The following is a 57,671-nucleotide window of genomic DNA, read 5'->3' on the forward strand; positions in this document are numbered from 1 at the left end:
ACCAAATAACACGACGACGCCGTACCTGAAAAGAACGGCGATGCCGTCAGCCCCGCCTACCGTTACCGTCAGCGGCGTGGTGGCGAGTGAATCGGTGATTTTGAAGTTCTTGAGGTCAATCCGGTCGGCGATGAGATGCGCACGGGCCTGTACTTGCGGAAGCGAACTGATGGCGAGATTCGACATTGGGTCACTTCAATTCGTTGACGTCATCGAAAGTATAGGTGTGAACACAGTGCTGGGGTATGCGTTTGACCCACCGCGGTCCCGGACGTCGGAAGGCTCAGTCAGAAATTGGGAACACGTAGGCGTTGGGTTGCCGTTGGGACACAGGTACCGTAGCGAGCTCGGGCGGCGTTACGTCGGAGATGCCATTAAAAAAGCCCGCTCGAAAAGCGGGCCTTCTAGCAGACGGCGGGGGCGCTTATGCCGCTGCGTCCTTCAGCTTCTTCAGCGCGCGCACCTTCAACCGCACGGTCGCCGGCTTGGCATCAAACCAACGCTCTTCACCGGTGAACGGGTCTTTGCCGAAACGCTTTTTCTTCGCAGGCACTTGCTGTACACCAATCTTGAGCAGGCCCGACAGCGTGAACTCGCCGGCACCCTTCTTGTGAACAGAACCGAGGATGGTGTCTTCCAGCGCTGCGAGGATAGCCTTTGCTTGCTTGGGTTCAACACCGGCCTGAGTTGCTACGTGAGTAGCAAGCGATGCCTTCGTGAACGTGTCTTTCAGGGGCTTCAGCGTTGCCCCAGCAGCGGCTGCCTTCTTTGCGGGCGCTGCTTTCTTCGCTGCGGGCTTTGTTGCTGCTTTCTTGGCTGCAGGTTTTGCGGTTTTCGTTGCCATAGACTTCCTCTTTTGGGGTTTGGATAACCGCTTAAGACGAGGCACCCCGAGGCATGGAATGCTTCGGCACATGCGTCGACTTAAGCTGGAGGCAAGCGTAGCAACGCTTTACAGCTGTTGCAAGCAGAATAACCGTAGAATCAGGGCCCATTCTTCAATTTAAAACGACGTCTGAACGGGATTCATTCCGTGCCGACCTTATGCTGGTCGGTCTTAGTACAGTTAAGAGGTCATCCGGCAGAGTTGGCCACGCGGGAGTCTCATGCAATGAAAGAGACCATACTTTTTACTACGCTTATCGTGATGGCAGGCTTGGGCGCAGCGTTCGAATCGTTCGCGGCGGACGCTCAACGTCAGGCCGAGGTAGCGCTGCGAGGTGCTGAGGTCATGCCGTTCAGCCTCAAGGCCACGACTCACATCTTCACCAAATCGGACGATGGTGGAAACCAGCAGGTCATTGCGAATAGCTCATCTGACAGCGGACAGATTCGGCTGATTCGTAAGCACCTGCGCGAAATCCAGACGCAGTTTCGGCATGGTGACTTTTCGGGGCCTGCCCGGACTCACGGAGCTGACATGCCCGGATTGGCGCAACTCAAGGCGGCAACGCCCGGCCAGATATCGATTACGTACAAGGACATTAAAGGTGGAGGCGAGCTGAACTATCGCAGCGATGACCCGAATCTCGTGTCGTCACTTCACGCATGGTTCGACGCACAGCTCTCGGACCACGGTGCTGATGCGATGGATGGGCATATGCATCATCACCAGGGGATGACGCAGCCATGAGTCCCATGCCGTAGTCCTCTTCGGGGGGCCTTGCATCACAGACAGTGACAGAAATCCGGGCGCGTTGATATTCAGCGCGAGAATTCATCCAAGGCTCTCAACGCATGGGTGGCATACATCATCGATGGGCCGCCTCCCATATAGACGGCAGTGCCAAGCACGTCTTCCAGTTCGGCCTTTGTCGTGCCCAGCTTCACCAGCGTCTGGACGTGAAAGCCGATGCAGTCGTCGCAACGGCAGGCAACCGCAATCCCTAACGCCACCAGTTCCCGAGTCTTCCGGTCCAGCGCCCCGTCTCTTGTTCCGGCCGCAGCGAGTTGGCCGAATGTTGCCATCAAGTCAGGCTGTGACGCGCGCATCGCTCGCATCTGAACCGATACCGCGCCTGTCAGGTCTTTGTAGCTGGAAATACTGCTCATGCCCGCTCCTGTAGTTGGCGAGGTTTTAAGGCTGGGAAGTCGTCCGTAATCGATTGTTCAGAATGTCTACTTTGTGCTGGCAGGCGGTGGGCCGCCCCGGTATTGCTGCTGCCACATCATGTTGTTCATCATCTCCTGCTGCATCTGCAGGTATTGGTCAGTCATGTATTGACGCTGCCGCAGTTGCTCGGGGGTCAGGCGCGAGTAGTAGCCGCCCATATGCCCCCAGCCTCCTATCATTCCGGACCCAGCGCCACCCATCATTCCCGGGCCCATTCCACGGCCCATCATCCCCGGGCCCCACATTCCGTGCATGATTGTCATCGCGCTTTGCATCGTGGCCCAGTGCTGCTCAAGTAACTTCTGGCGTTCCTGAGGGTCCTGAGTTTTGCGAATCTGGTCCATCTGCACCTGCATTGTCTTCATTTGCTCCTGAAGCTGCGCCAGATTCCTGTCGAATTCAGCGGCGCCTGCGGGGGGTGTTTTTGAATTGCTTTGCGGCGCACCGGTGTCCTTGGAAGCAGCTTGCAGGACCGGGGATGTCAACGCGATACCGACAGCCATCGCAACTAGAATCTTCTTCATATCCCCTCCTTGTGGACGCACGACACGCAGACGCAACGTTTGCAGTCATCGTGCATACAAGGCTACATGTCAGCACCGGCCTACCCTTGACGCTCGTCAACGAAACGGCTGCAGTCGATGGGCAAGTGATTTGATTTTCCATGTGAGGAAATTCCGTTCCATCGTTTGCGACTTGACCGAGCTCAATGACCCGTCCTTCAAACGGGTGAGCATTACGAAGTGGGCACGGCTGTGGACTGGCCGGACAGGTCGAATTCGTGGGAGCAACGAGGAGCCTCGGAGGCAGTGACCGCGAAGCCATAAGCATAGTGGACAACTCCGGCAAAATAACCTTCACACAGACGGGTACCGAGACGGGCGCACACCGGCCGAAAACGGGTATGCGCTATTCCGACGAACTGTCCTCTGTGCGACAAGTGTCTCCAGGGAGCAAATAGGGCTAAGGCGCTGCTATTCGCTGCGTTGCACGCGAGGGGATTGCGTTAAACGCATACATGCTACCAGTCGTGGGACGCATGGTCGCCCTTGAGTGCGGCAGCCCGTCGGCTATATGTCGCTGCGATATGTTGGTTAATGGAAGCTGTCGCAGTACGATATTGAACGTATCAAAAGCAAGCTTCTTTGCCGAATCTGGCGACAGCGCCCAAGGCGGGAACAAGGTCGCCCTTCCCTTGACAATCCAAAATCAGGGGCATAATGAATGAGCGCGCGTTCACTTTCGGTTGCACAGGATGGCGTTTTCACGACGCCGATTCGCGTCGCCGCACGGATACAGCTAGGTGCCCTCGCGCCTACGATGCCGGTCGCCGAGGCCTTTTCCCTGCTCGCCCTGTCTACAGCGGCGGAAGCCGTTCGGCGCGCCAGCTTGCTTCGTTCGAGCGACGACTCCGAGATTTTGCACAAACTCCGCGTCGCGCTGCGTCGTCTCCGTACGCTATGGTGGGCATATCGCCCGCTGCTCGACGGAACGGGCGCGACGGCGCATGCCCACGAGTTCAAGTCATTAGCCTCCATAGCGGGCGTGACCCGTAATTGGGACGTGCTGCGACATCTGATGCAGGAAGCGCATGCGATGCGGCCGCGGTTCGCAACGCTTCTCTCCGACATCGATGAGAAGCGTGCGGGGGCATTGTTGCTGAGCCGTGCAACTATTTTCGACGCACAAATTGAGTCGTCGCTGAAGCATGCAATCGAAAACACGCGACATCATCTTGATGCGCGTTCGGGCAACCCGGCACTTGCTGATTTTGTTGAGGGAAGCATTGAACGGGCCGAGAAAGCTCTAAAGAAAGCAGTGAAGCGTGCTATCCAGGATAGGGCGTCACGCTACACTTCGCTTCACGAAGTACGAATCGCGGGAAAGAAACTGCGATACGTGCTTGAGTTCTTTTCACCCATTCTGCAAAGGGACCATCAGGCCGTCATCGAAAGCTTGGCGTCAGTGCAGGATGTGCTTGGCATGCTAAACGACCTGGTGACCAGCGAAGCGCTTCTGCGCGAGCATACGTTTCAGTTGACCGAGTCGGCAGTGGTTAATGATGCCATTGGATATCTGGAGGGCGAGAAGATGCGGCAAATGCGGACCGCAGGCACCATCCTTCAGGATGTGCCGCGCACGATGACCGCAAACTGGCAGCCATGAGTAGACGGACCGGTTGCTCAAGGCGCATCGCCTCCTGATATGTCACCTCGGCGCATAGCGAATCAGGTCGGCGCTGTGTTCGCTGAAGATATATATGCCAGCGCTGAGCAAGAGCGTAGCTATAGCTGCGACGCCCAGGGACAGGGTGCTCGTTCGACTTCCCTCGCCAACGTGATGAAGCAACGCCGCCGAGATAATGCAGGCGACCCCAAAGCTCATGCCGGCGACGATGTCGGAGAACCAGTGAACACCGAGATAAAGACGTGAGAACGAGATGAGGAGAATCACAAGCCCCATCACGATAGCGATGCGACGGCGCCATGTGCCGTGGCAGCCGCGCGCGACGAAATAGGCGAGGAGGCCGTAAGTGACAACGCTCAGGGTCGCGTGATTGCTCGGAAACGAGAAGCTGTGTACGCCCTCGAATATCAGCGTCGGACGAGGGCGCCGAACGATAAATTTCATCGTTTCAACGAAGACTTCTGCCAGTGCGACGACCGAAATCCAGTAAAGCGCGCTTCGCAGTTCTCGCTGCCAGACGAACCAGCCAAGCACCACAAAAATCACGGGAACTGTGACCGCCGCGTCACCGAGCTCCGATGCGCCGACCATCAGTGAATCGAGGGCGGGAAAGCGAAAGCGTTGCATGAGGCTATGGATGGCGATATCGACGTCCACCAGCGGGTCTCGCGTGACGACGTCCTCAAGCGCACCGAAGAAAAGCCACATCCCACCGACGACCAAAACAGTTGCAAGCAGCAGATTTCGAACACCAATGCGCTCATGCAGCAGCTGCCAGGTGAGCGCCTTTTCAGCGCGTAAGCCCAATTCATTTTCCGGGGTCTGTGACGTGGCTGCCAGTCTGTCGACAATGCGCTTGAGAGCCGCCGCCGCTGCCATTACCACGATGGCCGATGAGACGAGCAATGGTGCTGTCGGCGGAAAGAGCTGAAAAAATGTACGCAGTGGTCGAATCGCGACAACGAGAACGAATGCCGCAGTCATCGCTGCAGTCGAAGAAGCGCGGAATACGTTCAGCGGCCTGGACAGCAGGTACAGTGCCCACAAGGCGACACAGAACAATGACATGGTGGCCAACGTCCGCGCAGTTTCTAGACTTCCATCCCGATACTCAATCACGATGAAATAGGTAGCAAATGTGGCGACGGCTGCCGCGAGACCTGCCGGGACGGCAAATCGCAGCACCCGTCCAAGGAAGCCGCGGGCCACCCTGCTGCCACCGGACTCCATGGAAAGCAGAAAGGCCGGTACGCCTATTGTGAGCGCACCGACGAGGGTAAGGTGACGTGGGAGGAATGGAAAGGGGAGGTTCGCAACGCCTACCGCAATAGCGAGCAACATCGCATAGACGGTTTTGGTGACAAAGAGGTTCGCCAGACGCTCGACGTTGCCAATGATTCGCCGCCCCTCGCCCACGATGGCAGGCAGCGACGAAAGATGGCTATCGACCAGCACGAGTTGTGCAACCGTACGCGCAGCGCCCGACCCACTACCCATGGCGATGCCGATATCTGCCTGCTTCAAGGCCAGTACATCATTTACTCCGTCGCCTATCATGGCCACGGTGCGACCGTTGGCCTGCAGCGCCGCAACCATCGCCTTCTTGTGCTGCGGTGTGGTTCGTCCGAACACCGTTTGGCCCTCCACCACATCCTTCAGGGCCTCTGCTTCCGCCGGTTGATTTCGAGCATCAAAAAAAGTTTCGGCGTTTTTCAGGCCGATGCGTCTAGCGACGTTCGCCGCCGTCGCAGGATGGTCCCCCGATATCACCTTTACAGTTACGCCCTGCTGTGCGAAGAAGCCTAATGCTGCATGCGCGTCTTCCTTGATTTCTTCGCCAAGCAGGACCAAGGCAACAGGCTGAAGGTCTGTCGGAATGGCGTCTTCCCGAAGTGGCTGTTGTGACGTTGCAAGCAGAAGCACGCGGTTGCCGAGACCTGCGTAGGAGGCCGCACGCTGCAGCGCGTCGGCGTTCGACGCCATCTGGCTCAGGAGTACATCGGGAGCGCCAAGAAACCATGTCTTCCGCGCTTCGAAGGTTGCCGCTGACCATTTTCGTGCCGAAGCGAATGGCAGCATGCTGGCGACTCGCCATTCCAATGGCGCCGGACATGCCGCCGATATAGCGCGGAGCGTTGCATTCGGACTGGGGTCTGCGGCTGCAAGAGCCCCAAGCGCATCGCTTGCAGCGGGATTCGGCGCGAGCATCTCGATGCGCTCAAAGATTGGCTTGCCGGTCGTCAGGGTCCCGGTCTTGTCGAGGCAAAGCACATCGACCCGGGCAAGCGTTTCGGTCGCGGCAAGTTCCTGTATCAGAGCGTTTCGTCTGGCAAGCCGCATGGCACCGGTCGCCATCGCAACGCTGGTGAGTAGCACCAGCCCTTCGGGCACCATACCGACCACACCGCCGGCAGAAAATACGACCGCTTTGGCGAGAGACGCGCCAGCCGATAGCTGGTTCACCAGCAACAGAAGGGATATTGGCGCGATTGCCCACCCGATGTACCGCAATATCGAGTCGATTCCCGCTCGAAGTTGGGAGCGCGTGGGTTCGAACTGTTTCGCCTCAGCCGCGAGACGATGTGCGTACGCGTCGGACCCAACATGTGTTGCGCGATATGTGCCTTGTCCTGAGACGACGAAGCTGCCGGACATGACAGAGCCACCAGTCGTCTTCGCCACGGCGTCCGACTCTCCCGTCAACAGGGATTCGTCAATCTCGAGGGTCCCTGACGACTCTATGATGCCATCGACGGTTATCTGGTCCCCCGGAGCAACGGCAATTAGGTCGCCGACGACCAGTTCCGCCACGTCGACTTCCGCCAGAGCCCCCGCACGCTCCACCCTTACCTTGGGCTGGCTAAGCACGGCGAGCTTCTCGAGCTTCCGCTTTGAGCGTAGTTCCTGGAGAATGCCGATTGCCGTATTGGCCACAAGAACGCCGCCAAACAGGGCATCCTGCCATTGGCCTGCGATGAGCACCGCGAGACATAGCCCGCCAAGCAACGCGTTGAACCTCGTGAAGACATTGCTTCGAACGATGTCACGGACGGACCTCGGACGAAGCGCTCGGACGCCGGCTGCTTTCGACATGGATGGTCCTATGTCCAAGCTAAAAGGAACTGATTCGCGTTTGTCCATGATTGGCGTGGTCAGAGGGATGCAACCTGTTAAATGCATACCCACGAGCGACCTTCCCCGATGGCCCGTTTCTGCAACTTTCCATTCCGGGGCATGCATGCCCCGGACACGTTGATTTGCGTCAACTATGCGCGTATCTGCCTCGCGTCGCCGCCGAAATCGATGGCCGTCGTTGCGGCGATGATGTCGTTTTTGACGATATTGGGACACCGCTCGAATACGTCATCTCGTCGGACCGCGGACAGCAGGTCAGCATTTTTGGCACTGCCCCGGCACAGATTGGTGCGTTGGTCGACCTGCTCGTCAATCAAGTATGCCGTGTCAATCTCAACTGCGAGTGCCCGCGAGGTCCGGATGTCTTCGCATTTGCCGGGCGCAAGGATTGCCGCAACGACTCGGCTGAGTTCAATGCAAACGCTGCCTTAACGAATCGTCAGCGAAGACCTTTTGCGCATTTTTCCGAGATTCTGGCCGAAGGTTTCAGCTCGCTACAGGAAGGTCGAAAGGTCAGCCTCAACGTGAAGCAGGGCCCGAAAGGCAAGCAGGCCGCAGATGTCCAGCCGATGTAAGCCAGGACGCACGATGTGCAGGATGGCAGCATCCGACCACACCATGCCGTTGGTCGGCTAATGCGTCAAAATTGCTGTAGCCCAACATCTCCGTGACCGCGACAGGCAGGGCGCCTCTGTACTGTGGATTGTCGTGCTTGTTACTTTGCCGACGAGCGCCACGATTCACTTGTTCTTGCATCACAGTGCTGATTTCATGCGCTATACGCTGTAGCAGCGGGACAATCTAGTGCTGTGCCGTTCGAGTAAATGCAACCATGCACGTTCGATAGCAGGAATCGACCGCGCATGCGGAAGTACTGCTCGACGATGTCTACATTCACGTGTTGTTACCTGGGCTTTTTCTTTTTGTGTTCCTGTTTGTCCCGTCTGTGGACATACAACGCTGGGAGTAGGTTGGTACTAAGCAACCCGCTCCACACCAACCCGCCGAGTGTGACGACAGCCAGGCCCTGTTCCGGCGCTGCGCCTTTTCCCAATCCTAGCGCAGTCGGCAAAAGTCCAAGCGATGCGGTCAGGACTGTGAGCAGGATGGGGCGGAAGCGTACCTCGACTGCGTGACGTACTGCATCTACGACAGCCTGTCCCTTCGCTTCGTTCCTCTTCACCATCTGCAGCAGAACGATGCCGTGATTCAGGCTCACGCCAATCAACGTGAGAAACGCGATGAGGCCGATGGCATTCAGGCCGACTCCGCTGACCAGAAGTGCAATTGCACCGCCAGAGAACGCGAGAGGCATTTGCAGGAGTAGAAGCCCGGGCACCAGAAAGCCGTCGAACTGCAAGGTAAGAATGCCAAGCATGAGTGCGAGCGCGATAGCGGCAGCCACAGCCACATTCACCGCAGCACGTTCGAGCTGCGGGTACAAGCCACCAAACCTGACATCGTAACCCGGAGGCAATTTCAGGCCTGACAGCGCCTTTTTCGAATCCGAAATGACCTGGCCAAGCGGTGCGGTGGGCGTCGCGAGAATCTCGATTGCGCGCAGGCCATCCAGATGCCGGATGACGTTAGGTCCCGTTTTCATCGATACGTCGGCTACGTTGCTGAGCGCTGTCCATCCATTGGCCATTACGGGAATCTGCCTGAGTTGTTCAAGCGAAAGATGTGTAGGGTCGCCCAGACGGACGTAGACATCGAGATGGCCATTTCCCTCGGGCACCGTTGCGACGGTCTGTCCTGCGAGCAGCATGTGCAACTGCGAGAACAGTTGCGCGGCCGTGATGCCGTGAAGCGAAAGAGCCGTCATTCTTGGCGTGATTTGCAGCTCGGTGACGGGATATCCGTCGTTGTTGAACACGTCCGACAGATTCGAGACCTTCGACAGGCGTCCTGTTATCTCGTTTGACAAGGTCTGCAGGGTCTCGACGGAATTACCATATACGTCAATGACGAACGGCTGAGGCAAGCCCGACAAAGTTTCGCCGAGCCGTTCCAGGGTCGGTGTGCCGACAATCGTTTGAATCCCGGGAAGTTTCGACGCATCGAGAATCTGCTTGCCGATTTCGTTGAGGCTGCCGACATTCACGTCAGGTTTCAGGGAAACCTGGATTTCCCCTGCATATGCGGGCTCGGTGTACGAGGTGCCCGAGGCGGACCCGGTTCTCGCGAACACGTGCGCTACGGATGGAAGACCGCGCAGACGCGCGGAGATGCGGTCAGCAGCGTTCTGCGCGTCATGTAACGAGGTCCCGGGCGGCAGGGTGAAACTTTCGAGCAGCACCGCCTCGTTGGGCAGTGGCAGAAAATCAACTGGCACCAGGACCAGTCCGACAACGGAAACAATGAAGATAAATACGCAACCCCAGAGCGACGTTTTCGGTCGCCGCAGCGCGAATTCGAAAAGCCGCAGGTTGTGGTGTTTCAGCCAGTCGACGGCGCGTGAACCCGACGTGGTGCGTCGTCCGCTTTTCGGACCCACGAATCCAAGCACGAGCGGAATCAGGCTCAGCGAAATGATGAGTGAGGCAATCAGGCTGAGCGTCATTGCCAGCGAGAAGGGAACAAAGAAAAGTCCCGCAAGGCCACCCACGAACGCAAGTGGCAAGAACACCGCGACAGTGGTCATGGTGCCCGAGATATCGGGACCGGCGATATCGCGCAGACCTTGTGCGACACCTTCCCACCGCCCATCGCCCGCTTCCCACCGATGATAGATGCTTTCGAGGACGATAATCGCATCGTCAGCCAGCAGACCAACGGCCACCGAAAGCGCGCCGAAGGTTAGCAGGTTCAGGCTCTGGCCAGTCAGGTAAAGCCCGGCGATACCGAGCAGCAGCGAAAGGGGAATGCTCAGTGCAAGTGCCAGGATGCCGCGACTCGCCCCGAGCATCCAGAACAGAACCGCGATGGCCAGCACTGCGCCGATGGCAAGATTGCGCGTCAAATCGGTCGATACCACGCCAACGATATGACCTTGACTATAGATTTGTACGAATCGTGAATGACCGGGCAACTGAGGTTCTAGTTCATGCAGTGCCCTGTCGACGTTTTTGACGACCGGGACGGTCGAGGCTCCGGGCTGCTTGAAGACAATGACCGCGATTGTCGGGCGACTGTCGAGTGTGACCGCATGATGGGAGGGAGGTGCCGCCCTCGTGACATCGGCCACGGCGCTCAACGGAACGATGCCTCCAGATGCCGGCACTGCGATGCCGGCATATTGAGCGGGTGTCGCAGGCAGGCTTCGACCTTCGATAAAGATGTCCTGGTGTCCAAGGTCGACGTAGCCGCTTGGCACCATCGCGGTTGCCGCGTCGAGCGACGATGCAATCGCTGACACGGGGACGTTGAACTGCTGCATTTTCGCGAGGTCTGGACGTATCCATATCGCGTCGGCACCGGGTCCGGCGACGGACACCTTCTGTACGCCTGGAACCGCGCGAATGCGCGGAACGATATCCGTTTCGATGACACGCTGAACGTGCGATGCGTCCACCCCGGGTGGGACCTGCACGGCGTAGTCCGCGACCTCGTTGATGGCATTACCTGAAATCTCGGTCGTCAGGCTGCTTCCCTTGGGCAAGGAGCCATTGATTCTGCCAATCACGCCGTTCACATCCTGCAGCGCACTGGCTGCGCTCGTTCCTTCCGTGAAGCGCGCTTCAATCTTTACGGTGCCTTGTCCAATTTCCGTCCTCACATTACTCAAGGACGATAGTGAGGTTAGTTCGGCCTCAATTGGGCGCGCGATGAGTCCCTCCAGGTCGAGGGTCGTGGCCCCTGGCAACTGGGCGACGACGCTTACCTGGGGCATGTTGAACTGAGGCAGTACTTCGGCGTGGATATTGATGAGCGCGTAGATGCCGTATGCAACGAGACCTGCATAGAGCATGACCCACAGCAGAGGCCGCTTGACGACATCGTTGAGCATGTTTTGAGGGGTCATCAGTCGGCTTGCTGATAGCGTTTTGCGAAGTCCTTATGGAACAGCAGGTAGCTATCTTGGATGACGACCTTTTCGTCAGGCCTGAGTCCCTGCTGGATGGTTGTCCATCCGTCTTCGGAAGGGCCCGGAACGACCTGCCTGCGATGCTCGCCATGGCTATCGTGTACCAGCACCCACCATTGGCCACCATCGAGTACCAGCGCACTGCTCGGAACGGCAAGCTTTTCGGTCGTTTCCGTGAGAGACAGCGTGCCAACGCCGCCAGCCGGAAGAGCATGGCCATCTGATGTTTTCAGCCACACGTCCGTCTGCCCGGGCATCGTGACATTTAGGGTTGTGCGCTGAACGACTACGCGAAGCGGCGCGAGCGACCCCTCGGACAGAAAGGTGCCTTCCATGCCCGTCGCGACACGCATTGCGTCGCTGCCATAAAAGCTCGCGACGATGAACAGACCGTTCGAAGGCGCTAGAGTCACAAGGGCTTGCCCGGCGCTCACAATTTCTCCGTCGGCCGCGCTAACTGCTGTTACGGTGCCCGACTGTGGCGCTGTCACCGAGAGCAGACTCGCGTAGTTTCTGGCCGCAGCCTGTGCTGCTGAGAGTTGTTGATGTGCCGTATCGCGGTCCGCCTGTGCACGAAGAACGACGTCGCGTGTGCTGAGTTGGTCGCCAAGCTTCTGTTGCTCAATCCCGGCAGCCTGCAGCGCGGAGGATGCCCGGACTTGCGCGGATTTCTGCTCAGAGGTCAAACGCGCAGTTTCGGCAAGGACGGTTGGCCCCCTCAGACGTGCGATAACTTGCCCTCTACGTACCGCCTCACCGGGCAGCACGTGCAGACCTGTCAAGGTACCGATGGTCGATGCAGTGAGCACAATGTTTGATACGGCCTGAACGCGCGCGGGCGCGGAGAAAGTCTGGGTAATGTGCTTGTACACGGCGGGCATCGCCACGACGTCCTGTGCGAGCGCGGGTTCAACGGCAACCAGGGTGAAGACTAAGGCAAGCGTTACTGTCTGGCTGAATTTCATGGGCGCGCCTGTGGAAGCGGTTCATCGTCGATGGCGCTGACACCGATGAGGGTGCACAGCGCGACATGTTGCTGGAGAACCTGGCCTTCGAGCTTTTCTGACGCGATGCGCTGCGCCAGGTATTGCGATTCGATGTCGGCGAACGCCGGCAGTGCGAGGTTTCCCTGCTCGAAGGCGTGGCGCGCCTTCTCGAGCGAAGTCTTGAGCGCATACTCGGAGGCGCGCGAGGTATGCAACTGTCCCTGGAGGACGCCCAGTTCGGCGGTGATGCCGTCTACGGCCGAGTACGCGTCGTCGAGTCGTTGGACGTAGTCGTCGTAAAGGCTTTCCCGCGTCGCCTTTTCGATGGCGATGTTGCCCCGATTGCCGTTGAAAAGAGGCAGCGTCACCGACACACTCAGCCCGGTTGTATAAATGGCGGAGGTGTCGCGGCCTCGGGTCACGCCGATATCGAGCTTCGGAAACTGCCCGAGCAGCGCAGCTCTGTAACGTTCGTCCTGCTCGTCATACCCTGCCCGCAGGGCCAGCAAATCGGGACGATGTTTTGCGAGGTCCGCGAGCGCCTGCGCGATGACGTCCTGGGGAATATCGGTCGGTTCAGGCGGTGCTGCGAGCGCGAGTCGGGTGCCTGGTCGTATACCGAGCAGCGTGTTGAGTTCCTGCATGGCCTTCAGGTGTTCTTGCCGCAACGCGCTCAAGGCGAGCTCGCTGTCCCGATATCGCGTTTGCGCGAGCATAGCAGCGTCCCGGGTGACGTAGGCGTGCTCTAGCGCGATGTCCATCCGGTTGGCAACATCTCGCTGATGAGCCGTCCTCTGACTCGTTTCATCCTCGAGACTCGTCAGGCTGACGTTTTGCACATACAGCGCATATGCCTGGTTTGCCACCTGCCAACGTGTCCATTCGAGTGCGAGCCGCTTCCCATCGAGAAAGGCGTTTGCTGCCCGCTTTTTCGCAGGCCGGTCTACGAGCGCTGACACTTCGTAACCCAGCTCGACCATGAACGCGGGGACATAGCCGGCAGCGCCAGGGCGGTCGGTGCTGAAGTTCAGCGTCGGGTCGGGGAGCAGACCGTCCGCATAGCTTTTCGCTTTGGCGATGTCGACATCGCGCTCTGCCCGGCGAACCTCCGGGCTAAATTCGAGCGCACGGGACACGACCTGGTCGACTGTCAGTGGCGCAGAGGTGCTCTCGCTGTCGGAAGACCACTGGGGGGCTTCCGGCAGCGGGCGCGGCACATACCCTGCACATCCGCCAACGAGCAGCAAGGCGACGCACGCGAGCGGCATGGGCCATCTCATCCGTGGGTTTCGCCATCTGACCGCTAGGTTTGCGCGCTCCCATTTTCTACTGTGCGAACAGTGGGCCACGATGGCAATCCGACGTGAAATCACGCTACGAATAGTATTGCTCAACTCTTATCTTTCGCTTAAGGAGCAGTCGGGGCGACCGTGGAATATGCGAGTGCTCCTCAGAGGCCGGCGAAATGACAAGCCGGGAGCGGTGCTGCCCTCAAACACGAGGGGCTGTAAAGAAGTTACCGACCGTCCCGTGCAGTGCGTCAACTTTCCCGGAGCGTCTCATCATTTTCGCGGCGCAAGAGTGCATAGAAGCGAAAAAAGCCAATATCTAGCGCTTTCGCATCTTCCGGTACTTCACGGGACGGCAGCACGTTACCCTCAGCGTCACCTGACAAGAATCAACGCACGATGTTGTCATGCGTTGAAGGGCGTCAACGGGCTGGAAATTTGCTGCGTCTCGGGCAAGTGAGTCCATCATTGGGGCACGCCATGAAAGAGAAATTTTCCGTCCTCGACCTGCTGCGGTTCGCGCTCGCTCTTTATTTGACGCTGTTCCATTCGATTCACCAGTATCCGCAAAGCCGCGACGTGCCATTGATTGACCTCGCAGGGATGGGGGGCTTTGTAACCAGCACGTTCTTTATCCTTTCGGGCTTCATCCTCGCTCACGTCTATTTCGGCGAATCGGTATCGATGCGAGGTGGCTTCCGGCAATTCTTCGTCAAACGCCTTTCAAACCTGTATGTCATTCATTTCGTCGGGCTTCTGTTTTTCTTTGCAGTTGCCCTGGTAAGCACGCATGCCGTCACGTCGTTTGCATTGATGTCGCTCGACGACCGTCCCGAGGTGACGGTTGTGCTGACACCTGCAGTAACGACCTTAAATGTTGTACTCAACGCGTTGTTGCTGCAGGTCTGGAATCCGTTGTATGGCTCCATCAATCCGTCATCATGGTCGTTGGCGGTGCTGTTGTTTTTTTACCTGAGCTTCCCATTCGCCGCGCCCCGACTGCTGGCAGCTCGAAGCAAGCCACTGATTCTCAGTCTGCTATGGGGGGCGTATCTCATGCCGCCCATCCTCGCGGGCGTTTTTCATTGGTACGAGCCCGTCGCGGTGGGCACAATTTTGCGCAATCCGGTGCTGCGCTTACCGGAATTCTTCGCGGGCATCCTCTTATACGGGATGTTTCGCGACGGCATGCTCGCTCCAATCGCGTCCGCGTCTAGCCGACGCGTCGTGGTGCTTCTGTTCGTCGGCGGATGCTTTGCGTGGGGTGCCTGGCTGCTTGCTCACGGCGCGGGGTATTGGCGGTATCTGGTGCATAACGGTGCGATGATGCCCGCAGAAATCGCTTTGATTGCCGTTTGCGCGCAGGTAAAGGTACCCGAACAATGCGAAAGGTTCGCATCGCGGCTTGGCAATTCTGCGCTGTCAATCTTCGTGATTCACGCGCCGATATTTATGGTCACGATGAAGGCAACGAAGCTGCTCTCCATGGGAATATCCCCTTTCCGATGCGCCGCGCACTTCGCGTCGTCGTGCCGCTGCGGGATGCTGTTCGTCGCAAGCTGCTTTCGAACCGGTACACGCAAGCGGAACCGGACGCAGCTAGTGCGTGAGGCCAAGCGAAATGCGCTAGCTCGGTCCAGTCCGAGATGGCCTCACGCGAGAAAGACTATTTTCCGGCGTGTTTGGCCTGCCACCGCTGCATCAGTGCAATTTCCTCTTTTTGTGCCTTAACGATATTCCGTGCGAGCTTTTTTATCTCAGGGTCTTTGCCGTACTTCAGTTCGACTTCTGCCATGTCAATGGCACCTTGATGGTGCGGAATCATGTGCGCAACGAAGTCCTTGTCGGTGTCACCGGTGTAGGATGGTGCCTGCATCTGTTCCATCATTTTCTGGTCTGCGGCCTTGAATGCCGATGTCGAGCCGGACGACCCGACGGCAGAGGAGCTGCTCATGTCCATGCCCGGCATCGATGCCCCTTGCTGCGCGAATGCTATTCCGGTGGTGAGTCCGAGGTAGCCCATTAGGCAGACGACGAGAGTTCTTTTCACAAAGCGGTCTTTCATGTTCATCTCCTTGTGCTTGCCATTTAGCGGCTTTGATGGGAACGGTACTCGTCCTGAGATGCTTCACTGCCGTGAGCGTGATGTCCGTGACCGTTACCGTCAGCTGAGTGCTCGCCACGCTTCATCATGCGCATCATCTCAACACCGCCTGTGCGGAAAAAGACGGTCGTCAAAACGATGAAGACTATACCGAAAATGATATTCAGGACGGTGGTGTAATTGAATGTGATGGCGGCATCGACGACCGCGGTGTGACGCTCGTGTGGTACCCACCCCAACGATTGGAACAACCCCTCGACAATGAGGGCAGCCGCGACCATTGCGATATAAAACGTCGCGGTCATGAAAACGGTCATCTTGCCGCCGTAGTATTTCCGATAGATGTTGATGATTGGAAGGATGATGAGGTCGCCAAATATGAACGACGCAACGCCCCCGAAGCTGATGCCTCCCTTCCATAGAACCGCCGCCAACGGTACGTTTCCGACAGAACAGGTGAACGATGCGATAGCGATAAGAGGGCCAACGAACGCGCCCCAAACCATCGCGAGCGTCGGGTGGCTGGTCAGGAACAATGTCTGCCAGAATCTATCTGGCACCCATGCCGCTACGGCACCGGCAACAAGTAATCCCACACCAATGTCCCGCCATAGCATGGTCCAGTTCATCACGTAACTGTGGCTGATTGCCTTCCAGCCATCGCGTGATGTCAGGCGCTCTTTCCAGGTACCTTCCTGCTTACCCATCGACATGGCGGCATGCCCCTCCATGCTGCCCGCGACGCCTTTGTTCGCTTGGTCGATAGCGCATCGCTTCAGGGAACGCCGCAAAAAGAACCGGAACAGCAGCGCAAGCACGACAATCATGATGGGTCCGCCAATAAATTCAGCGGCAGCAAACTGCCATGCGATGAGTACCCACATGAGCACGCCTAATTCAAGTACCAGATTGGTTGCCGCGAACTGAAAAGCCATTGTGGCGGTGAAGTCAGCACCTTTACGAATCATGGAGCGCGCCATGGCAACGGCTGCATAGGAGCATGATGACGATGCAGCACCGAACAGGCTTGCAAGCGTTAATGAACGTGGCGAGTCATCCGGCAACAGTCTGGACATCTCGGCCTTCGATACCGTAACTTCGATGACTGCGGAGAACAGGAACCCGAGGCTGAGCCCCCAGAAAATCTGCCACAACATCGTGAAAGACATCCAGAGGGCGTGAGCCGTTGCGCTGAGAATCTGCATTGGAACCCCTATGGCGCGAGCACGTGCAAGCGGGCCGGCGTCGCCTATACAGCGTCTCGACGTCCCGAATGGTCTGGCCTGGCAGATGGAGCAATCCCGGCCGCCGTCATCGCTCCGATTCGTGAGAAGCGTTCTCAACTCGCCGCTGCGTGCGGCCCGGAAATGCTATATCGCCAGCACCCAGCATGCCTGCGTCGAGGGCTGCGAGCCAACCATCATCGAGTTACACACTGACGCGTTCGCGCGGTTACAGTGGCCTGGACTCCGTGCTAGGCTTTGCGCTCATGTCCTACTGGCGCTAACTCCTTCTCGTCGTGCTGCTGGCACTGCGCCTTCCCGGCTCAGTCGTTCGCGGCCGTCTCGATGGTTTGTGCTCCCTCGGAAGTGGTCGTTGAATCTGTCACTTACCAGGCCGACCAATCTGGGCCGATGGACGAATAAGAGGTTGTCGCGGACGTTGATGACCACGCTGGCCATGACAATAATGGCGCCCACCACGCTCACGCGTGCCTGACGTGCGCGTCGTGTTGCGTCGGCGCAGCGCTACCGGCCGTGTCTGCCGATTCCGCTGCGGCTGACCTGACCCATTTCTCTGTCCCACTGTCAGCAGACGCCTGAGCACCTTTCGCTGGTGCTCCGCACCATCAAGTTCGTATTCGACAACTAGAGTCGTGAGGCCGACACCGGGTGGCCCCTTCTTTTCCTGCAACTTTCGGGTACTTCGCCCCAAGCGAATACTCACGGCCCCGACTTCAGGTCGAATACGCCGAAGTAGTCCGGTGCGACCACGAACTTGCGGTCCAGAGGCAACCGTGGCGCTAGCAGCACGGCGTTCGTGGTCCAAAAATATCCCTCTGCTTTCGAATAGCACGTCGCCAAACGGCTTAGCCCTTCTTCGTCAGGAGAGTGAAGGTCGACATTCCCGCGACTGCACGTGGGTCGCAGTTCCAGCTTGCCAACCTTGCAGCCGCTGCCGCGCCTAGTCGTTCGTTAATCCTCAAAAAAAAGTCGCGCTGTCAGCGGATAGCGAGCCGGCTAGCCCTTCAGGTCATCCTCGCCGCGTCTCGCCGTGCAGTAGTTCCAACGCTCGCAGGATGGAGCGGTGCGGCTGCCGATGCCGTCCTCAAAAACGAAAGCAGCATTTCGACCTGCATCGTGGATACCGCCTCGATGACAGACGGCTCCGAGTAGTCCCGCCCGACGAACGCTTTTAAGGTGAACCGGTTGGAGACGACGTAGTAGCCCATTGCGACCAAGGTCACGTAGAAATCCAGCGCGTCTACATCGGCGCGGAATTCCCCCGCAGTTGTGCCACGCGCGAGGATTGCGCTCAACAAGCTAATCACTGGCGAACTGGCCTCTCGCAGTTTCGCCGAGCGCGCGAGATATTGTCCTCCGTGCAGATTCTCGTTGTTGATGAGGTTCAGCCACTGAGGGTTTGCCCTAAAGTAGTCCCATGTGGAGAGCGCGAGCGCACGAATCGCGTCTGCCGGTTGTAGCCCCGACAAGTCCTCGTTCACGCCGTGATTCGCGAACTCCACGTACATGCCTTCGAGGACGGCGACGTACAACCCTTCCTTGCTTTGGAAGTAGTAGTAAAGCATCCGCTCGTTCGTGTCGGCGGCGGCTGCAATCGCGTCCACGCGCGCCCCCGCGAGTCCGTGTGCTGAGAACTGTTGCGTCGCCGCGTCCAGAATGCGCCGGCGCGTGCCCTCGGGGTCTCTTTTCACTTTGGGTTCGTTCATTGTCGGCAGCTCCAGCTTTGCAGTGGAAAGCTTTATTGACCTCGCCAATATGCGCGTGTCCCCGCGTCGATTTCTCTGGACCGTACCGGTCCATAATTGTTCGCTCCGGGCCATCTAACGGAAGTACCCCGTCATGGCTTTTTGATGCCTGCGAAAAACGGACACGTAGTCACGGGTCGACTTTCGCCTTGCCGATAAAAGCGTAGCGTAAGGGTGGCGCGCCCCGACTGATGCACTAGCCGACCGATGGCATAGATTGGTCTCTGGATACTTCCATCCCTCAAATCGTGCGTGTCGACTTATATCGGCTGGATGTTTGCTGCCTGTCTGCCTTTCGGCCCCTGCTTCACGTTAAAGCTGACTTTCTGGCCTTCCTGGAGAGACCTGAAACCCGCGGCCTGTATTTCGGAGAAGTGTGCGAAGAGGTCTTCGCTGCCGTCGTCCGGCGTGATGAATCCGAAACCCTTCGCGTCGTTGAACCACTTTACTGTACCGGTTGTCATTTTCCTAAATGCTCCGAAAGCGCCGTTTAATGACTTGGCAACTTGTCTTTCGCTAAGGCGTCAGCCAGCCATCTGAGCTAGCGGTATCGGCTAATCAATTCGCTCATCGGAAGAGACGAAGAACCGGCGGAGCAATTGAAAAGCGGCGCGACAGCGAGGTAGTTGGTGAAAGCCTTCTTGAAGATATCAACGCAGTATGACGCCCGTGCTTTCAGGTTTTTTGCGCTATGTCAAAAAATGTTTAAAGACATCTGTAGCGAACGACCTTATATGGGATTCGGTCCCGACGGTTCGGTTCAGCCGACGGCTCACCCATGGTTGTCGACCCAGGCGCGGGCCCATGCGAGACCTGCCGATGCCGCGTCCTCTTCGGAGTCGAAGGTGCCGAGCACGCCGGAAGTCTCGATGACCTTCGTATCGCGCGTGATTGTGCCGCTCGCTGCGTACCGTTCCGCCTGCTGGACGTCTCCCTGCTGCTGGAGTATGGCGTGACCCCACAGAACATAACCTCGGAATTTTTCGCTCTGCATCAGCCTTCAGCCTCGAAACTTGTCTGCTCGCCACGGAGGCGAAGAACTGCATCTTCCGGTGTGATTTGCCGCCCGCTGCGCCGACGCCAAAGAGAACAGCTAATACCCTCTGCAACGCAGCTTCCATCGCATCCCGAGCAGAAATGCCTGTCGCGCAGTGACTCGTCAATTTGCCAAGGCACACCTGACGGCGCCGCCGTACCCACGCTCCGCCCATTCTCGCATGCATAAAACGACGGTTCGCCAGACTTCCCATCTTTGATGGCACGGTCGATAACATCGTCGCCGAAGGCCTCGCGAAGCGTTCGGACGAACTCGGCGACTTCCGGCATCGGGTGAGATGGCGGCTTGCGGACACGGGTATCCATTCGGCTCTCTGGTAGTTGGCTCATTTCCATGATACTGTATAAAAACACAGGTAATTTGTCACGTCATGAGCGTTTCAACTGATTGCCCTGAGGCCATCCACCCGTCGCTATGGCGTGCCTCGCAACTCGCGCGTGGTCGCGGTCGGGTGGTGGACACCGGCTATCCAGCACTCTCAAAAGAGCTACCGGGCGGCGGCTGGCCGCTCGCGGCGCTCGTGGACCTGCTGGTTCAGCAACCGGGCGTGGGTGAACTGCGTTTGCTGCGTCCAGCGTTGAGCGCGAGTGCTGTGGGAGCTGTCGCCTTGGTAAATCCTCCGCACCAGCCAGACGGCTTAGGCCTCGCCTACATCGGTCTGCCACTTGACCGACTGATGCTGGTCAAAGGGACGACGACTGCGGACGCCCTATGGTCAGTGGAGCAAATTCTTCGTGCCGGCACGTGCAGCAGCGTTGTGTTCTGGGCGCAGCATGTTAAAGATTCGTCGCTACGGCGCCTGCACTTGGCCGCCCAGTCAGCTGAGTCGCTTTTCATCATGGTCCGGCCGCTTGCCACTGCGCAAGACTCCTCTCCGGCGATTCTGCGGCTGGCTTTACGACCAACAGCAGATGGACTTATTGTGGATGTCGTCAAGCGCAGGGGACCCGTAATGGCGGGACCTATTGCTGTTTCCCTCCAGCCGACACCCGTCCTGCTATCAGCGCGACGTCACAGTGTGCGCCGACCTGTGTCTGCGCCTTTCGAAGCGTCGCGTTCGGTGGAGCGGGATACGATTGAGGTGCTTGGCCGATAGCGCTGGACTCGGAACTGACGGAGGTCGCGTGTGTTATTCCGCCCAGATTGAAGCTGACTACAAAAGATTTGTCCGGATGTTCGGTGCCACCATCGATATCCGCGAATTCGCGCGTCTGTACTGGGAACGCGCTGAGGGACGACTGAAGGCAAAGATTCCGAAGGCGATGGACGACGCATTTGCGAATCCGCAGAGTGACACCGAGGTTGAAATCAAGCGGCTTATCGACCGGTACAACGCGGACCAGTCGAAGTCGCTTGAGGCAGAACTCTTTAAACAACGCTCGCGGCTGGTCGCAGCAGAGCGAACGCTGCAGACCAAGCAGACGAAAGCTGCGGCTGGGAGCAAGCGAATTGCTGGCGACAAAATCCAAGCCGCGCTTGGGCGAATTGACGACATCAGGCGCACGGAATTGCTTCCCCGCGATTCGCGGATTTTCCCCGGGAACTACGCGCCGGTGCTCATTCAGGAGAACGGCCGGCTGGTCGTTCGTCCGATGCGTTACCAATGCCGAATCGCAGGAAAGCCGGCCAGCTATGATTTCAAGTACCCGGGAACGTACAACGCCCGATTAGACAGTCTGGAAGGTTTCTGGAAACCCCTGTTCGGTTACTCGCACGGTGTGCTCATTGTCGATTCGTTTTACGAAAACGTTAAAAAATCGAAAACGGAAGGACGCGTGCTGGCCGACGGAGAAGAGGACGAGAATGTCGTTCTGCGGTTCACCCCGCGCGATGGAAGCAGAATGTTTGTCGCGTGCTTGTGGTCAAAATGGTCGGCCCCGGGTGAGCCCGACCTGTACAGTTTCGCAGCTATCACCGACGAACCGCCGCCGGAGGTCGCCGCGGCCGGACACGACCGATGCATTGTTTCTATAAAGCTCGAAAACGTCGCTTCCTGGCTCAATCCGAATCCGAAAGACCTTGCTGCTCAATACGCCATACTCGAGGACAAGGTGCGTCCCTTCTATGAGCATCAGCTTGCCGCATGACGCGGGTTGCGGAGAATGGAAGGCCTAACCCTGGTACGCGGAATCGTCAACGCTCGGGATGGCATTGAAATCCGGTTTTGCAAACCATTACCCTGCATCAGGCTCACGCCATGTGCGGCGAGGAAATCTCGCATTGGCTTCGGCCGAACGGATGAGAGTAGCGGCCGAGTCCCCGCGTCTGGCCCATCGGGAAAGTCCGTTGGCAGCCGTGACTCTTGGCATCGGGGTGGCGCAAGGGATAGTGCGTAGTCCGTCGGACGTTGCAGAACTATTCGCACGGGCGGACTCGGCTCTCTACATGGCGAAGCGAATGGGCAGGAATCGCGCGCGTATTGCGGATGACCAAATGCGCTTGCGTGGCTTCCTCAGGCTGGCAGGGTTCAGCAGCTAATGTCGATTGTGCAGACGCATTGAAACCGCGCTGAAAAATCGCATGCATATGCGAGTTGACCGGCTGGAACCTTTATCGCTATTTGTTCTGGATAAGTTTCAGGACGTTTCTGGCGTAATTGGAAATCGAATCGTTAATTGTTAAGTCAATCCGCATAAAATCACACGCAGAACAGCCGATATTTCCTGATATCAAACCAGTATTTCTCTCTGTCCATATTGTCCATTATTTCGTAGAATTGCGCCGGCGGCTGCCATGTAATAGAAGATGACGCTATGGGTGCGCAAGACATAATCGGACTGACGGCTCGGGGGCTGATGCAGCAAGGGCGGCTGCTGAAACTGGATAGTCCATTGGGCGATAATATTCTGGTGCCTCAGCGCGCCATCGGCCGGTCACGTCTTGGGCGTAACTTCGATTTCACAGTCGAGGTAATGTCGACGTCAGGGGCCATCGAGCTTAAATCGCTTATCGCCCAGCCGGTTACACTCTGGATTCAACAATTCGACAAGGCGTACCAGGCCCATCACGGCTACGTCCATACCGTACGCCGTCTTGGCTCCGATGGTGGCATCACAAGCTTTCAGGTAGAGCTCTCATCGTGGCTGCATTTTCTGCGCTTTCGCAAAGACGCCCGTATCTGGCAGGATAAGACCGCCGACGAAATACTCACGGACGTATTCAATCAGCATCCGCAGGCGCAAGGGGCGTTTCGGTTCGTGCTGCAGAATCCGCTGCCGCAGCGCTCGTACTGCGTGCAATACGAAGACGACTGGAACTTCTGCCATCGTATGATGGAAAGTGAAGGGCTGTTCGGCTGGTTCGAACAGGCGGTGGATGGAAAGTCGCATACTTTCGTCATCACCGATAACACGTCGTCGCTGAACGCGCTCTCGCCGCAAAAGGTGCCGTTCTATCGCGCCGGAACTAACAGCGAAACTGACTCACTGGTGCATTGGGCGGGCACCCGTACGCTGCAAAGTACGACGCTCACCACTCGCACGTTTGACTACAAGTCGCCAGCATCCACCTACAACCCTAAAGGCACGAGCGTGCCGACGCGCGACACGCAGGGGAATCTGCCCGCGCACGCCGAGGTATATGAATACACGGGCGCATATACCTATGGCGAGCAGCAGCACGGCGACCGGCTTTCCACCATCCGGATGGAAGAGTGGGAGTCGCGTGCCAAGCGTTTTCACGGTTCAGGCGGAGTACGCAGAATTGATGCTGGACGCTGGTTCGAACTTGTCGACCATCCGGCGCACGAAGGCGACAGCGAGCAGGACCGGCAGTTCGCGATTATTGAAGCCGTCTGGTACATCGAAAACAACCTCCCGCTTTCCAGCAGTGCACCTGACTTTCCGCACAGCCTGAAGCGGCAGCTCGCTTCCGTGCGGACAGCCAATGCCGGCGTGCAGGATGCGCTGACCATCCCGCACGATGATGGAAGCGACGGATTCTTCCTTGTCGAAATTGACGCGCAGCGCAGGTCCATCGCGTTCCGGAATCCGCTCGAGCATCAGAAGCCGTCGATGCATCTGCAATCCGCGACGGTTGTCGGGCCAGCCGGTGAAGAGGTCTACACAGACACGCTCAACCGCATCAAGGTGCGGATGCATTGGGACCGCCTCAACGCTGGCGACGAGACGGCTTCATGCTGGGTGCGTGCAGCGCATTCGGATACGGGCGGCGGATATGGCGGTGTCCATGTCCCGCGCGTCGGTGAGGAAGTCATCGTCGATTGGGTCGGCGGCGATTGTGACCGACCCATCGTGACTGGAAGGGTCTACAACGCCGCAAAGAGCCCGCAGTGGCATTCGAACGGAATTCTGTCGGGATACCGCTCCAAGGAGTATCAGGGCAGCGGCTATAACCAGCTGGTGTTCGACGATGCCACGGGCCAGAGCCGCGTGCACTTGTACTCGTCCAGTACCAATGCACATCTGCATCTGGGCTATCTGATTGCGCAGACAGGCAACATCCGAGGGTCATATCTCGGAAGCGGATTCGACCTGAAATCGGATGCGTTTGGCGCTGTGCGAGCCGGGAAAGGCCTGTATCTCTCGACGCATCCTGGTACGGGGGCAGCCACTCAGCAGCTCGAAGTGCAACCGGCGCGTCAACAGCTCGTGAACGCGGAAAGCGTGCTGGAAGCGATGTCCGATGCCAGCACGACGCATCAGGCGGGAAGTCTGAAGGACGGGTACGACTCGCTGAAAGCGTTCACCGATGCGACACAGGACAGCGTGAGCGGCACGTCCACTTCCGGTGGAAACACGGCTGGCGGCGGCACGGGCAACGCGAACGCGTTCAAGGCGCCGCTCATGCTGTTCGCGAGCCCGTCCGGCTTGGCGATGTCGACGCAGCAATCGGTTCACGTCGGCGCGAATGAACACGTGAATCTCGTCAGTGGACAGAGCACGCATATCGCGACCGGAAAGTCCCTCATCGCAAGCGTTGCCGAAAGCCTCAGTCTGTTCGTGCAGAACGCGGGCATGAAGCTGTTCGCCGCCAGGGGCAAGGTCGAAGTCCGTTCGCATTCGGATAACGTCGAAGTCACCGCACAGAAGACGGTCAAGCTGCTCTCGGCCACAGACAACATCGAGGCGGCCGCGAAGCAGGAGATATTGCTCACGTCAGGCGGCGCCTACATCCGCATCTCCGGCGGCAACATCGAAATCCATGCGCCCGGCAAGATTGACGTCAAGGGCGCACAGCATGGATTCAACGGGCCCGTTCAGGGCAACTACGACCTGCCCGTGCTGCCGACGGGCGACCTGCACAACAAGCTCGAACTGAATCTCGTCGATGACGCATTGAAACCCGTGCCGAATGCACCGTACAAGGTTGTGTTCGAGAACGGCGGCACGATGACGGGCACGCTCGACGCCAATGGCCACGCGGTGTTGCACGACGTGCCGACGGGTGGCGCGAAAGCGTTCTTCGGCGAGGATGCTCGTCAGTTCGCCCAGCAGCCATTGCCCGCCGCGAAAGATATTGTGCCGGACGACGTCCTCAAGGAACTGCACGCAGCCGGTCACGACGGCATCGACGGCGACAATCTCGCGGGCCTCTTCAACCGTTTCTCAGGTCGCCCCGACATCACATGAGCGATACCAACCAGGAGGCGATTGAAGACGCCGTCGAACAGATTGGCCTGTCGATGGCAGCCAACGCGTTTCCGCTCTTCTACGTCGGGCAGAACATCTACGACACGACGGAAAGCGTCTGGACCGTCTGGAACAGCCGCGACAGCACCGATGAGATGGTGAAAATCGAGGCGGGTATCGACCTCGTGTTTGCTGTCGTCGGCTGGGTGCCCGTGGTCGGTGCAGGTGTGAAGCGCACGTTCCGGCTCGTGAATCACAAGTCGGATATTTATGGGCCGCTGTTGTTCGATATTCTTCGGCTCGTTCTTCAGCGTGCTGGCGTGCAGACGAGTCCCGAGGCGCTTGTCGACAAGTTGTTCGATGCGTCAGGGCTGAAGGCACTGCTGATAGAGTCTCGCGACCACATCGAGAGGTCTTGGATATTCAAGGAAATGCCAGTCGCCGCGCAGGCAACGTTCCGGCAGGCGCTCGTGTGGGTCGAACAGAGCTTACCGTACTGGCTCTCGCAGTTTGTCGAACGTAAGCTGTTGCACTGGAAGAAGAAGCAGCCGAATTCATCCGCCGAAAGTACGCTTGAGCGGCGCAAGGAAACGGACAAGCCCGGCAAGGTCGGAGTCGAGGCCGAGCAGGGGCACAACCGGCCGGTTTCGACGCCGTCGACAGGTGTGGTGAATGCGAAGCTTGCTGTCGCGGATATCACGACGGGTGTCACCGGTATTCTGGGCGAACACATCGCGGACTACTACTGCTACGAGACGCTGGGTTGGGGGAAAGGCTGGGAGGCGCATGACCAAGGGTTACTCGGGAAGTGGTCGCAGGCGCCAAGCGCAGAGGTGCCGGGAAAGCTGAATGACCATGGCAAGCTGAACAAGCTGTTCGACCTGCGTCCGCGTGGTCACGGGATTGACGGCGTCTGGCGCGCGAATCCGGTGACGAACGAAGGGAAGCGGTTTGCAATCGTTGAGGCGAAGTCGTCGAAGGTGGACAGGCCGATGCGAAATCCTGACGGCAAGCGGAGCATGGCCAGCAAGCTCGGCACAGCGGCATCGCGAGTGAAAGATGAAGTTCGGCCGAATGCAGACGAGTTGCTGGAGCCGCCAAGCGAGCAAGGAACCTCACATGCGCCGTCCGGCGGTGGGAAACCCGGCGGAGGTAAAGGGCCGCCCGGCAAGCGCACGCCAGCACCGACCGACCGAGTCGGAAGTGCTGACGCGAGGGCGTCTAAGGGCGCGGTTGTGCAGATGAGCGATGATTGGGTACGTCAAAACTTGCCGAGCGCAGTGGGAGATAGCTTGTCGAGAGAAATTGATTCCAAGGGCTATGCTCGCCATATCCTGTACATTCCGTTCTATCTACCGAGCGCGGTTGCTCACGAGACCGCGTTGCTTCAAGGCGATGAGCACGGGCATCATGACCACAATGTACCCATCACGCATCACTACCGAGAAGAAGAGGTCGTAGCGGCAGTCAAACGCAAGTCAGCGACGCTTGGCAAACAAACCCTCTGAATTGTATATGGACGATTTCTTGACGCGCCGGCGGCAGCGCTTCCTCGCCGAGGGCTACTTCCTGTGGTTGAAAGATTTCCTCACGGAGTCAGTCGCCTTCTGGACAAGCACACTTCCCGCGAATGGCACCGAAGCTGAACGGCAGGCCGGCGCAGCGTGGCATCGCGCCACTGATAGATTCAGGCTGACACTCCTTCGATACACTGGAGGTGAGGATATTCTGCCGATGCGCAGCGAACTGGAGGCTATTGTCGTCGCTTACGAGGAATATGCCACGTTAAGGCGGGTCGCCCAAGGTGATGCGACGTACCCTCCTTTCATGTTCGGCGAACTCGGCGACTACGAGCAAGCCATGCAATTGCTCAGCTTGTGCCACCTCCTTCATCGCCAGGATTTGCTTCCGAGAATGGCAGCGATGCTGGACCCTTTCTATTGTGCACAGGACACGCTCTACGAGGACCTGTTGGCATATGGCATCGAGGGAAGGTTTGACGTAGACAAGTGGTATCACGACAAGCCATACCGCAATCTCATCAATGGCTTCTATCGCGACACTGAGCAGGAGAGCGTCGAAGACCTGTCGCTGTATCTCGATAACTGGTATGCGGATATGAAGAGTGCGCCCTGGTATCGCGATAGCCATCTGAATCAATCAAAGGCTGGCGGGAGCTATGTCGGCTATTGGGCGATAGAAGCTGCTGCTGCTGCTTACCTCCTCGAACTTGATGACACGGCTCTACGTGAGCAAATCAGCTACCCGGGAGACCTCGTCACCTTTGCTCGCGAATTTGACGAAGTCGAGTCTCAGGCACCAACGGCTGATATCACCACTATAACCGTCCGTACAGGCGAAACCTGCCCCGAAACGGGGATATGGAAAGCGCGCGGCCACAACGTTCCCGGTGTGCTGGTCCGAAAGGGAGAGCGTATGCCTGAGGTGTTCGCGCCTGACAGGCATGGCGTGCTTCGTCCACAGCCAACTGTGTGGGACTACGAGCGAAAGGCTTAACTGACGCTGCTATGTCGAGCGGCTATCACCCGTTGCAGCGTATCCGGCGAAGGCGAGCTGGTAAGCATTGCAGACGATGATGGAGGCCCTTATTGAAGTCATGCAAGTCCGGCCTACAATGAGTCGTAGGAGAGTTTCTCTAGATGACACTTTATTTCCGATTCGACCTTCGCGCACAGTCCGAGTTGCTCACGTTTCTGGTCATTTCCCATCTCGCAACAAGGCATTCGACAGGCCAATGGATGTCAGTTGAAAATGCCGTGGAGTCATCGTTATTCTGGCCATCGGCAAAACCGAGCGATGACGACGTAGTCCGACGAGCAATGCTTGCCAGTCGTGCGTTACCGCTGGCGCAAGCCATCGAAACGGAAAGTTCGTTGGTGCTGGACGGATGTACCCTCGCATCGATTTTCGACAGCAACCTAAGGCTCGATTTTTCGTCCGCGGTTTCGCGAAACATTTATAACCGATGCCTCGACCATCTGTTGCACGTCAAGTGGTATCTGTAGCCGCGCCTGCGGAGTCGGCTTTGAGTGACGTGCGAAACTTAATTCCATAAGCAAGAAACTCATATCTGATATCGCCTCGAAATGCGCTCTCGACTGCGAACTTGCCTTGAAGACTCGGCACCTTCGCTAAGTGCATAAACGCGTTACAGCACTGACGTAGCCTCGCCTAACAGAACTTTGATGTGGCATAGTGCGGCTACTGCTAACACAAGAGGGGGAGAAGAATGGCCACGCTAGAAAGCCTACAAGCGAAAATCGCAAAGCTCCAAGCGCAAGCCGAAGCGATTGCCAGAAAAGAGTCGTCGACCGTCATCGCAAAAGTCCGCGACATCATGGAAAAACACGGTTTGACGACTGCCGACATCGAAGCGCATGTCGGCGGCGGCAAGAAGCGTGGCCGCAAGCCGGGTGTCAAGCTAGCGGTAAAGTCGGGCGGCGTCGCCAAGACGAAGTCAGCTACCGGTGTGAAGGGCAAGCTGCCACCAAAATACCGTGACCCGAAGACTGGCGCGACGTGGAGCGGTCATGCACGCCCGCCGCAGTGGATTGCCGGTGTAAAGGACCGTACCAAATTTCTGATTGACAGCAGCTCCGCTGGCTCGGTGGCCGCCGCCAAGAAGCCCGCGGCAAAAGCTGGCGCCTACGTCCGCGGCCCGCAGCCGGCAAAATATCGTGACCCAAAGACTGGAGCAACCTGGAGCGGCCGCGGCCCCGCGCCCGCATGGCTCGCCGGCGCCAAGGACCGCACGAAATTTCTGATTGCAGGTGCGGGCGAGGACACGGCAGAGCCGAAGTCCGCGGCGGCAGCCACGAAGGCTCAGGCGAAGAAATCGGCCACCAAGAAGGTCGCTGCGAAGAAGAGCGTTGTAGCGGCGAGAAAGGCGAGCGCGAAGACATCTGCGTCTAGGAAGTCACCCGAAAAGAAAGGGACTGCGAAGAAGGCGGTGGCGGCTGCAAGCAATAAGTCGCCGGTGGAAAAAACCCCACAGAAGGGCGTGACCGCGGCTGCTCCAGTGGCCGCAGTCGAATCTGGCGCCGAGTTGACGACCTAAACGTAGTTGTCAGGTGCCGGTGGACCAGCGATTTTTTGGTTCCGCCGGGTACACAAAGCGGACGATGTTTTATTGCGCCTGTGCTGCCTGACGTTGCGCGGCTTGCTGTTGCGCATGCTGCTTCGCGAGGTGCCTGCCGACCATGCAGCCACCGACCGCACCAACGACGGCGTGGTGCCCCGCGTAATGTCCCGCGACCCCGCCGACCACCGCGCCCTTGAGGCAGCCTGCGGCGTTTGCCGTGCCTGTCGTTGCGAACACCAGCGTCATTGCAATCAGGGATATCTTTATCGGGCTAGCTTTCATTCGAAGGTGCTCTAAGGTTGTATTTTGGGGATGTGGTTGCTACCGGCGTCGCTTCAATAGCCACCCCAGTGCTCGCGCTCACGCCATTCCCGGCGGCGCCATTCCCGTTCACGCCACTCACGACGCTCACGCCATTCGCGAGCACGCCAGTCGTCGTCACCGCCGTACACGACGGCGACCGGCGGCGGACCGTATACCGCAGGCGGCGGAGCATACACCACGGGAGGCGGCGGTGCGTACACTGGCTCTGCCGGCGCATAGACTCCGACCGGAATACCGATGCCTACGCCAATGTCGACGTGTGCCGACGCGGCGGTGGACGCTGCCAACGCGGCTAGACCGAGCGCCGCTCCGAAAATCTTCTTGTTCATGTTGGTACTCCTCGCACGTGGTGTGCAATGTCAGTAACTACGGCTCGGAGTGTAGGAGGCGATGCGGGACACATGTGAAACGGCCGTGCGAGATTGGTAACGCGACATTACCGGCGACAGGGAACCGCTTGGCCACAGCCGTCTTGCCCTGCAGCTGCGTCATGTGGCAGATGACTGGTTATCTCGTCAACGGTCACGTGAGATAAGTCGAGTCCGTCGTACCGCACCATGTCGATTGCTTCGATGAGTGACCGGTCCGGAAAGATGCGTCGGTTCCGCTCATCTTTTTTACCATATCGACGCGTCATGGCGACTTGAGCATGCCCCATCAGGGCGCGGCGGACATCCTCTGGAACACCGGCAGCGGTTGCAGCGTCCTCAAAGCTATTTCGGAAGGAGTGGAATACGCAAGCAGCGTCGTTCACGACGTACTTGTCGATGTATCCATTCACCCAAGTCGAGAACATATGCGTTTGATTTCCCTTGCTCCCAGTCCTGAGCGACGGAAACAGTGGTTCGTCGTCAGGTCTGCCTGCCCGCTGCGCGAGGAAGTACTCGATAAAGCCCAATCTCTCGAGTTCGCGATGTAGTGGCAGTTCCCGGAGGCCAGCAGCCGTCTTGCTTCGCCCTACGCGCAGCCAGTATCGGCCAGAGCGCTCGCTCAGCGCTCCACACACGAGACTGCCGGCCTCTTCGAGCCGCATGCCTTCAAAAACGGCAAGCAGCGGTAGCCAGAACGCGGCATCGCCGCCGCCTTTTGCGGGTCGCAGGCCACGGGTGTGTACTGGGCCGTCGAAGAATGACTGCAATTGCGGAATCGACAGTGACTGATACGAGCGGACAGCCTTCTCGGATACCTCGATTTTCACTGATTCAAACGCGAGGCTCACGCTGAGCGGTATGCGGTTCTCGGCAGCTGCTGTCTTCAGTATTGAGCGCACGAGCGAAAAACTGGATTTCGCGCGTGCTCGGGACAGATGAGTCAAAAGCGCGGACCGGAAGAGCATTGCGTCGGAAAGTGTCAGGTCGCACGGGCTTTTATCGCCGGTGCACCCACGTAGCCTCTTGACTGCAAGGGCGGCCTCGTATCGGCTGGCAGTCTTTGGTAGACGCGCCGCTTCCCACGTTGCTTGCATTACGCCCCATTCGTCCTCGTCCAGCGCGCCGGCGGGCGCTTCGGGAGACGGGATGTCGGCGCCGTTCAGTCGAGCTAGCCTAATTCGCACGAGTTCAAGCTCTTCGCGAAGGAAGCGCTCTACAAACGAAAGCATTGCGGGCACTGATGTTTGCGACCAGTCGACGCTTTCCTGTTCCAGCAGGGTGCATGCCGCGGGCCACGCGCATCCGAGGTCGTTCAACGCGATTTGGTCGATGAGAGCCTGCTCGCGATTCGCGAGGTTGGTTCTGGCCTGAACGAGCGTGTCCGGCTCCAGTGTGCGTCGCCATGCATCATCGCGTGCGAGTACGGCAGCTCGATGCCGACCAAGCAGGCGCGCTGCCATCGAAGGATGGAATCGGTAACGCTGAGACGTGCGGCCTGAATTCCTGCCCCGCGCATCGCCTCTCGCCGCGCCTGGCTGCTCGATTTCAACTGTCGCCTGCGTTGAAGGGGTAAAGCGGAGCCCGCAGCAGATTGCGTCTCGGTACTGGTCAAACATCTTTGCCAGCTCAGTACAGTTGTGTCGACCGGAAGTTGCAAGACTGCTCGCGTGACGCAACAGTTCCTCGGTCTTCGAGTGGAGCGCGCCGGCTCTCGCTGCGACCTCTGCGGCATCCTGTGTTCGCAGCGAGCAGATAAACTCCCGGCGGCCAAACTGTCGGCGAAGCGACTCCGGAATTGACCTCCGGAAGTACGGCACACGCGAGTCCCGCCGTACCAGGACATGTGATTTCTGCGGCATTTGGCGCTCCGACAGGCCGAATCGTAGCTTTAGCTCCCGTCCGAAAGGTCCGCACTGCTGCAAGTGCTCTCGTGAATGTTTTACTCACTCGCGCTCTCTCAATTTTAGCGATGCACCGGTTGCTTGTCGACTGGCTACAAGGTAGTCAACGCCCACATATCCGAGACAAAAGGTAGCGCAGAGTCCCAGGGCAAGGTGACTCTTCATGCTGTTTGCAGAAGCGTACTCTTAAAGTTCTCCAAGATGCCGCCGTAAGAGCGATTTGACGGACATTGGTCTTAGCGGCAGCTCGAAAGCGTCCACAATGCTGACCGACAATTCGCTTACCGCTTATCGAGAGTGGTCGCGTGGCGTTGGCCAAGACCAGGTGGTAGCCGTCAATTTCTTGAGTTTCGGTCGACACCCCACAGGTGACCAATCAAACAGAGGGTTTTATGCGTTACTTCGCGGTCCCGGAGTTTTTAGATGGCGAAGTAGGCCAAAATCCCGTTTACCTTGACTGTGTCTCTGAAAAGACATTTTCCGTGATGCGGCGAGTTGGCGGGCTAGCTCAATTGTCCTCTGAGCAGGCGGACGAATACATGGGTGCCGTCCTCGAGGTCGGACCCGATTCAATCGAGCCAAGTCTGCTCAACAAAGCCAGCAACGCGTCCACGAGGACGTGGTTAACGTTCATGGTCTCCGACGTACGGGATGAAGACGGCCAAGTCAACATTCCGGCGACCTTCATTTCGCTCGGGCCGGCGCCGATTGAAGGGGAAGCCGTTACTCTGTTTATTTCACGGCCGGAGCCTCTCGACTCCGAGACTCAAGCCGCCGTCGAACGAGTTTTTGATGCATCAAGGCTAGCCTTGCGGTCGTTCGAGCGCTTTACAAAATTGCTTGAAAAATTGTTTGCTCCCGAAGGCCGACGGCATGTCGTCGCCTATCATGTGGGCCAGGGTAATTGCAACGCGGTGGTCGACGAGTACGAGCATCCAGTGTTGTTCTTCGACTTGGGGTGGCCCATCCAAACCAACATAGCTGGTGCACCAAACCCGCCGCCGCGGCTTTTCGACGTCGAGACTGATGCTGGTCCTGCACCGGTTGTGCTTTCTCACTGGGACTGGGACCACTGGGCCTACGCACTGGAAAGTTGGCGCTACGACAGGAGTCGAGGCGCTCCTGTGGTGAAATGGAAACCTACCGCTCTCGACCGACCTTGGCTCGTACCAGCGCCGGAAAAAGCTTCCAAGCTGGGACCGAGCCACCATCTTCTCATTCTGAAACTCTACCAGCAGCGTTTCGAGGGCCGTAGAGCGTTACATTTTTGGCCAAGAGGAAAGACGGTCTGGGAAACCGAAAACTTAACACTTGTAAAGTGCGCGACCCAAAAAAAAAGACGTTTCATATCGCAACAATTCGGGGTTGGCCATGGTAGTGCGTATCGATGATGGGTGGAAGAGGGGGCTCGTGTTACTTCCGGGAGACTCCGAATTCGACAGCATCCGGTTCGACCAGGTAGGCTCATGGGACCACCGGCGAATTGTCGGGATGGTAGCTAGCCATCACGGCGGCAAATTGAATGTCTTCGCCATTCCGGAGACCACTGCCTCAGATGCACGCCTAGTCATTTCCTCGGGCAAGAATCGATACGGGCATCCCAACCGCCGCATGCTGGACAATTACAAATTGCAGGGGTGGCACGACCAACAGCACACTGATGCTCCTCCTCGACTGTCAAGGCTACACGGAGCCCGACATGTCGGCGCCACCCTTGTTCAGCCTGAGAGCTTTGATAAGCCGCATTGCGAATGCGGAGACATTCCCGAGGCATGGATGTCGCTCGGCATTTAACCAACATTATCTGCAGCTGGATACCCCCATCGAAAAGAGCTGCCCTACGCAGCACGCGGTCAAATGTGACCACCGAGCTGAATCACTGAGCCGAGTGCCGGGCGATGAGGCTTGCTGGCAAGTTCCGAGTGTCTTACATCGAATATGTGCTTCAACGTCCGAAGCCGACTGGCTGTCTAACAAACTGCGCGTCAAGATTCGTAACTGAACCGCTGACGGGGGCGACGTTCGGCTTTATCTCTGCCTAAAGGTGGCTAGGACGCTTGCCGTTAAACAGCTGCAACAAAGATTCGAGGATTGCGAGACAGGGAAGCAAAGCGCACCACTATCGCGAGAAGAGGCGGACCGCAGACAAAAATTAGGGATAAGCATGACATCTGTCACAGTGACCACTTCGGAAGAACTGAAAGAAGCTCAACAAGCAAGTATCGACGAGATTTTCGTTAATGGCGAACTTGCGGGTAAGCTAAAGAATGCGCGAAAGGTTACCGCCCTTGGGGCTGTGGCTCTGGCTGCCATCGGAGCAATTGCGGTAACCGCCATTCCGAGCGGCGGGGCGTCTACTCTTGGACTGGTGCCGGTAGCTGCGCTGACCGGGGTGGAAATTGCCACGATAATATTCGTGGTGACCATAGGGCTAACGACCGTAATCGCCTTATTCCGCGACTACGACGCTGAATTCACCAAGGACGGCGCGAAATTCAAGAAGAAACGGTAGTCAGGATGACAGTGCGGAGCCGTGCATCGGTAGGGAGTTGGCGGTCTTGAGTCTTGGAGTTGAAGTCAGTAACCGAGCTCCGCATTTCTGCTAACCTGCTTTGAGCAGCGAGGTGAGAAGACAAAAGACCGACTGGAGTTCATAATCCAGACTCCATCGGCCAAGCCTCACCCCTATGCATATCTCGAAATTGAGCCTGGTAAATTACCGGAATTTCGCGAACGCGCGACTTCTTTTTCGCGAAGGCACTAATACCATAATCGGGGAGAACGGCTCAGGAAAGAGCAACCTCTTTCGAGCTATCCGTCTCTTGCTCGACGATAACATGCTCCGCTCGGCATATCGCCTTGACGAGGGAGACTTCCATCGGGGACTAGCAGATTGGCGAGGTCACTGGATAATCATCAGCTTGGAGTTCGAGAAGATTGTTTCGGATGAAGCGATACAAGCGCTGTTCCAGCATGGGACGGCGATAGTAGGCGAACAGTACACAGAAAAAGCCACCTACAACCTAATATTTCGCCCGAAGCTGCATGTTCGTCAGCTGCTGTCCGAGCTTGCGGAGGGTGACCAACTAGGCTTAGCCGAGATTCTTGACGGCATCACGATTGACAGCTATGAAGTCGTATTCACCGGTAAGAGCACGGCTGATTTCAACGATTTAACGACCTACAAAAATATCGTTGGCGATTTCGAGGCGGTCAAATTCAGTAAGGAAACGGAGTTTCCGGAACTTGGCATCCGTGTCCCGGCCGTACTATCTGTCGCCAGAGAAGTGTCGTTCACCTTTGTCCAAGCGCTCAGGGACGTTGTTGCAGAATTTCACAATAATCGCGCGAATCCGCTACTGACGCTGTTGAAGGCGAAGAGTGGCCGTATCGAAGCGGACGCATTTGCCCCGATAACTGAGCAGGTAAAAGCGCTGAACGACGCGATTGGTGGCCTCAACGACGTCCTCGCAGTTCGCAGCGACATTTCGCAAACAATCAAGGCGGCGGCAGGGGAAGCCTACTCACCGTCGTCGCTTTCCATCCGGTCGGACCTTCCTGATGAAGCGGACAAGCTGTTTCAGTCGCTGAAGCTGTTCGTCGGAGAATCTGGCGAGGCCTACGAGGGAAATATCAACGAACTGAGCTTGGGTGGCGCGAACCTCATCTATCTCACACTCAAACTCCTCGAGTTCAAATACCAGCAGGAGAAGATGCCGGTGGCGAACTTCCTTCTGATTGAAGAGCCCGAAGCGCATATCCACACGCACATCCAGAAGACGCTGTTTGACCGCCTGAACTACGAAGACACCCAGATTATTTACTCGACCCATTCGGTCCATATTTCTGAAGTCAGCAAAATCCAGAATATGAACATCCTCGGGCGGGAAGGCGGATGCTGCGAGGCGTATCAGCCGGCAACGGGCCTGGAGCCTCGCGAGATAGCCAGTGTTCAGCGGTACCTCGATGCAGTGCGCAGCAACCTCCTGTTTGCAAAGAGCGTCATCCTGGTTGAGGGCGATGCTGAGGAGATTCTCATCCCATCGCTCGTCAAGGCTGTCATGGGTGTAAGTCTCGACGAGCTAGGAATCAGCCTCATCAACATACGCAGCACTGGTTTTCAGAACGTTGGACGCCTGTTCCACGATGACCGTATCCGAAAGCGATGCGCCATCGTCACTGACCTGGATACGGCGATAATCGATACGACTCCGCATGATGACGATAGCAAGGCACTGAGAAAATTCAAACTGCACATCGAAGGTGCTCAGGCGAAGGGCATCGAGCGACAGCTGGCGCTCAACGCGTTCTGCGATGGCAACCGATGGCTAACCGTGTCCTATGCACACCACACATTTGAAGTCGAGTTTATGCGGGCCGGTAACGCGGACGTCGTCATTGGGGTACTTGGTGACGTTTACGTAAGCGCCCACACTATCGAGGAGGCGCGAGCAGAGCTGCAATCGACAGATGTGTCTGTGTACGGCCGGCGAGTGTTGACGATGGCAGCGAACGAGGGGAAGGGCTGGTTTGCTTTGCTGCTCGCAAAAGCCATAACGCCCGCGACCGCGATTCCTCGCTACATTCTCGATGCCTTGGTATTTGCCAACCCGGCGTTGCCGATTGATGTCTGGTTTCGCGTCTTCGACCATCGACTTCGTACTAACTCGAACGCAGGGGCCGACGATGCCGTCATCGAAGAATCTCGTGGGCATCTGGACCGCTTCCGACGTGGAGAAATCGCGCTTGAGCAACTGAACGATGAACTGTTCAAGACCCTACCGGCCGATGCCATCCACGATGTTGTCGCGGCGTTCTTGAGCTGACCATGGACCTCTGGCGACACGGGGAGCTCAATCCTGAACAGGAAGCTGCGATTCGGGAGCCCGGAAACATCCTTTTGACGGCATGCCCAGGGAGTGGGAAGACCCGTACCCTGACATACAAAGCGGCATACGAGCTTAGTCGGTTGAAGTCGTCGCGCCAGTTCGTCTGTGCCATTACTTATACCCACCGTGCAGCCGACGAAATTCACGACAGAATCGAACGGCTCGGTGTCGACACTTCGCAACTCTGGATTGGGACCATTCACTCCTTCTGTTTGGAGTGGATTCTCAAACCATACGGCATCTACCATGGGTCACTAAGCCGAGGCTTTCGGGTTATAGACGCCCACGAAAGGGAGGCTCTGCTCACTGAATTGTGCGGCCAGTACGATGGACTGAAGGTGACGTTCTGGGACTGCGAGTTTTTCTTTACGTCGGAGCGGTGCGTCATCTCAACGCAGAACCCGGCACTGCGCGAAGCCGTTCGGGAAGTCTTGAAACGGTATTTTCGACGGCTCGCAGAGCGCAAAGCTATCGACTTTGAACTCATCCTGTTCCGGGCGCATCAGATTCTTCAAACTCGGCCTGGTATCGCGAAGATTCTTTCGAACATCTTCCCGTATGTTCTCGTGGACGAGTACCAGGATACCAAAGAGATTCAATACTCGATAGTTGCGTCGATACTGCGGGCTAGCGCTGGGGCTACTTCCGCATTCATCGTTGGCGACCCCAACCAGGCGATATACATGTCGCTGGGTGGCTATGCAATACCGCACGCGGATTTGGAGGCACTGGCCAACACCAAGTTTAAGCCTCTTGCGCTATCGAAAAACTATCGGTCATCCAGACGGGTCGTTGACTACTTTTCGAACTATAACGTCTACAAGACGGCCATAGTAGCGGAAGGGAAAGATAAGGACCATGTAGGCGTCATCTCCTACAACGATACGGTGAAGATTGATGGCTTGGAGGACGAGCTTGTTCGGCTCATAAGGCACAGTATTGAGGACTGCGGTTTCGCGCCGGGTGAAATATGTGTCATCGCACCGTGGTGGACTCATCTTGCGAGCATGACGCGTAAGCTGGTGGCCCGGCTGCCAGAATATCCTTTTGATGGACCGGGGATGGTACCCTTTGGAAGGGACTACGACAATTTTTGGTTTAAGGTGTCAAGGCTGGCGCTCACGGTGGCAGCTCCTGACTTGTATGTGCGTCGATTGCGTTGGGCAAACGAAGTCTTGCGCGATATGACAGAAGCTGGGGTCACTGCCGTTGGGATTAACGCAAAAGTACTGCTGCGAGCCTGCAACTGCATTGTGCTGGATGACGCAGACGGTCTGGTCTATCTGCGAAAATTTTTCGCTGAACTGTTTCAGTTGCTGAACATCAATTTCACGCAGTTCGAAGTATTGCAGAAGCACTACGTGGCGTTCTTTGAGAGCTCGCAGGCACGCGTTGAAAAATTGAAGAAAGATGGCTTAGAGTGCATCAGCGACACGGAGGTCTTTCGCCGCGTATTTAGGACTAGGACAGGTATTACGGTCTCAAGCATTCATGGCATCAAGGGCGCGGAGTTTGACGCGGTGATTGCCTACGCGCTGCTCGAAGGGATGGTGCCTCACTTCGATGATGCCGAGGGCGAAGAAAGCGCCAAGAAGCTGCTGTATGTGGTGGCGTCACGCGCCAAGAAAAATCTTCATCTTATATCTGAGCGCCAAAGAATGACGAGAAAACGCGAATACGAGCCGACAATTGTCCTGGCCGATTACGAATACAAATACGATGTGCTGCCGTAGCGAAAAGTCAGCGTTTTACCAAAAACTTGTTGGAACAGTGCCCGCGCTACGATACGCTCGTTTGACCCGTCGCGCAGCCGCCCTCGGTCCTGTGTGCGACCAGTAGGATTCAACCTGGCACGCGTTTGTGATGACACACGCAATCTGCTGCAGCCGGGCCTGCCAGCCGCGGTAGGCGAGTCGCCTATTGAGAGGACGGCGGGTACGCCATCGCTCGCATAAGTATAAAATGAGGGTTGCAACGTTCGTATCATTTTTTCGGAGTGTTTCCAGCCTCTGCGTAGGATGTTGTTCGACATCACTTGCTGCAGATAGGGAAGAGAGCGGTCTGCGTCGATTGTTACGAGTTCCGTGGCTGTCTGCACGAGCGGCATAACATCATCTTCGTCGGATTTTGTCGTGCCCTTGGCCGTGCACCGCGGGTAGTACAGAATCCGGATACGCCGTTGCCGTTGCAGGTCTCTAACGACCTGGTGACGGGTGTCGCAGGCTACACGCGCTTCGACTGCCCGAAGGAACTGGTTGGCGGAACGCAGAAGTTGATTGTCGCTAGCTATGCTGCGCATGCCGATACGCGCATCCTCAATGTCGCCGATTTTTGGAGCGTAGAGACCGTGCCGGTTACGTTTACCTTCGGAGCCGGGCCCATGATGTTATTTTGAATCCTTGGAGGGATGCCACTTTTTTCCGTCAGTCCGCTTGCCCGCTATGCACAGATACTCCAATAGTTGCTCTCCGGGCGACGCAATGCAAATCAATCGCGCGTGTGACCTCCTGGCACGATTTTTCCGTTGACAGCGTCGACAGCGGTTGCCATCTGCTTGAGTCCGGGAAAAAGCAATGAAAATTTGAACTAGGAGGTACCCGTCTCATTCAACCCATCAGGAGGGCTGTGGTCGAATCAATAAATTAAAGGGAATGGATTTGCACCAAGCTGATGGCAGCTGTCCCTAGATAAAAGGCTCTGTCACGGAATACCTGCGGGACGTAGCGTCAAAAGGTTTCTTGCCGAGTGACAAAAGGCCGCGGCGACTCCAGACTTTGAAAAATGAAAGCGTTCATTCAAGCCAGAGGCGGATGTGAGCGAGAGTTCGTCATATCGAACAACAGGCAATTCCCGATTGTCCTTGAATCTTCGGTCAGGGCCGCCCGACTTGTTGACGTATTTCCAGGTGCGTCCGACTACGACTGCGTCGTTGGGCACACCTTCGTCTTCGATAAATTGCGTCGAGCCATCGCGCAGGTTCAGGTCTCCGTAACGGACAGCCGCGACTTTACGTCCTGTGACAACGAAAAGGCGGTCAGGGCAGAAGTAGAGAACATTCGCCCCGGCAACGATGTAGGGAATATCCAGATTGCATCGGACCTTGGAAAACGGCCCGATGCCTAGCTGTAACGGCTTACGCTGGACGACGTTGGAGGCACCGGCGTGGTATTTGCTGTCGAGCACTCTGCCGGTGGCATCGATTCTCCATTTACGGGCTGAGGCAGCAAGCTGTGTCAGCCCATTAACCACTGACGAGAATGCCTGCTCCGATGTGGCGTCGAGGTCATAGAAAAGCACCGTTGCCCGGCGGGCCGTGTCCCAGTAATAAACCCATAGTGAGGCTGCACACACGGCCATGGCAAGAGCACCGCTCGCGATTGCAACGAACAGGCCTCCATCCGACAAAAGCATGGCCAAGGCGATGCATGCAAGTGCGAGCACTGTGCACCATGGCCAAAGCGGCATCATTCCTGCCTTCCGGTTGATTTCGTGAACCAGTGAATCCAAGGAAGACGAAGTCAGTTGGTCGGCCGTTGCTGATGCCACGCTCAACATCGGACCGACTGTGGCTGTGGCGGGCGAAGTGTAGTTGGGGCGTGCCACGGGCGCCCCGGAAGAGGGTTGTGAAGAAGCGGGCGGCCGTATTCCGGAAGTCGGCAGAGTCGCGCGATAGGTGAACCCACCTTTTGATATCGAGACGTAGTTGCCGCGTGGACCGGTGCCGATGCGAAAGCCGGGTACCCCGACGGAAACGCCAATACCGCTTCCAGACAGGTTAAAGCGGAATGGACCTGCGGAAATTGACTTTCTGTAACCTAGCCCCATTTGGTTCCTCGACTTGTTCTCAGTGAGCGACGCACCAGTTGCCCACCATCCGATATCCAGAATCGCATGCCCAGCCATTCCACGTGTTGGCTAAGTGTGCATTGGGTGGAACGCTCACAGCAACGCATGTGTTTCCAAGCCGCCTGTATCCCGTATTGCACTCCCAGTTCGTTCCTGTTCCCGTAAGGTGAGCGTTGGAAGGAGTCGACTGGATTGCAATGCAGATTGCGCCAAATCTCATATAACCGTCGTCACATTGCCACTGCCCGTCTTCGGATACTCGGTGAGCATTTGGCGGCATTGCCATCGGAACGCAACCTGTAGGCCCAGCGGTCATTCCAGCGGGACAGTCGTTTCGTACCCGTTGGGCAGACGAGCTTGGGCATCCCACGCGGTCAACGCCCGGAGGACAGGAAGGCGTGTTCACCTGTGCACCCGCCTGTGGCGCTGTCGTTGGCGCCGTTGTGTTGACCATGGCCGTTTGTGGTCCGCTAATGACGGGAGGGCTGGCCGACGGAGGCGCTACGGGCCCAACAGGTTTGCCGTGGAAGGCGTTTAGAAACTCCCCGACGGGGTTGGGCATCTCCTGTCCATGCCCCGCGACTGTGACGCAGGTCACGAACATGGTGATGCACGCCTTCGCGACTGCGGCCTTCGGGTACCGGGAGGTTTTCATCACGGGGACCTCTGCATGACAGCGAGGTCAGCCTGGGCTTGCGCCAGATTGTGATGCGCTGCCTCGAGCGCTCCCTTCGCAGTATTCTGGCGAGCCAGAACTTCGTTCCTGACGGATTGCAGATGCGTGGCACCATCTCGGAGTTGCTGTTCAAGCTTCGCGCGCATCGACGCTATTTTTGCATTGACCGAGTTCACGTCTTGTGGAGTAGGCGTGACGTTGTTAGACGGTACAAATTTCTGTTCGATAGACCGCCGCCATGCCATCAAATTGTTCGTCAGGCCAGCACCGAAGCCGGGAATGGCACCGATGGCTGAAGAAGAGATATCCGCTGCGGTTTCAATGCCGAAAGACGCAAGCGTCTGCTTGCGTTGTTCCCCTACACCGGCAATCTTGGCACCTCGGATAAAGTGCCTGTCGAGAAAGTCGTGCAACTGTCGTGCGACTAAAGTTGCCTGCAACTGTTTCATTTCTCGCGCAAGAACTTGCGGCAGGTCGTCCAGTCGCGCTTTCAGTTGCCCGAGATTGCGGAACGCGTCGGCAAGCCGGCGGTCCCCGCGTACCCGGTCATATTCAGCAAGAGCCGCGTCGTATCCTCGCTGCGCAACTGCTAACGCGCTTTTGCGAGTGTTTAGTTCGACAGGCGAGTGAGGTTTGACTCCGTGAATGGCGAATCCACCAGCAGTCAACCAAAGCCACCAAAGTTTCGGGGCTACGATTGAAAGCACGAAGGCAACGAAACAGATGCCTGCATACGCCAGGCGGTCTTTGGTCACGGAGGAACCAGCGGATGCCGGAGCGGGGCGACCAGTGAGCGCTAGAGCAGGCGCAGCGAACAGAGGCATCGCCGGCAACGAACTGAGTCCCTGTATCTGAGACCAGAGCGCAGACACACTCGCACTTGCAGCCTGAAAGTTGATTGTTGGCCCGGTTGCCGAAGCGGGAGTGAAATATGGCGTTCCCTGCTTGTCTCGCTCGCACCAGATGCACGTGTGAAGTTGCCCCGGATACTTGTGCCGCGGCTCCGCGCTGCATGACCGTAGTGAATGCAACAGACTATCAAGCGCTGCCACCCACTCTTTTGCCTTGGGGCGCCCGTGCTTGACTCCAGTCTCAGTAAAAGCACGCCAGAAAAGGTCTCCAAGCCCGGAAGGAAGATAGTCCAGCCCCAAGGCCTTTGGTGGCATGTCGTTCAATCGCGCGAGACGGTCGGCCCCATACGCGAAACGGAAGTCCTTGATAGACCGTTCCAGCGGCAGGTCGCCAGGCATCTTTGGTATTCCAGAGAATGGATGCCTGGCCATGAACAGCAACTGAAATATCAAAACCGCGAGCCCGAAGTTGTCGTGATTGGCTGTCCGCGTAACGCCATGGAATGAGCCGAGGCCCTGCAACTCCGGTGGCGTGTAGTGTGGGACTCCCACAGTGCACGGGAAACTCATGGTCGGCGTATTAACGTGGAACGAGTCGCAGTCAAGAAGCTTGACGGTTCCCTGATGACTGACAATGATGTTGTTTTCATTGACGTCACCAATAGCGTGGCCATGCGCGTGTATGGCGTCGAACGCAGCAGCTATGTTCCGCGCCGTTCCTACGAGAAACGAGAAATCTGCCTTTGGGAAGGTCTGGCGGCGACTTCCCACGCCGTATAGTTCATGGACGGCATGGTAGCCCGAGAACTTGGGCATCGTGAAGCCGGCGACTGGCCCTGGTCGCTTGGTAAGCAAGACGTTGATTGGCCAAGCGGCAATCTGCTTGAGATACGTATCGCCAACCTGCGCCATAGCTCGCAGTTTGGCCTGTCGGTCGGGCGGCAGAGCATGCGAGTATATTTTCGCCGCAACGTTTTCGCCGTTGTGCGTCGTATCAAATACCGCGCCCTCACCACCTTCACCGAGCTTTTTTCCAAGCTGCAACTGGTTGCCGAGTTCATCAAACGCTACTGACACTGCCGGCCCCCAGCGGACGTGTCGCAAGAATTAACGTCTTGTCGTCGTCAGTTCGTTCGTTGATTGCGTCGCTGCTCAGGAAGCGCTCAAGCGCTGCGCACAGTGAATCCGTCTGGTCGTCCGACGAGCCGCGTAAGGCCTTGAACATCGGTTCGAAGAAAGGCTCATGTGCGGTTTCAGTCGCAAATACCAACGCAAGTCGCTGGATTCCATCGCTGAAAAGCGATAGTTCGTCCGGTGCGTTGCGCAGGTCAGACCGGAGATGCTCGGATGCGTTTGCGTCCGTGACGAAATAAGTCATATTGGCATACTCACCGGACTCAGGCCAGAATACCGGCGCAAGCGCTCCGCCTTCCCGTGACACTATTGCACCATCCCCCACCTGGAAATAGAATGCGCGCGTCGGTCCAACGACTGCTCCGAGCAGCGTGCAGGCGAGGGCGCGAGGCGTCACGCCTCGTGCTTGTGCCGCCTCGTCTATTCGCGTCCTGATGACGTCGAGCACTTCCGCCGCGACACTCGATTCCAGCGCGGCTTCCCCATTCGTTTCAACGATTTCGAGCAGCCTTTTGCCCCCGGCCTCGCAAGAGATTTCGGAGCCAATTTCACCGAATTGTGCACTGCCGGCACCATCAGATACGAGGGCGACAAGAAGCTCTGCCCCCGTCGCATCGGACGCGACGTGATAGAAGCAACTGTCTTGGCAGGGCGCCGAGTTGTGAATGTGGGAACTGCCGACGACGGACGCTCCAATGACCTTCCAGCTCACACCGATGCCCAGCCGGTCGGAGCCACCAGCGGAACTTCAGTGCCTGGCGTGGACCGCGAGACGGCGGCCATCGATGCAGAGAGCCACTGGAACAGTTCACGGAACTTGAGACCCTGTAACGACAGTGGCTGTCGGGTAGAAATCTGCGCCAGCGTATCCATGTTGGCGCCCTGTACGCCGACCGCGAAGAAAGCGAACTTCTTCGAGGCTTCTCCCTCGCGCACGCGAGCGGCGGCTTGCTGCCATGCATCCGTAGGGCCGCCGTCGGTAATGAGAAACACCCAGGGCCGGTAGTAGGAAATACCATTCGCCTTGTATTCGGCTTTGCGCGCCTCAAGCGTGTCGAGCGCCAGGTTGATGGCAGAACCCATCGGCGTATCACCCTGCGCGGTCAACGTAGGCGGGAAAAAATTTGGAGCAGTATGAAACGGCATTTCAAGTGTCGCGGGACCGAATGAAACAATAGCCGTGTCCACCCGTTTCATTGCAAGTGAGTCTGCGGCAAGCTCGTCCTTGAAAGTCACGAGACCGGCGTTGAGTTGCTCAATGGGTTGGCCGCCCATCGACCCGGAACGGTCAAGAACCAGAATGCATGGGCATCGCTGTTCGGGATTTTCGGCAAAGTTATCCGTGCCGAACGCTACTTGAGTAGCGAAATCGTTGTGTTCACTCATGGTCTTCTCGCTATGCGGTGCTGGCTAAGCTCGGAACCGCGCGTTAGTATCTAATCTTGAGATGATAATAATCCAAGAATCATGTCCGCAAGTAAAGCACCAGCTTATTTCAGTTTGGCGGTAGCTGTTGCTGCTGGCGTGCTCATATCCGGGGCTAACAGGAGTGCGCCATCCACGGCGCCACCGTCTCTCGATACCGCAAGCGCACCAGCCGCACCAGCGTCGCAAAACATCGAGACCAAGCCAAAGGCACCAGTGGTATGGAAGTCGCAAACGTTAAACCTTGGTTCGCTCCGCTTTAAAGCGGCGCTTCCGTCGTCGGATGAGAATGCGGGATGCATGATGCCCGGGCCAACCGACGACGAAGTGGGTCTCTGTCAGGTAGTCAGTGCAGTCGATGAGGCACCGTCGTGGCAAATTCGCATCGTTACGCAGCGAGACCGCTTCGTCCCTGTTTCGTGGTTCGACAATGTCATTCAATCTTTGCGCGCGTTGCAGCCTGATGCCGTAACCCGTCAGTTGGGGGGAGAGGCTAACGCGGTTACCAAGGCAGGGTTTACTAACGCTGGCCTTCTTACACCAATTCAGTTTCCGGGTGGCCTCGCGATTCGCGGCTCGGCCTCGGGTTTGTCGTCGTCGGCGTCGAACGCAACGCAATCGTGCGTGTATGCGTTTTTCCTCACGGCTAACCGTCCGACCACCTTACTTTATTGCGCTACAACCGACGACGAGTCGCTCTCGGGCGCGCAGAAAATCGCGTCGTCACTGTCGAAGCTCAATCCGTCCAGCGAATACAAGCGGAACAGTGCGCAAGCCGCGGAACACGCGACATATCTGAAGCGTTTGAAAGCGGCAGGAGGGCCTGTAGCCGCCCCTGACCTGGCTGCATCAGAACAGGCGTTTGAGCAAACCGTCGCCGATGCATGCGGAAAGTACCCGTTGATTTCTCAAGAACGCTTCCAATGCTTTGAAGCTTATGCTGCGAACCGTTTGTCGTCGCTTTGACGACAACTCGAGGCGTGAAAATAATTTGGCCGGCGGCTAAAGTTTTTAGTGCCAATGTCGTCAAGCTGAATTTCAATACGACGGAAGTTTATGGCATTCGAATACAAGATGGTGCAGGTACCGCCTAACATTGCAGTACGCGCGCGTGAGCACAGAGGTAACGAGGCCGCAGTCTACCTGGAAGGTGTCGTCAACGAGCATGCTCGTGATGGGTGGGAATTCTATCGGGTAGACAGTATCGGTGTGAATGTGCAGCCGGGTTGCTTCGACGCTCTGTTCGGCCGTAAAGCTCAATTGGCGACGTACTATGTTGTCACGTTCCGACGCCCTGATTAGCGCGAGTGAGCAGCTTATCGGGGTCTATAGGCGCTATGCACCTGTACGACTTCGCGAAGCATGTGTCTACGAGCCGACCTGCTCGGAATATGCATTGCGGGCGGTTCGAAAGCACGGGGTTGTGAAAGGCTGGTCCATGGCACTCAGGCGCATTGTCCGTTGCAGGCAACCCAACGGTGGAATCGACGAACCGTGAAGTTGCCAGGCAACGCATGCGCCTCGGCCGGGTCGGAATAGTTAAAAAACACAACAATCAACTTTATATTTACGGCACGCGATGCAAATTGCCTGCGTGAGCTAAAAATGGCGAATTTCGGAGTCGGTTTAGTCTTGTTGGGGATATTGACCGCATTGGTTGGTATCGGTGGCTTCTTCGATACGCGCAAGGTCGACCGTCGTTTCAAGACGGGCTACAAGAACAACGAACCCGATAACCGAGATTTCGGCCGCTCAGGGAAGCGTGTCCTGTACGGTATCGGGATTTGTATCGTCGGTGCGGCCGTTATGAGTTTGTCCTCGCCCTCCGGACAGAGCGCGCCGTCTCCAGGCACGGTCGACGTTGCCTCTTCCGAGCCTAAAATTGCAAGCGAATCAACCCCAGCTAACAGCAATGTCGTTCAGCTGGACCCGCCGCCGACCGTGCAAAAGGCTGACAGCGGCGTGACGCTCGGTTCCAACGAGCGTGTGGTGATGCCGGATGCGGGAGCGAACCCGGAAGCGCCGAAAGCCGTTAGGTCTGTCGAAAGCAATGACACGTCAACGCACACGGCTATGGCTAGCGTGAGTTGTATCGAAGACGGGACTTTCTTCGGCACTAATGTTTGCAAAAGTGGAACGCTCGCCGCGGCGTATGACCGTGAAGTGAAGGAATATGAAGATGCGCAAGCGCGAATCGGGGGTAAGGACGTTGGCGTGCGGATTGAACAGGAAAACTGGCTAGACAAGGTGACTAAGGGCTGCTCGGATATGGCATGCCTGACGGAAGCGTTCGATGCTCGAATTGCCGACCTGCATGGCCGTTACAGAAAAGACAGTTAGAAGCTTCGAACTTGCCTTACAGCGCGTCGTGCCTTTTCAGCGAATGGTGAATTGGACATTCTCTCTCCGTATATTGAGAAGACGAATGCGATAAAACTGAGAGAGAAATCATGGACATGGTCGTCGGCTTCGCCATTTCTGTTGTGAGCCTGTTTTTTGGTGCTGTCGCTGCGTGGATGATATTTCGAGGGCGTGAAAACCTGCGACTCCAGAGCGCAATCACAGCGGCCAAATCGGAGTCGCAAGTTCTACTTGCGCAACTGGAAGAACGACTCCGAACAGCCGAGGCAGACGCAAAGTCCGCGAATGAAGAGCGTGACGAGGCAGAACGCCGACTGAGTAGTACGCGCATGGAGCTGGAGGGCTCGCGACAGGAGCAGGCGAGGCTGACAGAACGAGCGTCCAGAACCCCCATTCTAGAACGTGAAGTGCAGTCGCTAAATGAGAGGTTGGCGACTCGGACGGAAGAACTCGGTGCCTCGACTGCGAGCGGGGCGCAGAAACAACAGCAGGTTGTATCGTTGAAAGACCGAAACAACGAGCTTGATGCCGAAATCGAGGATATGCGACAGAGGATGGCGCGAGTGTCGGCCGAATCCCAAGCATCAAGCGAACGTAGGGCTGCACTTGAGGAACAGGTCGCGCGAATTTCAGGCCTCGAAGCGCAAGTGGCTCAACTGACAGAGTCTTTGGAGATTAGGTCCCAGGAATTGTCGGAGTTACGAGAATTCAGCGGACATCAGATAGGGAAGCTGACGGCCGAGCTCAATGCAGAGCGGTCGGCCTCGGCGTCAATGCGTGAAGAGTTCGATAAAACAAAAGCTGAGAAACAATCATTCGAGAAGGACGCAGTGCGACTTTCCGACGAACTGACAGAGATTCGCGCGCGGACTGATGCTCAACGTCAGAGTAGCGAAGAAAAGCTAGCGTTGCTGCAAGAGGCGAAAGAGGCACTGGGCAATCAGTTTAAGACGTTAGCCAACGAAATTCTCGAGGAGAAGTCGAAGCGCTTTACGGAACAGAATCAGATGAATATCGGGACGCTGCTTGAGCCGTTGAAAGCACGACTGCTGGAATTCCAAGGGAAGGTGGAAGAGGTGTACATCCAAGAGGGTAAGGACCGTTCCGCGCTTGCAGCTCAGGTGAAGCAGTTGGTCGACCTCAACCAGGTGCTGAGTCAGGATGCCAAGAATCTGACGAGCGCATTGAAGGGCTCCGCGAAGATTCAGGGTAACTGGGGGGAGTTGATTCTCGAGCGAGTGCTCGAATCGTCGGGTCTGCGGAAGGGAGAAGAGTACTTGGTTCAAGACAGTCAGGTGCGTGACGACGGAACGCGCGCGCAACCCGACGTGGTGATAAACCTTCCGGACGAGAAAAAGCTGGTTGTGGATTCGAAGGTATCCCTGAACGCTTACGAACGGTACGCTTCAGCGGACACCGACGCGGAGCGGACCGTCGCGTTACGCCAACACGTCGAGTCCGTTCGGGGGCATATCAGGGCGCTCTCTGAAAAGCAATATCAAGCGCTTTACGGGCGGTCTCTCGATTTCGTCCTCGCATTTATTCCGATTGAGCCGGCCTTCATGCTAGCAGTGGCGAATGACAACGACCTCTTCATGGAGGCGTGGCGTAAGAATGTGCTGGTTGTCAGTCCATCGACGCTGCTGTTCGTGGTCCGGACGGTGGCGCACCTCTGGCGCCAGGAACAACAGAGCCGCAACGCTCAGGATATCGCGCGCAGGGGCGGCGAGTTGTACGACAAACTTTGCGGGTTTGTCGAGGATTTGCAGCAGGTCGGCAAAGGAATCAAGCAGGCGCAGAAGGCGTATGACCAAGCGCACAACAAATTCGCATTAGGTAGAGGAAACGTCATCCGTCAGGCAGAACTACTGCGGGAAATGGGTGTAAAGCCATCCAAGACACTCCCGGCAAATCTTGTCGAGGCCGCCTCAACAGATACGACCTCGGATATTGTCGTTCCTGCTGGACTGACCGATTCGACGTCGTCGCTCGACGCTGTGACCGAAAACTAGCATCGGCGGCGGCCTGCTCCGGAGGCGGACGAGGTCGCAGCGGCTAGAAATCGATTGGGACAGACGGCTGGCGCCGGCTGCTTATGCTGACCCCAAGACCGGCGCGACATGGAGCGGTCGTGCTCGGGCTCCGGCATGGTTGACTGGTGCCAAGGACCGGAGCAAATTTCTGATTGCAGGGCCGGGTGATAGTTCTGAAAGCTGATGTCAAGGGCTTCTAATTGGGGACCTGCGCAGGCGCATGCGCCGGAGCCAAGAGGTAGTAGCGCTTGCAAAGTTGATGTTCCGGCTGCGACCGGACCACGTCAGCAGATGAAAAAAGTTTGGGCCCATGCGATAGTCGACGGCCTGCTTTTCGTAGGCCCGTTTCGAGACTTTCGCCCCGTCGTCGGCGAGATGCGGATGCGCGCGGTGTCTTGAGTTGGTCCGTCGCCGTAGATAATGGGAGCCAGTCGGCTCAACTTCGATTGACCCGTCGCTCCACGAAGAGGCGATTATGTTGAGACATGTCGACCTGCTTCGGACCTTCACTCTGCCGAAGGAGAACGCAGACGAAGAGTCCGATTGGACCACCTACCTGAACTGGAGGCAGGGCGACCTGACTTGGGCCGATTTGCACGCAAAGCCCGTCACGATTGTCGTTGGTGAGGCCGGTGTCGGCAAAACTACTGAGTTCAAAGACGAGACGGCGCGGCTTATATCTGAAGGGAAAGCCGCGTTTTTTGTAGAGCTCAGTCAGTTGACGGTTGGTGACGAATGGTCCATTGCTCTCGGAGAGCGATATCCCATCTTCGAGGCGTGGCAACACGTCTCAGAAGATGGATATTTCCTGCTGGACGCTGTCGATGAAGCGCGCCTGACCAGTCACGTAGCTCTGAAGAAGGCGCTCCGTCTGGTTCGCTCTAAATTGCAGGCAAACCTCGCTCGGGTACATGTTGTAATTTCGAGCCGATGGACTGACTGGTCCGTGGACGATGTGCAGGCGTGTGTGAGGGAGTCGCTGGTTGACCCCATACACCACGCCCGAAAAGTGTCTGCTACGAAACTAACGCTGCCAACGGGTGACGCCCCGCCGGCGCCCCTACCCAAGACTGTTCCAGAGCCTGCCGAGGTTTTCGTCGTATCGCTGTCTCCGCTATCAATTTCCGAAGCGCGCAAATTGGCACGAGCCTGGGACGTCTCTGAAGAGGAGAGGTTCTGGGCCGCCGTCACCGATGGCGGCTACGAGCATTTGGCAACGCGTCCATTGGACCTAGACTGGATGGTTCAGTTGTGGAAGGTCAAGCGGACCCTTGGTACGTTTCGGGAGTTAATTGAAGGAAGCGTTCGCATCCGGCTGCAAGAGACGAATCCCAGCTACAACGCGTCGGCGACGACGCTGTCGTCAATGCGGCTTCGCCAAGGAGCCGAACAACTGGCGGCAGCGGCCGAGCTGTCAGGTCACCCCTATATTGCGTGTGGAACGCCATCGTCGAGCGTCAGGGCAGTCATTACACCCGGCGAGGTCTTGGCCGATTGGAGCGACATCGAGACATCCCGGTTGCTGGCAAGCGCGCTTTTCGACGAAGCCACCTTCGCGCGCGTCAAATTCCACCATCGAACAACTCGTGCCTATCTAGCCGCATGTTGGTTGGATGCAAAGATTCGAGCCGGTGTTCCGTTTCACCGAGTCCAGGCGCTGTTCGTTGCGGCTCCGTTCGGAAAAACGGTTTTGATACCTGCGCGGCGATGGACGTTGTCGTGGCTGGCGGTCGTGAACGCAAAGACCCGCGAGTGGATTGTTGCATACTTCCCCGAGGTGCTGCTGTTCGACGGCGACCCGGAATCTTGGGATGAACTGTCGGCAGATGCGGCCTTTGTAAGCCATGTTCGAAAACGTGTCACGGGGTTTCGTCCCGATTGGTACAACGACGCGGCCGAGTTCATGCGAGTGGGGAGACGTCTTTCCTCCGGCCTTTTGGCTCGCACGCTCGCGGACGACGCACTGCCGACAAGCGTCAAAGTTTCACTTTTTCCGTTTGTTGTCCACACGAGGCTGAGCGATTGCGCTCCTGAAGTGTTCAAGGTCTTCGCCGACTCTAAGAATTCCCAACGAGAACAGCTTCTTGCACTGCAGACGCTGGGAACGGTAGCGACATCACACCAGCGCGACGACATCAAGGTCAGGCTCCTGGCGGGTGCGTTTCGAGAGAATGACCTCATAGCATCAGCACTGGGAGTAGTCGATATTGAGTCGCTGTCGACAACGGAGCTGGTGAAAATATTCGCGATGGTCAGCTCGGAGGAAGGGTACGGTCACGGCCCCATGGCGTCCGCTATAGAGCTTGAAATCTTGCCCAAGACAACCGTGCGGTCCGCGACAACGCTGCTCGAAGCTGTGGTCGCAGGTCTTCCCATGCCTGCGAACGTGCTCTCGCTCAACAAATTTCAGGGGCTAAAGCCGTCAGGGGCATGGCTTTTCGACGTACTGCCAGCATGCCTCGAACGGTTGCTGAGTATTTTGAGCACATCGCTCGGAGAGTGCCCGGAAGCCTGCGTACAGGCGGTTCTTGCCATCGAGACAATTCGCCTAGGCTGGTACACCGACCACGACCTGAATAACCTGTACGAGCAAATAGCCGCTAGGCCGCCAATACGTTGGCGACTTGCCGAGGCCTTTGTGCGAAGCTCCACGATGACGCACCACATTACGCGGATGGTCTGGAGTAGTTGTCTGGTCAGATTCAGCGATAAAGACCTCACCGCCTTGACTCATCGGGCAAACGATGAGCAGTCGTCGCCTGAGGCGCGTGACCTCTGGTTCCAGTTGGCAAAGGCGGTTGCGTTGGGATACTTGCGTGGTCGGGCGAGGAAAGACGCTCTCGCCGCGCTAGTAGTCGGAGCAGATGAGGACGCGCGGGCTAGGCAAATAGCGGCGGACATACGAGGGCGAGCTGACGCACAGCGACAGGTACACCACTCGAGGGTAATTCAACGCGGACGTGAACGCGATGTGGTTACTCAGAGAGCAGAGCAACGGAAAACCATCGAGACTTCGATTGACCACATTCGCGATGCGTCCCACCGGGGTACGCTCTGCTGGCTTGTTCAGTATTCAGATGGCCAGTCAGGACAGCGAGATATCTTTCAGGTCGACTACGAAGCGGTTGCGCGTGACTTCGGCGTGGAAGCATCAAAGGCGCTTCGCGAAGGATTGAAGGCCGCCTGGCGCACATTCCAGCCCATCGACCCTGTCGACTACCAGAATGGCACTGTGCCTTGGGCCGTAATCCTGGGTCTGGCGGGCCTTTACACGGCAATCGCCGAAGGGTTGGACACGGCCAGTCTTGATGACAGCGACGCCGTTCGCGCAGCTTGTCTCGCGGTATGGGAGCTGAAGCGTCCGCCGGAGTGGTTCCCCGCATTGACGACGAATGCGGCAATGGCCGTACAAAGGGCCTTGCAACCTTGGCTAGTTAGCGAGGCCCACTTAAAAAATCCTGCGGGCAGCTCGCGAAGAACACTCGACCTCGCGCTCGGGTGCAGCGGCGCCACTCGCGCTCAATTACTCGCTCCACTCGTTGCAGACGTGCTGAACCTTCAGATTCCGTCGACCGCGCTGCTCAAGGAACTGTTTGATGCCATGTGTGCTGACGTCTCTATTTCCTCCAATCAAGCCGAGGAGCTGTGTCAGTCCTTGTTGACGCAGCGTGATGAGGGGACGGGCTTACTAAGCGACTCGCATTGGCTTCGCGTTTGGTTCGGGCTGAGTCCATCGCGCGCTTGGTCGTGGTTCAACGACCACCTCGCCTCTGGCGAAGCAGTCGCGAAGGCGCAAGTAAAGCAATTTGTCGAGGCAGTATCTGATTTCAAATGGGTGAAGCAGTGCGACGCGGAATCGGCAGTGAACGTGCTACTGCAAACGCACGCATTGGTATTGAGGTATCGGTCCCCTGAGCAGGCCGCTGCGGACAAAGCGAACGGCGACATGTTCGCACCCTCGATGACGCGTTTGCTCGAGACAATACCAGGTGTTCTCGCGGGTATCCCCGGTCGGGCAGCTCACGATGCCCTAGTTGCCTTGTGCGCAAGCGAGACGGACCCTGCGATGAAGACATGGCTTATCAGCCGTGAGCACGAGCACGCTGCATCGGCGGTCGCAAACTCGTCGGTCTTTGAAGCGTCGGATTTGTGCTCTCTCGGTACAGCGATAGACCATACGCCTCGAAGCGAGCACGAGTTGTTCGAGCAGGCGCTGTCTCGATTGGAGGAGTTGAAGACAGGCGTAGAGGAAGGGCCATTCAGTGACCGCGGACTATTCCATCCGGGTATGAAGGAGAAAGTGCTGCAGCTTTGGCTTGCCGCGCGGTTTTATGACACACCTGGTCGGCGCTTCACAGTGCACCGTGAGGAGGAGGTCGATGATAACAACAAGACCGATATCCAACTGGGTGCCGGCGGCTGGAAGGTATGTATTGAAGTCAAACCTGTCGACCGTGAGCGAGTGTACTCAGCTGTCTCGTTGACGAGTACGCTGCGTGACCAAGTGGTCGGACAATACCTGAAAGGCCAGAACAGCCAGCATGGAATCTTGTTGTTGCTTCGGCTAGATGACAAACGATGGGATGTTCCCGGGGTGGGAGAAGGACAATTTTTTCAATCGCTGATTACTTACCTGCAAGCACAGGCGACCCTCATTAAGGCAGAGCAAACGGACGTGCAGGAGTTACTGGTGTTCGGCATCGATTGCGTACCGCCCGGGCCGCCCATCGAAGTCACGCGTGGGCGGAAACCCAGAAAACGGAAACGGTCCTCGGCGGAATCAGCCGCCACCACAATGGCAGCGACCGACACCCCGTCCGAGAGTTTCGTCGACAAGTAAGTTAGGCGCATCCGCGATAGGACATAAGGCAAGGGCCCATCCCAATCCGTAGTGCTATTTCCCAAGCCGCAAGGTTCGCACCCGCTGGACAACGGTAGCTCTCAGTGGAGGCGCGGGGCCCGGTACCCTTACGGCGCCCAGTATCCCTGCAGCGCTAGGTCGTGCGCGAAGCGACCCACTTCTGCAAATCTCAAGAAGGCGGTCGGCACATAGTGGGCCGCGATTCACTCGCATCGTCAGGGGCATGGTTGCTCTGCGACGGTGTATTTCGAACCGGCGCCGTAAAGAACAGCGGGTTGATTACGCTCTGTGCGGCTACTACGCTAGATTTTGTGAGCTTGTTGATGCGGCAATGTGCCTGAAAGGAGGCGCTATGGCTTCATACCGGCAACTGTTGGTTGCGAGAAGGCTTCTTGAATTTCAGGTTTCTGAGCCCGAAGCGACTTTTCGGCGAGTCGTACAAGAGATAGCCACGATGCTTGGGCACGCCTCCTGGGAAGACACGCGCGATTTTCTCAGCGCCATGCCTGGCGAGCTGTTGCCAAGTGGCGGGTCCTACGGAAAGCAATTGAGAGAGTGGCTATCCCAAGGCTCCGAAGAGAACAATGACGGAGAAGACCGCTGTCCGTATTGCGGTCATCTGCGGGCGGATGACGAGGATTCGTCGACATGTTACGGACGCTCCGTGGGTCGGGATGAACGGGTGCGAGCTCTATGGATTCAGCTCTCACGTCTCTACGGGGAAATGGACCGAGACGGCGATTGAACTGACAATGGCAGGTTGAATCTACAGGTCCTGAGTGCCTATCGTGGAACCGCCTCGAATCGCTTCCAGTCGACATGATGCTTTTTGTCGACCTCGCGATGCCGTTCATCGTCCTCGACGTGCAAATAAAGGTTCGTCGTCGTCAACGATGCATGGCCAAAGGTGTCCCGGATATGTCTTGCGTCAACCTCGTGGTCTGCCATCGTTGAGCCGGCCGTATGTCGTAACCAGTGCGCGGAAGCCTGTTCCAGCCGCGACGCGCGGTAACCGTCATCATCCGCTGCAAGTCGGTGCGCTGCTCTCGCAAACACATGCTTCAAAAACACGTGTAACGCGGCTCTCGTAATGGGAGTTCGAACATCGTTCAGCGCGCCTATCAAGGGGACAGTCTCTTCGGCGCACGGACTTCCACGCAGACCATTTGCTTTGCGATACCGAGCAAGCTCGTCCATCAATTCGGCGGTGGCTGGCACCAGCCGGGTCTTGTCCCCCTTGCCGCGGATTTCCAGCCACCATTGGGTTTCGCCAGAGTCAGTGACTCTGGCAAAGAAGTGTCCCATCTGGCCTTTCACCGCCTCGGAGATTCGCAGCCCCGTGAGATACAACAGGGTGAAGACCCATCGTGCGCGCGCGTATTTTGCAGAGTTGCGTGCGCCCGCCTTCGGCATGCTCTCAACGAACGAAAGCGTCTCAAACCACAAATCATCCTGTAGCAGTCGCGTCACGCGCGGCCTGATTTGTCTGCGCTCTATTCGCGACAGCGCCAAAGGATTCGATTGAAGATAACCCGCGTCGACCAACCATCTCATCATTGAATTCAACGTCCGCAATGCGAATCGCTTGCTGGTCGGTGCGAGCGGTCCATCGAACGGTCTCCAATCCGGATGCGCGCGCGATACCTTTTTTCCTGTTGCCCGTATCCAGATTTCTGCCGGTTGCGGGTCCAGCAAGAACTGCCCGTATAGCACGAAGTCGTCGTAGGTCAGCGATGAGAGCGGTTTCCTCATGGAGTTGACTGCCCAAAGCAGAAGGCGGTCGCTTTCCTTCTTGTAGCTTTCGAATGTGGCGGGGGTTGCCGCATATCGATTTTGCCAGGTGCGAATCGCTTCGAGGTCAGTGCTGGCCTCAATCCTTGCCTCCACCGCCCGATTCGTACCTTTGCTTCCGTCCAGTGATGGTGGCAAGACCAACTGGTCGACGGATTCGATGTGCTGCGGCATGAGTGTCCCTCGACAATTCGGCTCAGCGGCCCCTCAATGCTAGACATAACTCGTGCAATGTCAACGGTTCCATTTCTGCCGTCAAATTCCTACCGTATTACGCCGTAATACAGTATCAGTTCGTTCGAGATGACGCGGCGCCGGAGTATTTCGGCGCTGTTTCACGGGCCTTTTTGTCGAACGGGTTCCGACTATTCCGACTAGTATTCGACGCCTTAGAGCTCAGTCGTTGCGACCGAGCAGAAGTCGTTTTTCGCTGGTGTCCCTTCAAGATTCCGTTGCAAAAAGGTGCGAGCGGTAACACCGGCAAAGGGGAAAACTGGCTGCGAAACGTTCGTCTACCTACGGTCGCCCGGAACTCCCAGAATTCGTTCCCTAACTGGTCACATCCAATGTGACGGCTTCCCTAGGCTTCCCGAAGCTGCATGTCCTTAGGGGGCGGCGACGGATTTGGACCATGCGGTTACAACCCGAGGTGCTGTCGAATCACCCAGTCAGCAATATTGCCGTCGGTCATGGTAAAAAAGGCAGTGTTGCGCAACCAGCTGGCGGAGGCCTTCCTCAAATCGCTGGCTGCCTCGGATTCTCCGTGGTCGTGCAAACGCATCGCGGCGCCTTCCAAAATCCGTTGCACAGCAACGTACAATGCTGACCGAGACATTGGTGTCAGGGCTGCATCCGGGTTTTGGGGACAAAACCTGACGACAAGGGGAGTTTTGTCCTGCGGGGACGGCAGGGCCGGCAGGTCGATACTCGCCCGATATGCCTTCAGTTCTTCGATTAGTTCGGAGATGGCGGGGATGCATCTGCTTTTCTGGTTTCTTCCTTCAATCGTCAGCCACCACTGTAGTGAGCCATCGACTGATTGCCGTACCGTCAAGCAGCCCATTGTTTGGGCTGCCACCTCCGATACACGCATACCACTCAGATAGAACAATGAAATAATCCAGCGTGCGCGTTGATAGCGCCGTTTTTCTGCTTTTGTCTTTTTTGGCATCTCCTCGACATACTCAAGCACCGCACGCCAAAGATGAGGTGGCAGGTATCTTTGAGGGTAGGCTTGGGCGTGTCCGGTGCCTCGGCGCCGCGTTGCAACTGGATTAGTGTCTAGGTAGCCGACCTCCACGAGCCACGAGAACATAGCATTCAGAACTGAAATCGCCAGTTGGACGCTTGCATCAGTAAGAATTGGCCCGACTATGGTTGTTCGACTTTTATCGAAGGCGTTTTTTGGTTGCGAGCGATAGAACGGGCGCCATTCTGGATGATGCCGTGGCAGCTTGGAGCCACCTTCTAGCACCCAGACGTCTGCGGGTTGCGGGTTACGCAGAAACTGTTTGTAGACCAGGATGTCCGCGTGAGTGAGCGACGAGACAGCCTTGCCGTGCTGTCGGGTTGCCCACAACCAGAGACGCTCCGCCTCCTTCCGGTAATTCACTCGGGTGTTTTTCGAG

42 protein-coding genes and 6 pseudogenes (1 of these 48 running past the window's edge) are annotated in these 57,671 nt (G+C 57.3%); 23 read left to right on the top strand and 25 right to left on the bottom strand.

The features are described from left to right. Positions 1 to 186: pseudogene (locus tag H3V53_RS22195) on the bottom strand (RMD1 family protein); the annotation flags it as partial. A 238-nt stretch (positions 187 to 424) separates the two neighbouring features. Continuing rightward, positions 425 to 844 carry an HU family DNA-binding protein gene (locus H3V53_RS22200; protein ID WP_336599781.1) on the bottom strand — a complete coding sequence of 140 codons (420 nt, stop codon included), beginning with the start codon at positions 842 to 844 and terminating at the stop codon, positions 425 to 427. Positions 845 to 1,111: 267 nt separating this feature from the next. On the opposite strand from H3V53_RS22200, the gene H3V53_RS22205 reads away from it, so the two are divergent. Beyond that, positions 1,112 to 1,633 carry an aspartate carbamoyltransferase gene (locus H3V53_RS22205; protein WP_336599782.1) on the top strand — a complete coding sequence of 174 codons (522 nt, stop codon included), beginning with the start codon at positions 1,112 to 1,114 and terminating at the stop codon, positions 1,631 to 1,633. A 71-nt stretch (positions 1,634 to 1,704) separates the two neighbouring features. Here H3V53_RS22205 and H3V53_RS22210 read toward each other — a convergent pair whose 3' ends face one another. Then, positions 1,705 to 2,052 (bottom strand): carboxymuconolactone decarboxylase family protein, encoded by a 348-nt coding sequence (locus H3V53_RS22210; RefSeq protein ID WP_336599783.1) that lies wholly within the window; start codon positions 2,050 to 2,052, stop codon positions 1,705 to 1,707. Positions 2,053 to 2,118: 66 nt separating this feature from the next. Beyond that, positions 2,119 to 2,637: a hypothetical protein gene (locus tag H3V53_RS22215; protein ID WP_336599784.1), complete on the bottom strand. Its 519-nt coding sequence runs from the start codon at positions 2,635 to 2,637 to the stop codon at positions 2,119 to 2,121. A 700-nt stretch (positions 2,638 to 3,337) separates the two neighbouring features. Here H3V53_RS22215 and H3V53_RS22220 point away from each other — a divergent pair. Beyond that, on the top strand, positions 3,338 to 4,279 hold the full coding sequence (locus H3V53_RS22220) for a CHAD domain-containing protein (protein ID WP_336599785.1): 942 nt from the start codon (positions 3,338 to 3,340) through the stop codon (positions 4,277 to 4,279). A 42-nt stretch (positions 4,280 to 4,321) separates the two neighbouring features. Here the strand turns inward: H3V53_RS22220 and H3V53_RS22225 are convergent, their stop codons facing one another. Further along, positions 4,322 to 7,393, bottom strand: coding sequence for an HAD-IC family P-type ATPase (locus H3V53_RS22225; protein WP_336599786.1), 3,072 nt, complete (start codon positions 7,391 to 7,393; stop codon positions 4,322 to 4,324). Positions 7,394 to 7,632: 239 nt separating this feature from the next. Between H3V53_RS22225 and H3V53_RS22230 the strand changes: the two are divergent. After that, positions 7,633 to 7,824 (top strand): annotated as a pseudogene (locus H3V53_RS22230) (NADP-dependent glyceraldehyde-3-phosphate dehydrogenase); the annotation flags it as partial. Between the two features lie 63 nt (positions 7,825 to 7,887). Then, positions 7,888 to 8,010 (top strand): annotated as a pseudogene (locus tag H3V53_RS22235) (cold-shock protein); the annotation flags it as partial. Between the two features lie 329 nt (positions 8,011 to 8,339). Here the strand turns inward: H3V53_RS22235 and H3V53_RS22240 are convergent. From H3V53_RS22240 to H3V53_RS22250, 3 genes are read right to left on the bottom strand one after another with little or no spacing between them, the layout of a single operon-like run. Continuing rightward, complete coding sequence (locus H3V53_RS22240) at positions 8,340 to 11,399, bottom strand: efflux RND transporter permease subunit (protein ID WP_336599787.1); 3,060 nt, start codon at positions 11,397 to 11,399, stop codon at positions 8,340 to 8,342. Beyond that, positions 11,399 to 12,427, bottom strand: a complete 1,029-nt coding sequence (locus H3V53_RS22245) for an efflux RND transporter periplasmic adaptor subunit (RefSeq protein ID WP_336599788.1) — start codon at positions 12,425 to 12,427, stop codon at positions 11,399 to 11,401. The genes H3V53_RS22240 and H3V53_RS22245 overlap by 1 nt, the downstream gene beginning before the upstream one ends. After that, a complete protein-coding gene (locus H3V53_RS22250; RefSeq protein WP_336599789.1) occupies positions 12,424 to 13,716 on the bottom strand; it encodes a TolC family protein in 1,293 nt (430 codons plus the stop codon). The genes H3V53_RS22245 and H3V53_RS22250 overlap by 4 nt, the downstream gene beginning before the upstream one ends. 501 nt (positions 13,717 to 14,217) lie before the next feature. Between H3V53_RS22250 and H3V53_RS22255 the strand changes: the two genes are divergently transcribed. Then, on the top strand, positions 14,218 to 15,468 hold the full coding sequence (locus H3V53_RS22255) for an acyltransferase family protein (protein ID WP_336599790.1): 1,251 nt from the start codon (positions 14,218 to 14,220) through the stop codon (positions 15,466 to 15,468). On the opposite strand, the gene copM is transcribed toward H3V53_RS22255, so the two are convergent. The 6 genes from copM to H3V53_RS22285 form a co-directional block, all read right to left on the bottom strand. Further along, complete coding sequence (copM, locus tag H3V53_RS22260; protein WP_419539542.1) at positions 15,404 to 15,802, bottom strand: CopM family metallochaperone; 399 nt, start codon at positions 15,800 to 15,802, stop codon at positions 15,404 to 15,406. The genes H3V53_RS22255 and copM overlap by 65 nt on opposite strands. A 23-nt stretch (positions 15,803 to 15,825) precedes the next feature. Then, a complete protein-coding gene (locus tag H3V53_RS22265) occupies positions 15,826 to 17,046 on the bottom strand; it encodes a permease (protein ID WP_336599791.1) in 1,221 nt (406 codons plus the stop codon). 1,043 nt (positions 17,047 to 18,089) lie between these two features. Next, positions 18,090 to 18,791, bottom strand: coding sequence for a TetR/AcrR family transcriptional regulator (locus tag H3V53_RS22270; protein WP_336599792.1), 702 nt, complete (start codon positions 18,789 to 18,791; stop codon positions 18,090 to 18,092). Between the two features lie 299 nt (positions 18,792 to 19,090). After that, positions 19,091 to 19,294 (bottom strand): cold-shock protein, encoded by a 204-nt coding sequence (locus H3V53_RS22275; RefSeq protein ID WP_336599793.1) that lies wholly within the window; start codon positions 19,292 to 19,294, stop codon positions 19,091 to 19,093. Positions 19,295 to 19,602: 308 nt separating this feature from the next. Continuing rightward, positions 19,603 to 19,824 (bottom strand): hypothetical protein, encoded by a 222-nt coding sequence (locus H3V53_RS22280; protein ID WP_336599794.1) that lies wholly within the window; start codon positions 19,822 to 19,824, stop codon positions 19,603 to 19,605. Beyond that, positions 19,824 to 20,192, bottom strand: coding sequence for a hypothetical protein (locus H3V53_RS22285; protein ID WP_336599795.1), 369 nt, complete (start codon positions 20,190 to 20,192; stop codon positions 19,824 to 19,826). The genes H3V53_RS22280 and H3V53_RS22285 overlap by 1 nt, the downstream gene beginning before the upstream one ends. Before the next feature lie 65 nt (positions 20,193 to 20,257). Here H3V53_RS22285 and imuA point away from each other — a divergent pair, with 65 nt between their 5' ends. The 7 genes from imuA to H3V53_RS22320 all read left to right on the top strand — a co-directional run bounded on the left by imuA (position 20,258) and on the right by H3V53_RS22320 (position 29,556). Further along, positions 20,258 to 20,983 (top strand): translesion DNA synthesis-associated protein ImuA, encoded by a 726-nt coding sequence (gene imuA, locus H3V53_RS22290; RefSeq protein ID WP_336599796.1) that lies wholly within the window; start codon positions 20,258 to 20,260, stop codon positions 20,981 to 20,983. Positions 20,984 to 21,011: 28 nt separating this feature from the next. Then, positions 21,012 to 21,974, top strand: a complete 963-nt coding sequence (locus tag H3V53_RS22295; protein WP_336599797.1) for an SOS response-associated peptidase family protein — start codon at positions 21,012 to 21,014, stop codon at positions 21,972 to 21,974. 58 nt (positions 21,975 to 22,032) lie between these two features. After that, a complete protein-coding gene (locus H3V53_RS22300) occupies positions 22,033 to 22,365 on the top strand; it encodes a diguanylate cyclase domain-containing protein (RefSeq protein WP_176055639.1) in 333 nt (110 codons plus the stop codon). 275 nt (positions 22,366 to 22,640) lie between these two features. Beyond that, positions 22,641 to 25,478: a type VI secretion system Vgr family protein gene (locus tag H3V53_RS22305; protein WP_336599798.1), complete on the top strand. Its 2,838-nt coding sequence runs from the start codon at positions 22,641 to 22,643 to the stop codon at positions 25,476 to 25,478. Further along, positions 25,475 to 26,986 carry a hypothetical protein gene (locus H3V53_RS22310; protein WP_336599799.1) on the top strand — a complete coding sequence of 504 codons (1,512 nt, stop codon included), beginning with the start codon at positions 25,475 to 25,477 and terminating at the stop codon, positions 26,984 to 26,986. Before H3V53_RS22305 ends, H3V53_RS22310 begins: the two co-directional genes overlap by 4 nt. A gap of 7 nt (positions 26,987 to 26,993) precedes the next feature. Further along, a complete protein-coding gene (locus H3V53_RS22315) occupies positions 26,994 to 27,995 on the top strand; it encodes a PoNe immunity protein domain-containing protein (RefSeq protein ID WP_336599800.1) in 1,002 nt (333 codons plus the stop codon). A gap of 733 nt (positions 27,996 to 28,728) precedes the next feature. Beyond that, entirely contained in the window at positions 28,729 to 29,556 is an 828-nt protein-coding gene (locus H3V53_RS22320; RefSeq protein WP_336599801.1) for an H-NS family nucleoid-associated regulatory protein, read from the top strand. A gap of 69 nt (positions 29,557 to 29,625) precedes the next feature. Here H3V53_RS22320 and H3V53_RS22325 read toward each other — a convergent pair whose 3' ends face one another. The 4 genes and pseudogenes from H3V53_RS22325 to H3V53_RS43685 form a co-directional block, all read right to left on the bottom strand. Next, complete coding sequence (locus H3V53_RS22325; RefSeq protein ID WP_336599802.1) at positions 29,626 to 29,862, bottom strand: hypothetical protein; 237 nt, start codon at positions 29,860 to 29,862, stop codon at positions 29,626 to 29,628. Positions 29,863 to 29,915: 53 nt separating this feature from the next. Continuing rightward, a complete protein-coding gene (locus tag H3V53_RS22330) occupies positions 29,916 to 30,233 on the bottom strand; it encodes a hypothetical protein (RefSeq protein ID WP_336599803.1) in 318 nt (105 codons plus the stop codon). A 107-nt stretch (positions 30,234 to 30,340) separates the two neighbouring features. Continuing rightward, complete coding sequence (locus tag H3V53_RS22335) at positions 30,341 to 31,891, bottom strand: tyrosine-type recombinase/integrase (protein ID WP_336599804.1); 1,551 nt, start codon at positions 31,889 to 31,891, stop codon at positions 30,341 to 30,343. 66 nt (positions 31,892 to 31,957) lie between these two features. Further along, positions 31,958 to 32,134: pseudogene (locus H3V53_RS43685) on the bottom strand (DUF6538 domain-containing protein); the annotation flags it as partial. Positions 32,135 to 32,568: 434 nt separating this feature from the next. Between H3V53_RS43685 and H3V53_RS22340 the strand changes: the two are divergent. The 5 genes from H3V53_RS22340 (at position 32,569) to H3V53_RS22360 (ending at position 39,460) form a co-directional block, all read left to right on the top strand. After that, positions 32,569 to 33,567: a hypothetical protein gene (locus H3V53_RS22340; RefSeq protein ID WP_336599805.1), complete on the top strand. Its 999-nt coding sequence runs from the start codon at positions 32,569 to 32,571 to the stop codon at positions 33,565 to 33,567. Positions 33,568 to 34,340: 773 nt separating this feature from the next. Continuing rightward, positions 34,341 to 34,688, top strand: coding sequence for a hypothetical protein (locus H3V53_RS22345; protein WP_336599806.1), 348 nt, complete (start codon positions 34,341 to 34,343; stop codon positions 34,686 to 34,688). A gap of 175 nt (positions 34,689 to 34,863) precedes the next feature. Then, positions 34,864 to 37,002 (top strand): ATP-dependent nuclease, encoded by a 2,139-nt coding sequence (locus H3V53_RS22350; protein WP_336599807.1) that lies wholly within the window; start codon positions 34,864 to 34,866, stop codon positions 37,000 to 37,002. 2 nt (positions 37,003 to 37,004) lie between these two features. Continuing rightward, on the top strand, positions 37,005 to 38,798 hold the full coding sequence (locus tag H3V53_RS22355; protein WP_336599808.1) for an ATP-dependent helicase: 1,794 nt from the start codon (positions 37,005 to 37,007) through the stop codon (positions 38,796 to 38,798). Between the two features lie 446 nt (positions 38,799 to 39,244). After that, positions 39,245 to 39,460, top strand: coding sequence for a hypothetical protein (locus H3V53_RS22360; protein ID WP_336599809.1), 216 nt, complete (start codon positions 39,245 to 39,247; stop codon positions 39,458 to 39,460). A gap of 305 nt (positions 39,461 to 39,765) precedes the next feature. Here H3V53_RS22360 and H3V53_RS22365 read toward each other — a convergent pair whose 3' ends face one another. From H3V53_RS22365 to H3V53_RS22380, 5 genes and pseudogenes are all read right to left on the bottom strand, one after another. After that, entirely contained in the window at positions 39,766 to 40,611 is an 846-nt protein-coding gene (locus H3V53_RS22365) for a hypothetical protein (RefSeq protein WP_336599810.1), read from the bottom strand. 132 nt (positions 40,612 to 40,743) lie between these two features. After that, positions 40,744 to 40,968: pseudogene (locus tag H3V53_RS43690) on the bottom strand (DUF4236 domain-containing protein); the annotation flags it as partial. 597 nt (positions 40,969 to 41,565) lie between these two features. Further along, positions 41,566 to 43,515 carry a helix-hairpin-helix domain-containing protein gene (locus H3V53_RS22370; RefSeq protein WP_336599811.1) on the bottom strand — a complete coding sequence of 650 codons (1,950 nt, stop codon included), beginning with the start codon at positions 43,513 to 43,515 and terminating at the stop codon, positions 41,566 to 41,568. Continuing rightward, positions 43,499 to 44,284 (bottom strand): PP2C family serine/threonine-protein phosphatase, encoded by a 786-nt coding sequence (locus H3V53_RS22375; RefSeq protein WP_336599812.1) that lies wholly within the window; start codon positions 44,282 to 44,284, stop codon positions 43,499 to 43,501. The genes H3V53_RS22370 and H3V53_RS22375 overlap by 17 nt, the downstream gene beginning before the upstream one ends. Further along, entirely contained in the window at positions 44,281 to 44,958 is a 678-nt protein-coding gene (locus H3V53_RS22380; protein WP_336599813.1) for a vWA domain-containing protein, read from the bottom strand. The genes H3V53_RS22375 and H3V53_RS22380 overlap by 4 nt, the downstream gene beginning before the upstream one ends. An 81-nt stretch (positions 44,959 to 45,039) precedes the next feature. Between H3V53_RS22380 and H3V53_RS22385 the strand changes: the two genes are divergently transcribed. The 6 genes and pseudogenes from H3V53_RS22385 to H3V53_RS22410 all read left to right on the top strand — a co-directional run bounded on the left by H3V53_RS22385 (position 45,040) and on the right by H3V53_RS22410 (position 54,231). Further along, positions 45,040 to 45,963, top strand: coding sequence for a hypothetical protein (locus H3V53_RS22385; RefSeq protein WP_336599814.1), 924 nt, complete (start codon positions 45,040 to 45,042; stop codon positions 45,961 to 45,963). Positions 45,964 to 46,270: 307 nt separating this feature from the next. Then, complete coding sequence (yidD, locus tag H3V53_RS22390; RefSeq protein WP_336599815.1) at positions 46,271 to 46,495, top strand: membrane protein insertion efficiency factor YidD; 225 nt, start codon at positions 46,271 to 46,273, stop codon at positions 46,493 to 46,495. A gap of 107 nt (positions 46,496 to 46,602) precedes the next feature. Continuing rightward, on the top strand, positions 46,603 to 47,337 hold the full coding sequence (locus H3V53_RS22395) for a lysozyme inhibitor LprI family protein (protein ID WP_336599816.1): 735 nt from the start codon (positions 46,603 to 46,605) through the stop codon (positions 47,335 to 47,337). 110 nt (positions 47,338 to 47,447) lie between these two features. After that, positions 47,448 to 49,370: a DNA recombination protein RmuC gene (locus H3V53_RS22400; protein WP_336599817.1), complete on the top strand. Its 1,923-nt coding sequence runs from the start codon at positions 47,448 to 47,450 to the stop codon at positions 49,368 to 49,370. A gap of 73 nt (positions 49,371 to 49,443) precedes the next feature. Beyond that, positions 49,444 to 49,566, top strand: a pseudogene (locus tag H3V53_RS22405) (H-NS family nucleoid-associated regulatory protein); the annotation flags it as partial. A gap of 300 nt (positions 49,567 to 49,866) precedes the next feature. Next, the gene (locus H3V53_RS22410; RefSeq protein WP_336599818.1) at positions 49,867 to 54,231 is read left to right on the top strand and encodes an NACHT domain-containing protein; all 4,365 of its coding nucleotides are present in this window, start codon (positions 49,867 to 49,869) and stop codon (positions 54,229 to 54,231) included. Between the two features lie 804 nt (positions 54,232 to 55,035). Here H3V53_RS22410 and H3V53_RS22415 read toward each other — a convergent pair. Both H3V53_RS22415 and H3V53_RS22420 read right to left on the bottom strand, forming a co-directional pair. Then, positions 55,036 to 56,217 (bottom strand): tyrosine-type recombinase/integrase, encoded by a 1,182-nt coding sequence (locus H3V53_RS22415; protein ID WP_336599819.1) that lies wholly within the window; start codon positions 56,215 to 56,217, stop codon positions 55,036 to 55,038. Between the two features lie 463 nt (positions 56,218 to 56,680). Further along, positions 56,681 to 57,671: the 3' portion of a tyrosine-type recombinase/integrase gene (locus H3V53_RS22420; protein ID WP_336599820.1), read on the bottom strand. The gene runs 23 nt beyond the window's last position; only the last 991 of its 1,014 coding nucleotides appear in the window; the start codon falls outside the window, past its right edge; the stop codon is at positions 56,681 to 56,683.

It is taken from the genome of Paraburkholderia bengalensis (genome assembly GCF_037126505.1).
In the GTDB taxonomy this organism is placed as follows: Bacteria; Pseudomonadota; Gammaproteobacteria; order Burkholderiales; family Burkholderiaceae; genus Paraburkholderia; species Paraburkholderia bengalensis.

What these genes read in the sequence shown, in the direction of transcription:
- H3V53_RS22200 (WP_336599781.1), bottom strand. Translation starts at nt 844, where the DNA reads ATGGCAACGAAAACCGCAAAACCTGCAGCCAAGAAAGCAGCAACAAAG.
- H3V53_RS22205 (WP_336599782.1), top strand. Translation starts at nt 1,112, where the DNA reads ATGAAAGAGACCATACTTTTTACTACGCTTATCGTGATGGCAGGCTTG.
- H3V53_RS22210 (WP_336599783.1), bottom strand. Translation starts at nt 2,052, where the DNA reads ATGAGCAGTATTTCCAGCTACAAAGACCTGACAGGCGCGGTATCGGTT.
- H3V53_RS22215 (WP_336599784.1), bottom strand. Translation starts at nt 2,637, where the DNA reads ATGAAGAAGATTCTAGTTGCGATGGCTGTCGGTATCGCGTTGACATCC.
- H3V53_RS22220 (WP_336599785.1), top strand. Translation starts at nt 3,338, where the DNA reads ATGAGCGCGCGTTCACTTTCGGTTGCACAGGATGGCGTTTTCACGACG.
- H3V53_RS22225 (WP_336599786.1), bottom strand. Translation starts at nt 7,393, where the DNA reads ATGTCGAAAGCAGCCGGCGTCCGAGCGCTTCGTCCGAGGTCCGTCCGT.
- H3V53_RS22240 (WP_336599787.1), bottom strand. Translation starts at nt 11,399, where the DNA reads ATGACCCCTCAAAACATGCTCAACGATGTCGTCAAGCGGCCTCTGCTG.
- H3V53_RS22245 (WP_336599788.1), bottom strand. Translation starts at nt 12,427, where the DNA reads ATGAAATTCAGCCAGACAGTAACGCTTGCCTTAGTCTTCACCCTGGTT.
- H3V53_RS22250 (WP_336599789.1), bottom strand. Translation starts at nt 13,716, where the DNA reads ATGCCGCTCGCGTGCGTCGCCTTGCTGCTCGTTGGCGGATGTGCAGGG.
- H3V53_RS22255 (WP_336599790.1), top strand. Translation starts at nt 14,218, where the DNA reads ATGAAAGAGAAATTTTCCGTCCTCGACCTGCTGCGGTTCGCGCTCGCT.
- copM (WP_419539542.1), bottom strand. Translation starts at nt 15,802, where the DNA reads ATGAAAGACCGCTTTGTGAAAAGAACTCTCGTCGTCTGCCTAATGGGC.
- H3V53_RS22265 (WP_336599791.1), bottom strand. Translation starts at nt 17,046, where the DNA reads ATGCAGATTCTCAGCGCAACGGCTCACGCCCTCTGGATGTCTTTCACG.
- H3V53_RS22270 (WP_336599792.1), bottom strand. Translation starts at nt 18,791, where the DNA reads ATGAACGAACCCAAAGTGAAAAGAGACCCCGAGGGCACGCGCCGGCGC.
- H3V53_RS22275 (WP_336599793.1), bottom strand. Translation starts at nt 19,294, where the DNA reads ATGACAACCGGTACAGTAAAGTGGTTCAACGACGCGAAGGGTTTCGGA.
- H3V53_RS22280 (WP_336599794.1), bottom strand. Translation starts at nt 19,824, where the DNA reads ATGCAGAGCGAAAAATTCCGAGGTTATGTTCTGTGGGGTCACGCCATA.
- H3V53_RS22285 (WP_336599795.1), bottom strand. Translation starts at nt 20,192, where the DNA reads ATGGATACCCGTGTCCGCAAGCCGCCATCTCACCCGATGCCGGAAGTC.
- imuA (WP_336599796.1), top strand. Translation starts at nt 20,258, where the DNA reads ATGAGCGTTTCAACTGATTGCCCTGAGGCCATCCACCCGTCGCTATGG.
- H3V53_RS22300 (WP_176055639.1), top strand. Translation starts at nt 22,033, where the DNA reads ATGGCATTGAAATCCGGTTTTGCAAACCATTACCCTGCATCAGGCTCA.
- H3V53_RS22305 (WP_336599798.1), top strand. Translation starts at nt 22,641, where the DNA reads ATGGGTGCGCAAGACATAATCGGACTGACGGCTCGGGGGCTGATGCAG.
- H3V53_RS22310 (WP_336599799.1), top strand. Translation starts at nt 25,475, where the DNA reads ATGAGCGATACCAACCAGGAGGCGATTGAAGACGCCGTCGAACAGATT.
- H3V53_RS22315 (WP_336599800.1), top strand. Translation starts at nt 26,994, where the DNA reads ATGGACGATTTCTTGACGCGCCGGCGGCAGCGCTTCCTCGCCGAGGGC.
- H3V53_RS22320 (WP_336599801.1), top strand. Translation starts at nt 28,729, where the DNA reads ATGGCCACGCTAGAAAGCCTACAAGCGAAAATCGCAAAGCTCCAAGCG.
- H3V53_RS22325 (WP_336599802.1), bottom strand. Translation starts at nt 29,862, where the DNA reads ATGAAAGCTAGCCCGATAAAGATATCCCTGATTGCAATGACGCTGGTG.
- H3V53_RS22330 (WP_336599803.1), bottom strand. Translation starts at nt 30,233, where the DNA reads ATGAACAAGAAGATTTTCGGAGCGGCGCTCGGTCTAGCCGCGTTGGCA.
- H3V53_RS22335 (WP_336599804.1), bottom strand. Translation starts at nt 31,891, where the DNA reads ATGTTTGACCAGTACCGAGACGCAATCTGCTGCGGGCTCCGCTTTACC.
- H3V53_RS22340 (WP_336599805.1), top strand. Translation starts at nt 32,569, where the DNA reads ATGCGTTACTTCGCGGTCCCGGAGTTTTTAGATGGCGAAGTAGGCCAA.
- H3V53_RS22345 (WP_336599806.1), top strand. Translation starts at nt 34,341, where the DNA reads ATGACATCTGTCACAGTGACCACTTCGGAAGAACTGAAAGAAGCTCAA.
- H3V53_RS22350 (WP_336599807.1), top strand. Translation starts at nt 34,864, where the DNA reads ATGCATATCTCGAAATTGAGCCTGGTAAATTACCGGAATTTCGCGAAC.
- H3V53_RS22355 (WP_336599808.1), top strand. Translation starts at nt 37,005, where the DNA reads ATGGACCTCTGGCGACACGGGGAGCTCAATCCTGAACAGGAAGCTGCG.
- H3V53_RS22380 (WP_336599813.1), bottom strand. Translation starts at nt 44,958, where the DNA reads ATGAGTGAACACAACGATTTCGCTACTCAAGTAGCGTTCGGCACGGAT.
- H3V53_RS22385 (WP_336599814.1), top strand. Translation starts at nt 45,040, where the DNA reads ATGTCCGCAAGTAAAGCACCAGCTTATTTCAGTTTGGCGGTAGCTGTT.
- yidD (WP_336599815.1), top strand. Translation starts at nt 46,271, where the DNA reads ATGTTGTCACGTTCCGACGCCCTGATTAGCGCGAGTGAGCAGCTTATC.
- H3V53_RS22395 (WP_336599816.1), top strand. Translation starts at nt 46,603, where the DNA reads ATGGCGAATTTCGGAGTCGGTTTAGTCTTGTTGGGGATATTGACCGCA.
- H3V53_RS22400 (WP_336599817.1), top strand. Translation starts at nt 47,448, where the DNA reads ATGGACATGGTCGTCGGCTTCGCCATTTCTGTTGTGAGCCTGTTTTTT.
- H3V53_RS22410 (WP_336599818.1), top strand. Translation starts at nt 49,867, where the DNA reads ATGTTGAGACATGTCGACCTGCTTCGGACCTTCACTCTGCCGAAGGAG.
- H3V53_RS22415 (WP_336599819.1), bottom strand. Translation starts at nt 56,217, where the DNA reads ATGCCGCAGCACATCGAATCCGTCGACCAGTTGGTCTTGCCACCATCA.